The sequence below is a fragment of the Colwellia sp. BRX10-1 genome, assembly GCF_014077545.1.
In the GTDB taxonomy this organism is placed as follows: domain Bacteria; phylum Pseudomonadota; class Gammaproteobacteria; order Enterobacterales; family Alteromonadaceae; genus Colwellia_A.
The window spans coordinates 1-43,107 of record NZ_JACGWC010000029.1; the positions used below are offsets into that span (position 1 = coordinate 1).

The window sequence follows — 43,107 nt, forward strand, 5'->3', positions numbered from 1 at the left end:
ATAATAATAAAAGTAAGGGTCGTTAGTGATATCTATTAATAAAAAGTTGTGGTCGTTTAACTTCGGCTGCCTAATTGCAGGCACGTTTTTTTGGTTAGTCAGTTTTGGAGTCTCTGCTCCTATCTCTGAAGTATTTCATTCTTATCCCCATTTTATACTTAATTATCATGCCGGAGTTGTAACCGCTTTCACCGCATTCTTGTTAACGGGCGCTATTATTTTTATTATGCGCAGCTTGTTCAATGTCTGTGCAAGTGAACATACATTTTGGCTAATGTTACCAAGTTTAGGTTTTATTATTTTAGCGATACTCTTTAGTCAGTCAATATTAATAACCATGCTCTACGCCGCATTCCCAGCATTAATTGTTATCTTAACCAGTGCAATAAAGAGACGGATACCTAAATATAAAACGTTAGCGTAAAGTCCTCAGTTAAGTCTTAGTAGCTGATGTTTATTAATGACTGCTCATATGATGATTTATTTTATTGGTTAACTAATCCTTTAAAAATTATCGAGCTTGCTCTTCAGAGACAGTAAACTAGGCTTTACTGTCCCTATTGTTAATGCGCTTACAAAGCGCATTGACCAAAATATTACTGCGCCGCTGCGTTGACATTTTGATATTAAAAAATACGGGCAAGTCGACAAACAAAACTATTAATGATGCCAGTAGTAAACTCATTTCACTAATCTCTGATAATTACTTGCATGAACTGTCACCTATTCAAAATTTGTATTTGTTATTCGTATTAAAATAATTAATGTTAAATCAGTATTTATGCGTTATCACCGACTGCATAAAGAGCCGCTGCTACCTCTGGTTTAGCTTTTTATATTCATTGTGAAGCTATTGAAAATTTAAAAAACTATATCAATAAGGCGGATATTATTTCTTGTGCTACGCTAAATACACAAGCATTATCTTTTGGTTAATGATTACAAAAATATCAACATTTAGATATGGTTGGAGCCTATAGACCCAAGATGAGAGAAATGGATAATCTGTGCTTAGTGTGCGCATATTTTTTGTCGACAACATGGAAAGTGCCTTACATTAAACTGGCTATTTAGCTATGCTGTTAAAAGCGAAGGCTATACTTGCTGACCGTATTAATACTGATTTATTTTCGATGTCTGATAAACCTTATTTTGTAGAACATAAGGCAGTAGATATTATTATTTAAAAGGTGCTAGTACAGGCACTAGAAGATATAACCGCAGCAAAATTTGTCGCTAGATATGTTAATACATCTAAGTCAAACCTTGCTCGTTAGAGGCGTTTTTTTTATGCTGATTAATAGCTTTATGTCGTTATTTTTATTGACATTAAACAAGATCAATATTTAAATGATGTTATAAAAACTTTTTTAAGTAATACAGATAGTCGTATCTATTTTACTGCTTTTATTGATGGTGTGATAAATGGAAAAATCTGGATCCTTTAATAGTAAGTTAAGCCGTAGAGTACTTATTTACATATTGCTATGTAGTTCGGTATTGTCTATCAGCTCAACTTTTCTGCAATTGTATGTTAACTACAATGAAAGTCTAACGACGTTAAATCAAAGATTTAGCAATGTTGAAACAAGTTATCTTCAATCTATATCCACTAGCTTGTGGGATTTTAACGAGCCGTTAGTACAACAGCAAATTCAAGGTATTGTAAAATTACCTGATATTAGTCATGTGAAAATTGTTACAGGTTTTGGCAAAACTTATCAGTTTGGTGACGAAAATATCTCAGCCGATAAAGTCGTTGAGTACCCGATATTTTATAGCGAAAATGATATTGGTGTGCTTATTGTTACCGCGAGCTATAAAGATATTTATCAACGATTGTGGCAGCAAGCAGGATTTATTTTAACTGCCGAAGTGATCAAGATTTTTATTGTGGCGTTTTTTATTATATTCATTGTTCATTGGCTTATTACTCGTCATATTTATCATATTACTTATTACTCGCAACAAGTTGCGGCTGATGAAATAGATACGCCCTTGGTATTAAGCTCTCGTCCAAAAGCCAAAGACGAACTTGATGAGCTTGCCGAAACGATTAATAACATGCGTACCACTTTAAAAAACGATATCTTAAAGTTAGAAGATGCAGAAAATGCGTTAATTAACCTTAACGGTGAACTTGAAGTAAAAGTGTATGACCGAACGGCTAAATTGGCCTCGAGCAACAACCAATTACAACAATCTTTAGATGACTTAACATTAGCAAAAGATCAACTAGTACAATCAGAGAAAATGGCCTCTTTAGGGCAATTGGTTGCAGGGGTTGCACACGAAGTTAATACGCCATTGGGTATCTGTGTTACATCAATAACGGCATTAAAAGAGAAAGTCTTGGAGTTAAGCCATTCGGTAGAGACTGAAAATCTGACCAAATCACATTTAACTAAAACCTTGAGTCTGTTGATTGAATATCAGAATATTATTGAAAGGAGTTTAAACAAAGCGGTTGAATTAATCAGAGGTTTTAAATCAGTTGCTGTTGAGCAACATACCGACCCAGAGTTGAAAATTAATTTATCCAGACACGTTAATGATGTTGTTAACACGGTAAAAACTCTCTTTAAACGTAAAAAATATGTCATTAATATCGACGTTGATGAAAAACTTAATTTGCTCACTTATCCAAGTGCATGGAATCAAATTCTGACAAATTTTTTAACCAATTCGCACATTCATGGTTTTGACGAAAGAGAAAGTGGTGAAATCTCAATAAAGTTTGTTGAGGATAATGGCTTTTTAACACTGACCTATAGTGATAATGGCAAAGGATTAGATAGCAGTGTTGTTAATCGTATCTTCGACCCTTTTGTTACAACCAAACGTGGTCAAGGTGGTTCAGGTCTAGGAATGAATATTGTTTATAATTTAGTGGACGCAAAATTAAAAGGCACTATAAAATGCTTAGATACAAAAGTAGGCTGTAGTTTTGAGGTCAGGGTACCGATAAAAGATAAACAAGGTGAACTTGAAGCATAAACCTTATTTTTCTGTTAAAAAAAAAGCCCTTGAGGCTTTTTTTTTATTAATAGCCTGAAATGATTTTTAGGCTATTATGATTAAAGTCGTTGTTTGAGTTTAGTCTATTTTAGATAACTGCTTTAAGGGGATGTCACGAGCGTTACCCATATCATCAACAAATAAAGCGGAAATTAACTGCTGCAATTTATCATTAAAAATAATGGCCAATTCAAAATATCCATTTTTAGTGGTTGTTGTAGCTGCGTTAAGTTCTTTTAAGTTATTGTCTGGCTTTAACAAGGGTTTTTCTTTAGCGCCACCTTCATCTACCACTTTAGGAAAAGCAAACATATAAGTAATCGTCTTTAGCTCTTTGTTCATTTGTGCGTTATTTGATTCTGCTGAAGCAGTCGAAAGGGTACAGCACAATCCAATGATGCTGAATATGGCACTTAACGCTACCGTTCTAATTTGTGATTTCATGTTGCGATCCTCGTCTTATAAATTCACATAGCATTGACTACAAAATTTCTGTATTGAAAACAATCTTACTTGTACTATTCTATCTAATTGAAATTGTAACTATATTGTTTACACCCTAACTATAAATTGTTAAGAAATATATAGCCAACGATATAAGTTCAATGGTTAAAAATTTGAGTTTAATGGCTTTTTAGTCTTACTTAACCCAGGTAAATCATCATTAAAAGTGTATTAGTTAGTTAGATAGACAGGCAATTGTGGAGGAAAGTTTCATTGAGCTTAAATAAAAAAAAGAAATATTAAGATTAATATTTCTTTTTTAGAGGGCGTATTAGACGAGACTAACTGAGTTGCTTCACTTTTAGTCGGTAACTATGTAATAAAGGTTCGGTATAACCATTAACTTGTGTTGTGCCTAAAAATACTAAATCACAAGCCGCTTTAAAAGCGATACTCTTTTCAAAGTTAGTTGCCATTGGTTGATAGTTAACATCATTTTTATTTTGGCTATCAACAGTTTTAGCCATCTTTTTCAAACTGGCTAACACTTGTTGTTCACTACAAACCTCATGCTTCATCCAATTGGCCATATGTTGACTGGAGATACGTAAAGTTGCTCTGTCTTCCATTAAACCGACATTATTAATATCAGGCACTTTTGAACAACCGACACCTTGATCAATCCATCGTACAACGTAGCCTAAAATACCCTGAGCGTTATTATCGAGTTCATCAGAGATCTCCTGCTCACTCCAGTTGGTGTCTTTTGCGAGTGGTATCGTTAAGATATCATCTAAGTTAGCCGGAGTACGTAGCATTAACTTTTTCTGAAGCGCGAAAACATTCTCTCTATGATAATGCAAGGCGTGCAGGGTTGCTGCTGTAGGAGAAGGTACCCAAGCTGTATTTGCCCCTGCTTGTACGTGATTAATTTTAGTAGCTAACATATTCAACATTTGATCAGGAATGGGCCACATGCCCTTACCAATTTGTGCTCTGCCACTAAAGCCACAGGCTAAGCCTACATCAACGTTATTATCTTCATAAGCGCTTATCCAAGGTGTTAACTTGATATCTGCTTTTTTAGCCATAATACCAGCCGCCATTGATGTATGAATTTCATCACCGGTGCGGTCTAAGAAGCCAGTGTTAATAAAGACCACACGAGACTTAGCTTGAGCGATACAAGCCTTTAAATTAACACTTGTACGACGCTCTTCATCCATTATACCCATTTTTATGGTGTTTCTTGTTAACGCTAAAGCATCTTCGACTTGTTCAAATAATGTATTAGCAAAAGCGACCTCTTCTGGACCATGCATTTTTGGCTTAACAATATAAATTGATTTTTCTGCACTATTACAAAATGACTTGGCATCGGCAGTTTGTTGTAAATTAAGGCTAGCGATTAGTGAGGTTACCATGGCATCAATAATACCTTCTGGCACTTCAGAGCCATCAGCTAATAAGATGGCATTGTTCGTCATTAAATGCCCAACATTACGGACAAACATTAAACTACGGCCTTTTAGCGTTAAGTTCGCGCCATCAGTTTGATGATACTGTCTGTCAACCGCCATAGTGCGCTGAATAGTTTTACCATTTTTGACTAAGTCAGTGGTTAAGTTACCTTGCATTAATCCCAACCAGTTTTTATAAGCGACCACTTTATCATCAGCATCAACGGCTGCGACAGAGTCTTCACAATCCATAATGGTGGTTAAAGCCGACTCAAGGGTAATGTCAGAAATACCTGCTTTATCGCTTTTTGCGATAACACTACTTTTATTAAAGTTAATTTCAAAGTGTAAACCATTATGTTCAAACAATAGCGCGGTTGGTGCATCTACTGTGCCTTGATAACCTTTAAAAGCATCGCCATTTGCAAGTTTAACGGTTTCGCCACTTTCAAGTGTAACCGTTAAAAGAGCATCAGATACGTTGTAGTGTTTCGCTTGGACGTGACTACCAGCAGTTAATGGAATACTTTGATCTAAAAATTGTCGGGCAAATTCAATAACCTTTTGACCACGAATGGCATTATAGCCACCAGCGTTTTCAGCCCCATTTTCTGAAGAAATAACGTCGCTACCATAAAGGGCATCATACAAGCTTCCCCAACGAGCATTAACGGCGTTAATGGCAAACCTAGCGTTCATTATTGGTACCACGAGTTGCGGGCCCGCCATTGTTGCTAATTCAGCATCTACATTTTTGGTTGTTATGGCAAAGTCATCAACCTCAGGTACCAGGTAATTGATGTCTTTTAGAAATTTTTTGTATGATGAAAAATCAAAGTTATCGGCAAAGTTATTCTGATGCCAGCCATCTATTTTTGTTTGTAAATCATCACGTGTTGCTAACAAGGCTTTATTAATAGGTGTTAATTTTTCAATGATTGTTGAGAAGTTTTGCCAAAAATCTGTTGGTGAAATTAGGCTATGAGGAAGTACATCCTGTTCAATAAATTGATGTAAACATTGCGCTACTTGGATATTTTGGATCTTTATGTACGGGGTCATCATGTTTCCTCTTGTGCAATCATTTACGCAACTTCTATTTGAATATTTAACTATGGCGTAAATATTTTTATCATAAATGTATTTAACCCTCTTTCTAAAAGAGCATTAAACATAATTAATAACAGTATCTAAGTGCAATGTAGGAGGTATTATTTTTTCATGCAAGAGCTGAAAAAAGTTTCCTAAAGAAATTAGTTGTTATTTTTGTATTTTGATAAGTGATTTTTATTATATCTAAATGATAATTATAGACTATTTAGTTTTTGATTTTATTAAAATCGGTCCAATAACTAATTATTGTTATTAATAATAGCTACCATAAATATTGTGAATGTAAGTTGTTTGATTTGTTTTTTTTGTGAATGTAACTTTTGATAAAGCGCGTCAATCATTTTTCATCAAAAATATTATGGTGCAGCTGTTGCCGAGTATTCATAGTGAGCACTCTATATAGTAAAATCGTTGTGGGCCGTTAGCGTAAAAAAAGTACCAAAGTATTAATAATCATTGGACTAAAGATGGCAGTGATAACCGCTGAAATAATCAAAGCCAAAGAACTGTAGGCGGCATGCTCATAACTCACTTTGCTAATTGTTGCGGTTCCCAATGCATGGCTCGCCGCGCCAATAGCTAAGCCTTGTGCTTTAGGTGAGGTGACCTTAATTAAAGATAGCCAAGGAGGACCTAATAAAGCGCCAAACAATCCGGCTAAAATTATCGCAAACGCAGTGATGGAATTACTGCCATTGAGTTGTTCCGTTAATGCTATGCCAATCGGTGTTGTTACTGATTTCAAAGAAAGCGATACGGCAATATCGTATTGATTAATGGTCAATAAAGTGATGATAAAACTTATCGATATGGCGATAAATACCCCAACCAATAGCAGTACCATTATATGTCGCCATTGTTTTTTAATCGTTTGAAGATGCTGGTATAACGGGAAACCCAAAGCCACAACAGCAGGCTCTAAGAGTTTATTTAATGAGGCGGTGGCTTGGTAATATTGTTCAAAAGGAATGTTAAATATTAGCAAAAATGGGATCAGCGTTAGAATCGACAACAGCATTGGATTTAACCAGGCTTTTTTTAATTTTTGTTGTAACTTGGCATAAGCATGATAAACCGCAAGTGTAAGCAGTATAAAAAATAAGGCAGCGCTTATCATTGATAAAAGGGGGGGGCTTATCACTTGTTTTGCTCGCTAGTTGCGGTTAATTGCTGTCGATTAAGTTGTCGCTGATAAACAAGTCCAACAAAGGTGAGTAATAAAAAGGTCGTAAAAAAGATGATGGCAATTAAGGTGAAGCCATGCGCTTTAATTAATTCGAAGTGATTAATGATGCCAACACCCGCAGGGACAAAACAAACCGCCATATTAGCCAACGCCCACTCAATACAAGGTTGAATACGCTTGGCATTAAGTATCTTAAAATGCAGTAGCATGGTGAACATCATCATGCCATATAAACTCGCAGGTAAGATAGGCAGGAAAGTCTCAATCACTTTTCCTGCTAACAAACAAATACCTACCGAGAATATACTGTAGATTATATGACTAAACATGGCGTAATATTACCCTTGTGCTGCCGCTTCAATAACCAGTTGTCTAAACCAAATATGGCTAGCATCATGATGTAATAACGGGCTCCAAATCATTTTTAATTCTATATCAGGAATGTCAAAAGGGGGATCAACAATGGTATATTTGTTATCATCTTTGTGTAATAAAGCCGCTTTTGTCGGTAAAGTGGCGATTAAGCCATCTTCATGAGCGAGTTGCATAGCAACATGATAATTACGGGTAAATACCTTTATATCTCTTTGCTTGCCTAAACGTGCTAACGCTTCATCTACCCAACCCAATTTTTGTACGTCTTTGGGATCCATACCCACTCCAACCCCAAAGCCAGTTTTTGACACCCAAACATGCTTTGATGACAGATAAGTATCTAAATTGAATTCAGCTACATAAGGGCTATTAGCACTTAACAAACATGAGAATGAATCACGCCAGATGGTTTTCTGATGAAATGACTGTGGTAATTCATCAAAGCGGTTAATCGCCATATCAATTTTACCAGCTTCAACATCGTGAAAAGTTACGTCACTTGGCGTCATAATATCAATGGTCACATTCGGGGCAATTTCATTTATTTTTCTTAATAAACTTGGCAGTAACGTTGAAGCCGCGTAATCACTTGCCATAATGCGGAAAACACGTTGGCTGTGCTTTTCATTAAACTCTTCTTCACCCTGCAACGCTTCTTCAAGTTCTAATAAGATTTTTCTGATCACCGGTGCTAAAGCGCGCGAGCGTTCGGTTGGTACCATGCCATCAGATGTTCTTACTAATATCGGATCATTAAATAAGTTTCTTAGTCTTTTTAAACCGTTACTCATTGCCGGTTGGGTAATATTAAGCTGGCTTGCTGAACGAGTAACATTTTTTTCTCTTAATAAAACATCAAGGTAAATAAGAAGATTTAAATCGATTTTAGCAATATTCATAGTTTTTATGACCAACAGAAATAATATAACTAATGTATATGTCATGTGCAGAAAAATAAATCAAGAAGTTTTCATTGTCTAATAAAAATATTAATAAGCTTTTAAAGCGGTAATACTGAGGTTTATGCTTATTACCTATTGAAAAATAAGTACAATTATTATTTGTGAGTTTGGTATTTATCTTGTGAATGGTAGTGATTGATATTATATATTTTAAGAATACTCTCAGGATGTTCTAGACTTTGTCTTGTTCGGTGTGTTTGCTTTAATTTTTACTTTTTATTTTAAGTGTTGAAGCGAACAAGACCTTTTAAAAATATTATCAGACTCTTGGAGAGTACTATGTCTAATTATCAAAATGCAATAGAAGCGGTTAAAGCGATTAAAGCAAATGCAGGTACCTCTTGGGATACTATTAATCCTGAGTCAATAGCTCGTATGAGAGCACAGAATAAATTCAAAACTGGTTTAGATATCGCTCAGTATACTGCCGACATCATGCGTCGCGATATGGATGCTTACGATGCTGATAGCTCTAAGTATACTCAGTCTTTAGGTTGCTGGCACGGTTTTGTTGGCCAACAAAAAATGATTTCTATTAAGAAACATTTTGGTGGCAAAACAGACCGTCGTTACTTATACCTTTCAGGTTGGATGGTTGCAGCACTTCGTTCAGAATTAGGTCCTCTTCCTGACCAATCAATGCACGAGAAAACATCTGTCGCTGCTTTAGTTAAAGAACTTTATACTTTTCTTCGTCAAGCCGATGCACGTGAACTCGGTGGTCTTTTTCGCGACCTAGACGCAGCAAGTGCCGCTGATAAAGCCGCTATTCAAGATAAAATTGATAACCATGTTACTCACGTTGTACCAATTATTGCTGACATCGATGCTGGTTTTGGTAATGCAGAAGCAACTTACCTTATGGCTAAGCAAATGATTGAAGCAGGCGCTTGTGCTCTTCAAATCGAAAACCAGGTTGCCGATGAAAAGCAATGTGGCCATCAAGATGGTAAAGTAACGGTTCCTCATGCAGATTTTCATTCAAAAATTCGTGCTTTACGTCATGCATTCCTAGAACTAGGTATCGACAACGGTATCATCGTTTCACGCACTGACTCTGAAGGTGCTGGCCTGACTAAAGAAATCGCGGTTGTTAAAACGCCAGGCGATCAAGGTGATATCTATAACTCTTTCTTAGATGTTGAAGAGATTGACGTAGCTGACATGGCTGAAGGCGATGTATGCTTTAACCGTGACGGTAAACTTGTTCGTCCTAAACGTTTACCTTCTGGTTTATACCAATTCCGTCAAGGTACTGGTGAAGAGCGTTGTGTTTTTGACAGCATAGAAGCAATTAAAGCGGGTGCTGATTTGTTATGGATAGAAACAGCGACACCTAACGTTGCCGATATCACAGCCATGATGGATGAAGTTCGTAAAGAAATTCCAAATGCTAAACTTGTTTACAACAACAGCCCATCGTTCAACTGGACATTAAACTTCCGCCAGCAAGCGTTTGACGCTATGGTTGCTGCGGGTGAAGATGTATCTAACTATGTACGTGCTGATTTAATGAATGTTGATTACGATACGACTGAGTTAGCTGCATCAGCAGATGACAAAATCCGTAGCTTCCAAGCTGAGACTTCACGTAAAGCTGGTATCTTCCATCACTTAATCACGCTTCCTACTTACCATACAACAGCATTGTCTGTAGATAACCTAGCTAAAGAATACTTTGGCGACGCGGCGATGCTTGGTTATGTTGAAGGTGTACAACGTAAAGAAATTCGTCAAGGTATTGCCTGTGTTAAACATCAAAACATGTCAGGCTCTGACATGGGTGATGATCACAAAGAATACTTTGCTGGTGAGAACGCGCTTAAAGCAGGTGGCGAGAACAACACCTCTAACCAGTTCTAATCACGATTAAAAACAGTTTTCTCTAGAAGTAAAAACCGAATAGCATTAAATGTTATTCGGTTTTTTTATGTACAGGATGTACGGTATGTCGTGGTGCCATGGATGGCAATGAACGACGAATGGTCAGCGTTTGTCTTGCGCACTTATCGTCATGCTGAATTTATTTCAGCATCTAAGTCACGATATCTTAAGGTCGTCATACTGAATTTATTTCAGTATCTGTTCTTGAAGTTCCAGTAAAAGGTACTAAAGCCGTCATGCTGAATTTATTTCAGTATCTGTTCTTGCAGTTGCAGTAAAAGATCCTAAAACCGTCATACTGAATTTATTTCAGTATCTGTTCTTGAAGTTGCAGTAAAAGATCCTAAAGCCGTGATGCTAGAAATTACCGATCCTTGCTTAAAATAATACTACTAAATGTCATTTATAAACAATTACTTAAAAATAAATGCAGCTTTATTAAAATAAACTGTAATAAAAAGTCTAAGGCTGAGACTATATGTTCGATATTTTAAAAGGAATAAAATAATGAAAATAAAATGGCAAAGCCTTTTAGCATTAAGTTTACTGAGTTTTAGCTCACTACTTTTAGCTGAAGACAATAATACACAAAATAATAATAAAGAAGTTTTAAGCTTAGAAAACTGCCACCTAAAGGGCATTAAGTCGCAAGTTCAGTGTGGCACATTACAAGTACCAGAAAATTATAGTTTACCTGAAGGTGAAAAAATAAGCGTTAATTTTGCGGTGCTGCCGGCTATTGATAGTAGTCAAAATAAAACGCCTTTAATGTTTTTAGCGGGTGGGCCAGGTCAAGCATCCGTTGAACTAGCCGCACATATATTTAGTACTTTTGGTGAAATTAAAAAGTCGCATGACATTATTTTAGTGGATCAACGGGGTACGGGGAAATCACATCCTTTATCGTGTGATGAAAATGAAGTAAGAAACGCTTATGAAATTATTCCTGAAGACTTTTCTCCACAAGAAATCAAAGACTGTATCGCACAATTCAAAGGCGACTTAAGTCAATATAATTCAGAAAATGCTATTCGTGATTTTGATGCAGTACGCGTTGCACTCGGCCATGAAAAAATTAATATTTATGGTGGCTCTTACGGTACACGTGCGGCATTGGTTTATATGCGCCTTTTTCCTGATGCACTTAACAGTGTCGTACTAGATAGTGTTGGTCCCATTGAAGTGCCTATTGGTACTTTTGGTCAAAGTTCCGCGCGTTCATTTAATTTATTACTCGAAAACTGCCAGCAAGATGAAAGTTGTAACAGCGCTTACCCTTCATTAAAAGATGACTTTACAGCGGTTATTGCTCGACTAGAACAAGCGCCGGTAAATCTTAAAATAGCGCATCCCCGTTTAGGTACAAAGACTGACTTCGTGTTAAGTCGTAGCAAGTTTATTAGTAATTTACGCATGCAATTATACTCTATGCAAACCCGTACTTTAGTGCCCTTGGTTATACATCAGGCTTTTTTAGGTAACTATCAACCTATGATTGGTTTAATTGCCATGTCAGAAGGGGGAATGGGTATGTATGTGGGCTTAACGTTAAATATTGTCTGTAATGAAGACTTTCCTAAAATTACTACTGAAATGTTTGCTGGCGATGCTAACAATACTTTTGGTGGCAACGACAGCCATAGTGCTTGGCTACAAGCCTGTCCGTTATGGCCTAAGTATGCGGTTAGCGATGATTTCTATCAAAGTGTAACGGCTAATATCCCAACACTTATTTTATCAGGAAATTTAGACCCAGTAACACCGCCGAGTAACGGTGATGAATCTGCCAAAACCTTACCTAATAATCACCACATTGTTTCTAAAAACAGTGCACATATTGTTGCTTCAACGCCTTGCGGTATTGAAATTGTTAATGAATTTCTAACAACACTCGATCCGAATGATTTAGATGAATCGTGTTTAGCTGAGTTAAAAAGTGAAACATTTATGACGCATTTAAACGGCAACCTATAAGGATATAATTATTATGATTGAAGTTAACAATTTACATAAAAGCTTTATCGATAAAAAAAATACGGTAAAAGCCCTAGATGGTTTGTCGTTTACTGCGAAAAATGGTGAGATCACCGGTATTCTAGGTCCAAATGGTGCGGGTAAAACGACTTGTTTACGTACTCTCTATGGTTTGCTAAAAGCTGATGAAGGTTCGGTATTAGTCGATGGTATTAATGTTTTAGAAGACCCTTTAGCCGTTAGGCAACGATTAGGTATCTTTCCGGATAAATTTGGTTTGTACGAACGTTTAACGGCCTATGAACAAGTGGACTACTTCGCCAGTCTTCATGGTATGCAAGGAGCGAAGAAAAAAGCGGCAATAGCGCAAATATTTAAAGATTTAGAAATGGAAGAATTAGCGCATCGTAAAACGGTCGGCTTCTCGCAAGGGCAACGGATGAAAGTCACTTTAGCTCAGGCTTTAGTGCATCAGCCGAAAAACTTTGTTCTTGATGAACCTACTCGCGGACTCGATGTAATGAGTACACGAGTTTTGCGCAATCACTTAGCCAAATTTAAAGAGAAAGGTCATTGTATTTTATTTTCATCACATGTCATGCAAGAAGTTGCTGCCTTATGTGATCGGGTAATTATTGTTTCTAATGGCAAATTAGCCGCACAAGGCACGCCACAAGAGTTATGTGATTTAGCGGGTGAAAAATTATTAGAAGATGCCTTTGTTAAATTAATTGGCTCAGATGAAGGAGTTGCCGCATGATCCAGTTTAAAGCATTACTAATTAAAGAATTAAGAGAAGCCTTTCGTGATAAACGTGCCTTGATGGTCGCGTTAAGTATGGGCTTATTCGCGCCAATAATGATTATGGTAATATCGAAAACCATGATCAAAGAAATCGTTGATAACCCCCCTATTTATGTGCAATTTACCGGCGCTGAATTTGCACCCAAATTGATTGAGAAGTTTGCCGTCAATAATATTTTACAATTTGCCGATGTACCTGAAGAAGAAAAGTACGCATGGCAAGAACGTAATATTGAAGTAGATATACCAAAAGATTTTGCTGAAAAAATGTTAGCGGGTCAGGCTATAGACGTTGTTTTACGTGCGGATTTTGGTAAAAAAGCCTCTAGTGCACCGATCCGAAGAGTCAAAGAAGTGGTACGAGAATACTCACTTGCTATCGGTTATAAGCGTTTACTGGTCAGGGGAGTTGATATTAATTTATTACAACCTATTGTTCTGCAAGAACAAGATACAGCACTTCCAACCAGCAATGCAGTGATGGTCTCGATGTTTTTAGGTATCTATTTATTGATGGGCGCTTTTGTTTCAGGGCTATCAATTGCCATTGACTCGAGTGCGGGTGAGCGGGAACGTAATGTTTTAGAGATGCTACTATGTCAGCCGGTCAGTACCCTTAAAATAGTGTTGGCAAAAATGACTTGTGCCAGTTCTATTTCAGTATTGTCTATTGTTATCATGTTGGTATTAACCACCGTTTCTGTTGGCTTTATTGATCTCACTAAAATAGGGGCAACCTTTAGTTTAAATGCCTTTAGTATTGCGGCCTTATTACTACTACTTATTCCACTATGTTTTTTTGCAACGGCTTTACAATTATTCTTTTCGTTTCAAGCGAAAAGTTTTAAAGAAGCGCAGTCAACCGTCTCTATGCTAATTATGCTTCCTGCTATGGTACCGTTTGCCATTATGATGATTGATGATAAGCCTGAATGGGTGAATTGGTTACCTATTTCAGGACAATCAATGTTGATGGAAGATGTTTTTAAGGGCTTACCTGTCGATTGGACTGTGCTTGCAAGTACCACCGCAATTACGGTGGGGATGACAGTGGCATTAGTGCTGGCACTCGCACAAAAATTAAAATCAGAAAAAGTGGTGATGTCATTAAGTTAATCTTTATGACAATACGCTGAGTTGGTATTAAGATGAATAACTCGATAGAATTAACATTACAGCAACAAGACCGCTTTCAAACGGCGTATCAACATATATTGAGTTATTCTTTGAAACGTACTGCAAATTATCAGCAAACATTCACCCAATGGATGACAGAGTATGAAAAATTACTCCGTCATATCATTACCGGATTTGAAGCAAAACCGTCAATTCAAGATGAGCTTTTTCAAGAAATAGCCCTCAATCTTTGGCGGGCACTACCTAGCTTTAGAAATGACTGTACGGTAAAAACTTTTGTCGCTCGTATTGCTCATAATGTTTTAGCTACGCATGTTGCCAAAGCAGTAAAAAGTGTCAAGGTAGAGCAAAGTATTGATGATATTTGCCAAGAGACAGAGCAAGATAAAATTCAACCTACACCCCATCAGAGCTTAGAAAAACAACGTAGACAACAACGTTTAGCTCAATCTATTAGGCAACTTAAACTTGAACAACAGCAAGTGATCACCTTAGCGCTCGAAGGCATGAGTTATCAAGAAATTGCCGATATTTTAGTGATATCCGTTAATCTTGTTGGTGTGCGTTTACAACGCGCAAAAATCGCTTTGAGTAAGTTAATGGAGGCGGTATGAACGAAGAAGATTCCCTGTTACATAAAAAAAGTAAAGTGATTTTATCTACTCAAAGTCAAGCTGAGGCGATACTTGATGTTGCAACTTTACCCAAGAATAAAGCGACTAAACCACTCGATAGTTCGGTAATTGATGAACAATGGGCGCAGATGAGCCAAGACTGGCAAAGCCAACCTATTATTAAAACCGATATTAACCGTTTACTTAAACAAACAAAGCAAAGAACTGTGTGGGCTAAATCTTTATTAGTCATAGATATTATGGCTACGTTGGCTATGTTGTTTGTAGCTAGCTATATGTGGCTCAGTGGCTCGAAAGATCAAGCAACCATTATTTACTTAGGTGGTGGTGGCATTCTTTCCATTATTTTTGTAATATTTGCCATTAAAGCTCGTTTATCGGCATGGAAAATAAATTGTGGAAGTCCTGATAAAGCAATTGAACATGCCATTCTCGGTTGTCAGTCGTCTATTAGCTACATCAAGTTAATAAAGTTCTCTTGTCTCATTATTGGGCCCTTTGCCAATTGGTATGTTTTTGCTGTCACCGAGCAATTAGAAAAATCGCCCATTGTTGGTCTAGCTATTTTGAATATATTTCTGGTGAGTATTTGGCTTGTCAGTCAGTCTTTTTATATAAAAAGGCAAGAAGAGTTAAAACAACTAAATGATATTTTAATAAAATAAATATTGGTTATTTCTTAATAAGATAGATTATATTTTGTTTTTCTGCTTTATTTCTGTTTTAAATTTCTTGTTATTGCTTTTTTTCTTCGTTATATTCTATTTGCTGTTAACGTTGATCAAAGCTGTAAAAGTTTTTATCGATAATAACAGCAACACTCTTGGCATATTAGATTACTAAATGAGCTAAAGCTTGTACCTTTATCCGTGTACAACTGAGCTGATTTCAGGCAATATACGCCGCATAAATTTTGCTATCCATTAGACAATTGTCTGTAACAGCTAAGGCTGAATAATTGAGGAAAAACCATGTTTACACGTGATATGAATATTGCTGATTTTGACCCGGAACTTTATCAAGCGATGAGCAATGAGAAAGTTCGCCAAGAAGAGCACATCGAACTTATTGCTTCAGAAAATTACTGTAGCCCGCGTGTTCTTGAAGCACAAGGTTCTCAATTAACTAATAAATATGCTGAAGGTTACCCAGGCAAACGTTACTACGGTGGTTGTGAATTCGTAGATATCGCTGAGCAATTAGCCATAGACCGTGCAAAAGAATTATTTGGCGCAACTTACGCGAACGTGCAACCTCATGCTGGTTCTCAAGCTAATGCTGCAGTTTTTCAAGCGCTTGTTACTCCAGGTGGTAAAGTGTTAGGAATGAGTTTAGCGCACGGTGGTCATTTAACGCATGGTTCTCATGTTAGTTTTTCTGGCAAGTCTTACGAAGCATTTCAATACGGTCTTCACCCAGAAACAGGTGACATAGATTACGAAGAAATGGAACGTTTAGCACAAGAACATAAACCAGAAATGATCATTGGTGGTTTTTCTGCTTTCTCTGGTGTTGTTGATTGGGCACGTATGCGTAAAATCGCAGACGGTGTTGGCGCATACTTTTTCGTTGATATGGCTCATGTTGCTGGTTTAATTGCCGCCGGTTTATATCCAAACCCAGTGCCACATGCGCATGTTGTTACTACAACTACTCATAAAACATTAGCCGGTCCTCGTGGTGGTTTAATTATTTCGGGTTGTGATGACGAAGCTATCTATAAAAAATTAAACTCTGCTGTTTTCCCAGGTGGCCAAGGTGGCCCATTAATGCACATTATTGCAGCTAAAGCGGTTGCATTTAAAGAAGCATTAGAGCCTGAGTTTAAAGTTTATCAACAGAATGTTTTAGACAATGCTAAAGCTATGGTTGCTGTTCTTCAGGAACGCGGTTACAAAGTTGTTTCTAACGGCACTGAAAACCACTTATTGTTACTTGACTTAATTGATAAAGATATTACAGGTAAAGATGCTGATGCTGCATTAGGCCGTGCCCATATTACGGTAAATAAAAACTCAGTACCTAACGACCCACGTTCTCCGTTTGTAACTTCTGGTTTACGTTTAGGTACTCCGGCTATTACGCGTCGTGGTTTTGGCGTTGTTGAAACTCAAGCATTAACGGGTTGGATTTGTGATATTTTAGACGATATCAACAATGAACAGACGGTTACTGATGTTAAAGCCAGTGTTAAAGAACTTTGTTCACGCTTCCCTGTATACGCGTAAATTAAGCTAACGACTTTAGTGTCTTAAGCGATATAGCTGTGGCACTTAAAGTCTAATGGGAAAAGCTATAAATAAGTTAATGTAACAATAGCTTAATTAGACTAAAATGGCCGCATTAGCGGCCATTATTGTTTCTGTCAATTAAACAGAGCTATGTGTCGAAAGTACCGAGTCCATTAAGATAAAAATATACTTATTGGGATTGGTATAACCTTTTTTGGAGCTTTCCATGTATTGTCCTTTTTGTAGAGCCTTAGATACCAAAGTCATTGACTCTCGTTTGGTCTCTGACGGTCATCAAGTTCGCCGTCGCCGCGAATGTCTAGCCTGTCATGAGCGCTACACTACCTTTGAAACTGCTGAGTTAGTTATGCCACGTATTATTAAAAATGATGGTTCACGTGAGCCTTTCAATGAAGATAAAATGCGTAATGGTTTAGTGCGAGCACTCGAAAAACGTCCGGTGAGTGTCGAGCAAGTCGAACTATCGATTAATAAAGTCAAATCAAAGCTACGTGCCACTGGTGAGCGAGAAGTATCGAGTGAGTTGCTTGGTAATATCATCATGGAACAATTAAAAGAATTAGATAAAGTCGCTTATGTGCGTTTTGCCTCGGTTTATCGCTCTTTTGAAGATATTCGCGAATTTAGTGAAGAAATTGCGCGCTTAGGTAATGAAAAATAGATGAAAGAATTTTCAGCCGAAGATTACCGTTTTATGCAACGGGCTATAATGCTTGCCAAACAAGGACATTATACCACCTCGCCTAATCCGCGCGTTGGTTGTGTTTTGGTAAAAGATGGTAAAATTGTCGGAGAAGGTTTTCATCAAAAAGCGGGTGAAGGCCATGCTGAAGTTAACGCGTTAGCAATGGCGGGTAAAAATGCGCAAGGTGCAACCGCTTATGTAACACTTGAGCCGTGTAGTCATTATGGGTTAACGCCACCCTGTGCTAAAGGACTTATTCTTGCCGGTATTAAACATGTCATAGCGGCGATGGTTGATCCAAATCCTAAAGTTGCTGGTAATGGTTTAAAAATGTTAGCACAAGCGGAAATATCTTCGCAACACGGTTTGTTAAGACAAGCGGCTGAAGATTTAAATGTTGGTTTTATCAAACAAATGACCACAGGTTTGCCCTACGTCCGTTGTAAATTAGCGGCGAGTTTAGATGGAAAAACCGCGATGAAAAATGGTGAAAGTAAATGGATTACTTCGCCTCAAGCTCGACAAGATGTTCAGCGTTTACGCGCACAAAGTTGTGCGATTATCAGTGGTGCTGACAGTATATTAACCGATAATGCAAAAATGACGGTACGTTGGTCTGAGCTAGGGGAATTAAAAGATAGTTATCAAGAGGAAGACGTTAGGCAACCGATAAGAGTGATTATAGATACAAAAAATCGCTTAACGCCTAACTTAGCTTTATTTAATGAGCACAGCCCAATAATTTTAATTCGTCGTACCATTGAAAACATTCATCAATGGCCTCATTTTGTAAAGCAGGTGGTTTTACCTGTAGTCAATACATTAGCTAATGAACAACAGATTGACTTACATGCATTACTTCAATATTTAGCTAAGCTAAATTTAAATGATGTACTCATTGAGTCAGGTGCTCGATTAGCGGGTGCTTTTATTGAACAAAATTTAGTCGATGAATTGATTTTATATCAAGCCCCTAAATTGATGGGTGCAGACAGTAAAAGCTTAGTGAATATGACAAGCATTGAAAGCTTGAGCCAAGCAAAAGAACTAAATATAATTGATTTACGTATGATCGGCAAAGATATCCGTATTATTGCTAAACTTTTACCGTAAAATTTTAGTATGGTGTTGAGTTTTACTTGACCTAAAAATGACTTAAAGAGTGATTATGTTCACAGGAATAATTGAAGCAGTTGGTAGCATTCAAGCGATAAACATTACTGGACAGGGTGCAAGAATTGTTATTTCCACCGGTTTATTAGATATGAGTGATGTTAAATTAGGTGATTCAATAGCGACCAATGGCATTTGTTTAACCGTTGTCGCTTTTGACTCATCAACTTATAGTGCCGATGTTTCTAATGAAACCTTACAGCGTACTGGCTTTGTTGATTATCAAACAGGGCAGGCTGTTAATTTAGAAAAAGCCATGTTACCCACCACTCGTTTTGGCGGACATATGGTGTCTGGCCATGTCGATGCTGTGGTTGTAATAACCTCGATTGAACATAATGGTAATAGCCTAGAATACTGGCTTGAAATGCCAAGTGATTTAGCGCCATACATTGCCGAAAAAGGCTCTATCACAATTGACGGCACGAGCTTAACAGTTAACAGTGTCACCGATGATAAATTTCGTCTAACGATCGTTCCTCACACTAACGCGCAAACCATTATTGCTCAATATAAAGCGGGCACTAAAGTCAATTTAGAAGTTGACTTAATCGCCCGTTATATCGAAAGGCTATTAACAAAAAAAGCCGCTAGCACGGCCGAGCACCATAGTTCTGGTGTGACTCATGAACTATTAGCACGTAACGGTTTTATGAAGTAAACAAACAAGGTGGCGTTTGTATATCAAGCGCACTATTGTATTCCTCAAAATTATGAAAAAAAATTAAATAAAAGAGATGATCATGAATTTAAATACCCCACAAGAAATTATTGACGATATTGCTCAAGGTAAAATGGTCATTTTGATGGACGATGAAGACAGAGAAAATGAAGGTGACTTCATTATGGCTGCTGAAAAAGTAACCCCCGAAGCCATTAATTTTATGGCGACTCACGGTCGTGGTTTAATTTGTATGCCGATGACGGTTGAAAAATGCCAGCAGCTCAAGTTACCTTTGATGGTTGAAAAAAATGACGCTCAATTTAGCACTAATTTTACTGTGTCAATTGAGGCCGCTCAAGGAGTAACTACCGGGATTTCTGCTGGCGATCGTGCAACGACTGTATTAGCTGCTGTTGCCAAAGATGCTAATCATTTAAGTATTGTTCAGCCGGGGCATATTTTTCCATTAATAGCCAAAGATGGAGGTGTATTAAATCGCGCAGGCCATACGGAAGCTGGAACCGATTTAGCGCGTTTAGCGGGTTTAGAGCCTGCCGCCGTTATTGTTGAAATACTCAATGAAGACGGTACTATGGCGCGCCGCCCAGACTTAGAAATTATTGCTGAAAAGCATGATTTAAAGATGGGCACCATTGCCGACTTAATTGAATATAGAAATGCTAATGAGACCACTATTGAACGTGTCTCTCAATGTAAGTTACCAACAGCCTTTGGAGAATTCGATTTAACAGTATTTAAAGACACCATTGATGGACAGGCGCACTTTGCCCTAACTAAAGGTGAGATTAAAGCTGACGAACCAACACTAGTTCGTGTTCATCTAGAAAATACCTTTAGAGATTTATTATTTAGCCAACGTGAGAGTGTTGCTCAATGGCCAATGGCTAATGCTTTAGAAAAAATTGCCAAAGAAGGCGGTGTTTTAGTACTTTTAGGTAAGCATGAATCTACTGCGGAGTTAATTTCTCAAGTTGAAAAGTATGCAAAAATTGATGCGGGTGAAGTTGTTAATGAAATAAAGCGTCATGTTGGCTCTCGTAACGTTGGCGTAGGCTCACAAATCCTTTCTAACTTAGGTGTTAGTAAGATGCGCTTGTTAAGTTCACAAACTAAGTATCATTCGTTATCAGGATTTGGTCTTGAAGTTGTTGAATATATAGCGGAATAATTAACGTTAGTCCGAGTTTGTTCATCTATAGAAATATTTTTATAGATGAACATTTAAGCTTGTGATTACGTTAAAATTGATAGCGATAACTCACTGATATTTCTCTGCCTTTTCCTGGTACTTCACCGTTAAATACTCTTGGGTCGAAGACAACATAATCTTTATCCAGTAAATTTTGCGCAATTAATGAAAGTTGCTGTTTTTTATCAAGCTCATAAGTGACTTTACCTGAAATTAAAAAATACTGTTTTTGTATAAAACGGACATCATTAATTGGAGGTAGTGTTACTTCATCTCGCCAAATACCATTAACATTGAATTTCCATTGTCCTGACTTATAGCTTAAATTGGCGCTACCAAAGTGTTTAAAACTCTCGTTAATGGGGTCATCAAAGAGATGGGTGTAATTGATTGAAAAACGTAATTTTGGCGTTAATTCAACACTGGCACTGCTTTCCAAACCACTAATTTCCATATCAACATGGTTAACAAAAGTAAATTGTGCGTCGCCATCGTCAGGAACCTTATTTATAAAGTCTCGTAAATCATTATGAAAAAAGACCAGTTCACTGGAAAAATCATTATGTTGATATATCCAAACGAGCTCTGTTGTTTTGACAAACTCTGAGGATAAATTAGGGTTGCCGTTAGTCACACTGTCATTTGAATAAAGTTCGTTGTTTACCGGAGTACGAAATGACTCACCATATTGCAGTTTTAAGCTATGGTTTTTATTGGCTTGCCAAACGGCTGCGGCACGCGGTGACAGTTTATGATCAATATCTATCACATTGTCATACCTAGCCCCTAAAAATAAACTAATATTATTGGCGACTTGCCACTTGAGTTGACTGTAAATTCCATGCATTTCTTGGGCTTGGTTTAACGCTTTTGTTTCAGGCATCACAGCGATAGCGACAATTTTGTCGAGATAGTTTTCATCACTAACGATAATCCGCTCTTGCTGATAATCATAGTAAGTGACGGCGTTACCCGATTGAAATTGATTAGCGCGGCGATATTCAACCCCAGAATTGAGATGAATACGTGGATTAACTATCCAACTGTGATCTAGGTTTACATCGCTTGATTGAGTGCGCCAAAAGGGCCCCACCAAAAAATCATTTTCGATAAGGCCAGACTCTTTTGCTAAGGCCATCCCAGCAGACTTGATTTCAAAGAGGCTATAAGACGCCTTAATCTCTAGCTGATGCTTGTCATTGTGCCATATCTTACTTTTACCCGATATTGAAAAGCTTTCACTGGTGTGGATATTATCGACAGAATAGCCACCAAGATTAATAAATTCATCGAGTTCATTTTCGCTGTAGCGGATGTTAAGTTTATTATTTTTATAGTGTGCACCGAGTTCTAAATAGGTATTACTATAGGGGTCTTTAACTTGGCGATTCAATGGTGAGGTATATTGATGGCCATTAGACTTCTCAATCGAAATATTACTGTGTAAACGTAAGTTTTTAGAGAGCGACTTTTGCCAGCTAGAGGAAAGTTGCTGATAACCTTTTTCACCTATACTTACTTTAAGCTGCTTAACTGATTGTTGAGTAATTATATTTAACACACCTAAAAAAGCATTGCTGCCATAAAGCGCTGAGCCAGGACCTCGAATAACTTCAATACGTTCAATAATATCAATGGGAATATGGGGGGTATAAACGGAAGCTTTACCAAAGGAAACTTCATTAAGTCGTTCGCCATTGAGCATAACAAGAATATAACCATTGTCTAAATAAACGCCACGTGCATGTTCTTTCGGGACTGCTCCCACCCAATCACCACGAGTCATTTGAAAGCCAGGAACAAAATTCATCACATCATAGGCATTTTTCACCCCTAATGATTCAATATCAGTGCGTTCAAAGACCGTGATTGTTGAAGGTACTGTTAGAACAGTTTCTTCAGTTTTTGTCGCTAAACTAATACGTACTTGCATTAGTTCTTTTATGCTGAGATCAAAGATGTCTTTTTCAACGACAGCAGCAAAACTACTATTAAGGGGTACAATGAAAAGACAGCTAATAATCCAAACGAAAATTTTCATATAAATTAAAAAATTAATAGCTTTGTCATTAAATTAGTTGGTTCTCCCGTGCAATGCAAGCGAAAAGCGACATCACTTCAGCCACCAGCTAACTTTAGAAGTGAAAGTCGAGATTAAAGGCTAAATTTAGCTGTATTTTCAAAGTAAGCTAAAAGTTATATGGCTTTAGCCACTGGCTAGTTTTAGAAGCGATAGTAGAGATTAAAGCCTAAATTTAGTAACATTGCCTGTTCTATTTTAAGACTGTCAATCGCAAAGGTAACTGAAAGCCAGTCATTTTTATATTGGATTTCTGGGGCGGTATTTTCAATATCAAATGAAATCCGTGTTGATGAATTTTCGTGTGCGATATCGAATCCTAAATAATAAAAATTTTGCTCGCCCTGTCTTTTATAACGCGCTAGATAACTTATTTGCTCGCTGTGATGATAAAAACCGATAAAGCTTAATTGTTTAGGTAACTTAAACTGATGTTTGCTGGTTGTTTCTTTACCACGATAAACAGGTAAGTAGGCGACCCCGCCAACACTATTAATAAAAGTACCATCGGTATCTATGTTGCCCGCACTAAAGCCAGATTCGTCAACGGTAAAATGGTTATAGATATCTTTTAAGTCAGCGTTAATAGATAAGTATTGGTTTAGCTGCCAACGTAAATGAATATCAATCGTTATACCTGTGCCATCGGCATCCCAATCGTTACTGTTGCGGCGCTTTAAAAAATTATTGGCAGTATAAAACTCATCTAATTGTGCAATGGCAGATATATTGCCATTAAGATCACTAGCAAGGGTACCCGTTAAGTTAGACTCCCTCGTGACATTTAAGTCCCAATAACCGAGACGTATTTCACTACTAAAGTTTTCAAATTCATATTTATAGCCGATACGTAAACCATTACTACGCTGATGGAATAACTTTAATGCGATATGATATTTTTCTTGTGTGTCGAGTGCTAAATCGTTTTTGTCTAAATAGAATACTTTTGCTGTATCGGGATTTGAATAAACAAAATAATCATAGCGTTGTGCAACACTCAATGACAAGTGCTGCCAATAACTGCTCATACCCACTTCATTTTGTGTAAAACCGTCACTGGCATTTTTTTCTGGTGATTGTCGCCAGTTGTCAGTAATCAGTTGCTTAACGGGTAAAATATTACTAAATGATTGGCTTGTGGTAAATACTTCAATTTTTGTTGAAGCTTGAGAAAAAGTGGATAAAAATATCAATAGTAATAAAAATAAATAATTAACGTTCATTAACTTCCTTAAGTTCTAGCGGTGTTTTCCATGATATTTATTGTAGTTAAACAAAGTTTAAGTTTAATAAAAAAACTTAACTTATAAGTAAAAAAATACCAGTCACACACATGACTGGTATTTTATCTCTACTTTTTGTTTAGCTAATGATGGAGGTTATAATGTTTCGGTTGTTTCATCGGTAAATACAAACCAAATAACACCATCACGATCTTCTATATCTGCAACTTTAGTTGCTGAAGAACCTACTACAATACTACCAATAACATCGGATGTTGAATCTTCCACATCATTCATTATGAGTAATACACCTTCGCTGTTATTTACACTAAAAGAGCCTTCTTCATCAGTTTTCATATGGGCAACAAACTTACGCATATTCTCATCGCCAGGCAATTTGTAACTCATTTCAAGATCGAACTTACCGTCATCAAAAGCGGTACGTTGACCTGATAGCATCAAGTTTACTTGGTAATCACCTAAAGTTGCTTCTAATGAGAGCGCAGCACTTAAATCTAAGAAAACATCTTCGTTTTCTAATGATTCATCACTATCTGGATGCGTGTTAACACCAGAAAAGGTTGTACTACCTATAACTATTGAAGCAATATCTTCGGTTGATAGTTCTGCTTCCACTGAACCTACACCGTCGATATATGTTGTTAAGTAAGATCCTCTTCCATTCACTATAAACTGCTTATAAGCTTCTAAAGCATTTGTTGTTGAAAAAGGATTAAAAGGTATCTGCCAATGAAGTTCAGCACTCTCCCAAGTATCAAATGCATAAAAAGGATTCTCTATTAAAGCGATACCATCTTCATCAACTAATACGCCTTCTTCATTGATGTAATCGCTATATGTGTATGATTGAGTAAAGTAATCAGCTAAACCATCATTATTTTCATCAATAGGAGTGATTCGAACTAATAGATAAAACTCATCGTCTATACCAAAAGAAGCGTGTCGGTTTATTAAGAGCTCTTCTACATCTAAATCAACATCATTTGTTGAAAAAGTTCTTATATCTGTAACCTCGTCTCCGATATTACTTGTTACATGGCGAGTAAAGGTAAAGTTAGCCGTGTTCGTATAATCAACACCATAGACTCGAGTATAAGTATCGTCTTTTACAGTAACTGTGTTGCTGTCATCACTCACCGTTATTGTAAATACATCTTCAATTGGCAAACTCGAAGTAATATTTGCAGCAATTACTGTGACCCCCCCTTCAGCGATTGCAGAATAATCATTATCGCTAAAGAAAACTGATGCACGAGCACCTGTCGTTAAGTTAGTTTCAAGTTCATTACGTTCAAATGCTTTAATCTCAAATATAAATGCATCTGCTGCATTCGCTATTGAAGCGGGATACATTCTATGTGCTTCCATTAACTCTTCAAATGTATCATAGCTACTTGAGCCCCATTCAGGTGTTACTAAATCATGAACTTCACCCTCATTATTAACTAAAGCGTAATCGTCATTGATTATAGAACCCGAATAGCCTTTCCAAGTGTAACTATCAGCAACGCCATCACCATTATCATCATTTGGAGTAACTGTTTCGAAGAAAGCCCATTCGTCTAAATTGGTTGCAGTATCAAAGCCAGACATTGTGCCATATGTTCGAGGAATTCGTGTTGTAGTGTTGACTCGATGTGGTGTTTCAGTAGATTGATCTGGATTCCAAATTGTTTCTTCGCTACTCCAAGCACCTTGTGTGTCATGAGAGGTAAAAACAAAAGTATAATCGACAGGTTGAGACATTAACTCTGAAGATATTGCATTCAGAGTGTTTTTATCATCAGATACGGTAATTGTATACATATCGGCAACCGGAGCGCCAATGTATTTAAATTCAGGAGCTTCGTAATTTTCTAAGTTTTTAATGTTAACAGTTAAAGTTGCTCTAATTAAGTTACCTTCTAACGAGCTAAACCCACCACTTAAGGTTAGCATTTCTGGAAGAATATTAGTTTCGGTACTCTTTAAGTATCGATCAACTTCACGCACAGGGTTACCATTTTCATCCCTAATAATTATGTAATTTTCATCTCTTGCATATTGTTCAACTGCATCTAAAACATGTGATTTAACCGGCATTAGCTTAGTTTTAATCATGCCAGTAAAAGCGACGGGGTCTATTACCGTATCACTTGCTTTTTGTTCTAAGATAACTTCAAGCGATAACTCCCCTGAGGTTATTTCTCCTGCGTAGGTATCATCTTCAAGTGAGGTTCGACTGATAGCACTATCAAGGTTAACTTTTGCGAAACTACCTTGAGTTAACGATAGCATGGCACCCGCTGATTCAATTGAACCATCAAGGTTTAAAACAATGCTTAAGCCGTCTTCAGCAAAAACAGCAGAAGCATTTAAGCTGATTTTTTCACTACCTGAAGTGGCACTGATTTTAAATAATATGCCGCCATTAGCCGTTTCTTCATCAAGCGTTATAGAACCTACCGCACCATCAATACTCAAAAATGGGCCTATTGGGAAGGTTCCCTCCGTAATGGTGCCTGCTTCATACCTTATGCCCATTTCTGATAAGGCGTCGGTAACGTCTGCTAGTAATAAAAAGCTCGCTGCTTCAGCCTCAACCATTAAACCAGCACTATCAATGAGCTCGATGTACTTGTCGCCTTCGGTAGTTACACCGGTATTGGCTTCTTTACCCACTTCAAATAGATGACTAAAGAGACGCACATCAGCAACCATAGCTTTTGCTTTAGCAATAGCATCACCTGTTGTTGGTACTTCCGTTTCAGGTTCACTGCGGCCATCTTCATCTTCATTGGCCTCTTCATATTCTGATTGATTTTCTAAGGTGATTTCTTGTTGGTCAAGCTCGCCCAGTATTTCACTGTTATCTTGGCTTGATAATATTGGATCTGCAGCTATCGCTTGAGCTGCAGCAGCTGCGACATCGCCAGCACTATCAAGAACTTCAACTAAAGACAGTTCAAAACCTTCATCGTTATCATCTTGATGTACCAGTAATGCGCCATTGTGTTCGACTATATCTTCAATAACATCGGCTAATCTATTTGATAGAACACCCGTAGCATTTTCTTGGCCGGCAAACAAAACAGACATAATGCCAGCATTGATCAAGCCGTAGCGTAACTCATTAACATTATCTTCACCTGCAACACTGGCTGCATTTTCGACAGCCGTTGGCTCAAGTGCCGTTAAACTGCCCATAATATTAAAAGCATTGGCAATAATAGAAGAGTGCGCTTGTATTGTTGTTTCACTAACTCCGCTTTCATCGGCTTCTATAAGTGCTGCGGCTAAATGGGTGAGAGCTGAAATATTTACATTTGCGGTCCCTGCATTATCACTCCCTACGGTTGAAATCGCTGATAAGACTAAGGTTGGATCAACAGTGGCTAGTGCTATTGGGGCGCCGTGGGCTAATTCACCACAACCTGCAGGAGCATCACATATCATCGTGGTGTTTTCACCTACAGATAATTCTACTTTGATAGCGCCGTCGTAATCTAAAAGGGTAATGGTATAGCTACCATCATCTTCAGTAATAATTGAAGATGCAGCTAACTCGGCATCTTCAAGTTTAACCGCTTTTCCGTCAACGTATTTATAAACAGTAACCACAGCGTTTGCTATTGTGCCTTTTATCGCTTTACCTTTGACAACGGTTTGTATGAGGACTGGAGCAGGTGGTGGTGCTATTGTAGGGGGTTTAGTACTAGAGCTACTGGAGCCACCACAAGCGGTGAGGGCTGAAATTAGCGCAAGAGAAATAATATTTTGAGTGAATTTCATTAAATAATCCTTATTCATATATGAGAAATATATCACGTATATTATTTAAGCAGATAAAGACAAGTTTTTAAAGAAAAAATAATAATTAGTCGTAACAATCTAAGAATAATTAGAAGGAAAGAGAAGGGGGATAAAGATTAAGTCACTAATAATTAACTATTATTAGTGACTTTTGGTGGGCGTTTTAACAATATTTAGCGTTCAATAAAATGGGTTATTTTATCAATAATACCTTTACTATCTAAACCAAGTTCTTGATGAATCTCTTGTTGGGTACCATGCTTGATAAAGGTATCAGGTAAGCCAATATTTAATATTTTAATCGCAACACCTTGGCTTAGTATATATTCATTGACTGCTGAACCTGCGCCACCTGCAATTGCATTATCTTCAACGGTCACAATAACACTATGGCTTTTTACAATGTGGTCGATAAGTGTTACATCAAGCGGTTTTATAAAACGCATATCAATGAGCGTAGTATTTAATTGTTGAGCCGCTACTTTAGCTTCATCAAAAGTACTACCAAAGTTTAAAATGGCAACCTTCGGCTCAGCACTATCAGTGGTTGTTTCTAAAATAGTTTTTGCTTTACCTATTTCAATTGTCTCGCTGATGTCAGGTAAAGGCGCACCGTTGCCTGACCCTCTTGGATAACGAACAGCCGCAGGACCATTATGCTTAAAACCCGTGCTAAGCATCAATTGACATTCTCTTTCATCCGATGGCGCCATAATAACAATATTTGGAACACAACGCATAAAGCTTAAATCAAATGAGCCTTGATGAGTTGGCCCGTCTGCGCCAACAATGCCGGCTCGGTCAATCGCGAACAAAACGGGTAAGTTTTGGATCGCCACATCATGAATGAATTGATCGTAACCACGCTGTAAAAAGCTTGAATAAATAGCGACTACCGGTTTTTTACCGCCAATAGCGAGACCCGCAGCAAAAGTTACCGCGTGTTGTTCTGCAATCGCGACATCAAAGTACTGCTTAGGAAAGCGCTGACTAAATTCAACCATGCCAGAGCCTTCACCCATGGCAGGTGTGATGGCTATTAGTGAATCATTATTTTCTGCTGTTCTGCAGAGCCAATCGCCAAATATTTTTGAATAAGTGGGTAAACATGGCTTACTCTTTGGCAAACTCGTTTGTGCGGGATCAAATTTAGGGACAGCATGATATTTTATCGGGTCTTGCTCTGCTGCGTGATAACCTTTGCCTTTTTTCGTGGCAATATGAAGGATTTGAGGCCCTTTTAAGTTACGCATATTAGTAATGGTATCAACCAAACCATTGACATCATGACCGTCGATAGGGCCAATGTAATTAAAGCCTAACTCTTCAAAAAAGGTACTGGGTACAACCATGCCTTTTAAATGTTCTTCTGCACGACTTGCTAATTCTTTAATAGGTGGAATACCCTTTAGTATGCGCTTACCACCCTCGCGTATTCCTGTATATATACTGCCAGATAACAATCGAGCAAAGTGATTATTCAATGCACCAACATTTTCTGAAATTGACATTTCATTGTCATTTAAAATAACCAGCATATCGCTTTTAATATCACCAGCATGATTTAACGCTTCAAAAGCCATACCTGCTGTCATTGCGCCGTCACCAATAACAGCAACAACTTTACGATTTTTTGCTTCTTGTTCTGCAGCAACAGCCATACCTAGTGCCGCAGAGATAGACGTGCTTGAATGGCCAACACTTAATACATCATATTCACTTTCTTCACGCCACGGAAAAGGGTGCAAACCATCTTTTTGACGAATAGTATGCAGTTGATCGCGCCGACCCGTTAAAATTTTATGTGGATAAGCTTGATGGCCAACATCCCATATCAGGTGATCAAAAGGCGTTTTATAAACATAATGTAATGCGACCGTTAATTCTATTGTGCCTAAACCAGAAGCAAAATGGCCACTACTTTTACTTACAGAACTTAATAAGTAACTACGCAGTTCTGTACTGGCCTGAATTAGCTGGCTTTTATTTAACATGCGCAGATCGTCAGGAGAATTTATATTGGCCAATAAAGGGTAGTCGGCAAGATTTATAGTCATATTTATTTTGTTTATTCTTTAAATTGCAAGAGCAAGATCAATGAGCGCGTTTGATAATAAACGTCGCAAATTGAGCTAAGTTATCTGTATTGTAGGGTAAAGTTGCTAAAGCTTGAAGTGCTTGTTGATATAAGTTGTCAGCTTTTTGCTGAGCGCCCTGTAAACCTAATAGCGCAGGGTAGGTACTTTTATTAGAGGAAACGTCTGAACCTGCTGGTTTTCCTAGTTCTTCTTCACTAGAAATAATATCAATTATATCATCGCGCACTTGATAGGCTAAACCAATATGATCAGCATAAATGGCGAGTTGGTGCTTTTCATCGGCAGAAATATCGTTACTTAACTCTGTAACCATGGTCACAGAAGCTTTTAACAACGCACCTGTTTTTAGTGAATGTAGTTTTTCAAGTTCAGCTAAAGTGATCACTTTATCGGTCGCAGAAATATCAAGTGCTTGTCCACCGCACATGCCTTGGTAACCTGAAGCATTGACTAATTGACGGATTAAGCTAATACGTTTTGATTCAACCGCGGCGCTAAAGTTATGATTAACTAAAATATCAAAGGCAAGTGTCTGTAAACTATCACCTGCTAAAATAGCGGTCGCTTCATCAAACGCTTTATGACAAGTTGGTTGCCCACGACGTAAATCATCATCATCCATCGAAGGTAAGTCATCATGAATTAATGAAAAAGCATGGATACATTCTAATGCTGCCGCAATACCGTCAACGTCAGATAATTCAAGTCCCAGTGCATCACCGGTAATATAACTTAAATAAGGACGCATACGCTTACCACCAATTAATAAGCCGTATTGCATTGCTGATAGCAATTTTTGATCATTTATTTCATAAGCGGCTAATTTGTCGGCAAGGTATTCATTAATGCGCGTTTGATAAAAGTCGAGTTGGTATAATTGGGTCACTAATTACTACCCAAACTTTCTGAGTCAACTTCGTTTTCAAAATCTTCAAGTTGGGCTTTACCATTTTTAGTCAGTAAAATTTGAATTTTTTGTTCAGCATTTTTTAACTTTTCTTGACTGGCTTGGCTGAGATTTAAGCCGCGCTCAAAAAGGGTCATTGAATCTTCTAAACTCAATGCTCCTTGTTCTAAATTCTGAACAATAGTTTCAAGTTCTAAGAGTGATTCTTCAAAGCTTAAGTTTTCTATTTTTTTCTTAGCCATCATCGAGAGTTCAGTGATTAAATATCTAGGCGCAAATTTATACCAAACGCCTTAATTAATCAATAAACTTCAAATGCTTTTGCCCCTTAATGACTATCATATACTTTCTATTGTCGGTCATTCTACGACTATATTGGCGCTTATATTTATCGTTAAAGCGCTGCGGTTAACGATAACTAGATAAATATAAATTGGGTAAGCTTAAATATGGCGAATTTAGTTGGCAGTATTAACTGTCTCTGGACTATACGTTGTTAAAGATATTGAACAATTATTTTGTTCAGCAAAGTTAACCTTAAAAATAGCGACTAATTACTTAAGTTATTGACAATATGGGCGATAATAAACTTATAGAGCCGTAAGCCATTCATATGCAGTTTTAACTGCGCGCTTTGGATGGTTATGGTTAAATCACGAGTGTGGATAAGAATATAAGTATTCGCGTATCGTAATACCTTAATGTATTATCAAATAATACGACTATCCGTATCATTTTTTTGTGGAGACTTTTTTGTGGATATAGCAACAATATTAGGTGTAGTAGGCGCAATAGGTTTACTCATTATGGCAATGATGTTGTCTGGTGATATCGGCATGTTTATTGACGTTCAGTCAGTTATTATTGTTTTTGGTGGTTCAATATTTGTTGTTTTATCTAACTATAATCTTGGTCAGTTTTTTGGAATTGGGAAAATTATAGGTAAGGCTTTTATGTTTAAAATTGAACAGCCTGACGACCTTATTGAAAAATCAGTTGAAATGGCTGACGCCGCTCGTAAAGGGGGTTTTTTGGCTTTAGAAGAAGCAGAGATAACTAACGGCTTTATGCAAAAAGGGGTCGATATGTTGGTCGATGGCCACGATGCAGATGTAGTACGTGGCACACTAAAAAAAGATATTGAGCTTACTGCTGAACGCCATGAAACAGGCGTAGGTATGATGATGGCACTTGCTGATGTGGCACCCGCGATGGGCATGATTGGCACCTTAATTGGTTTGGTCGCGATGTTATCAAACATGGATGACCCCAAATCTATTGGTCCAGCTATGGCGGTTGCACTACTAACAACCCTATATGGAGCATTCCTCGCTAACGTTATTGCCATTCCTATAGCGTCAAAACTCAGGCTTCGCCTTGCTGAAGAAAAAATGAACCAGGAGCTTATTCTTGACGCTATTCTGGGTATTCAAGACGGACAAAATCCACGTGTCATCGAAGGGTTACTTAAAAACTATCTTGCTGAAGGTAAACGTGCTGTAAATACCACAGAAGAAGAGTAACGGGAGTAATTTATGGCTGAAAAATGTAAATGTCCACCTCCGGGGCTTCCCGCTTGGATGGGTACTTTTGCTGACTTAATGTCACTATTGATGTGCTTTTTCGTTTTGCTGTTATCTTTTTCTGAAATGGATGTTTTAAAGTTTAAACAAATTGCAGGTTCGATGAAGTTTGCGTTTGGTGTACAAAATAAGATTGAAGTAAAAGATATTCCTAAAGGCACCAGTATTATTGCGCAAGAATTTCGCCCAGGTAAACCTGAGCCAACACCTATAGAAGTTATTCAACAGCAAACCATGGAAATGACCCAACAGATGTTAGAGTTTCAAGCAGGTGATGAAACGTCTGCTGGTGGTCGACAAGAACAACGAGGTACAGAACGTGGTGGACAATCACAAAGTACTGCAGATGAAATGTCAGCCCAGGCAATGCAAAAGGCTCAAGACGAATTAGAGCAGGCTTCGCAAGAGCAAGTAAATGAATTAGTTAAAAAAATTGCTGATCAATTAGAACAACAAATTCAAGATGGTGCCATAGAGCTTGAATCTCTCGGACAACAAGTGATTATTCGTATTCGTGAAAATGGTTCTTTTCCTTCGGGTTCTGCTTTTTTACAACCACAGTTTCGCCCTATTATTAGAGAAATAGGTGAGCTACTCAACACGGTTCCGGGTGAAATTATGGTTTCTGCACACACAGACGATCGCGGTATTAGTTCAGAGTTATTTTCTTCAAATTGGGATTTATCAAGTAAACGAGCTGTCGCTATTGCTCATGAATTAATTAAAGTCCCTGAGTTTGACCAGTCACGTTTATTGGTTGTTGGTCATGCCGATACAAGACCGGTAGTGCCTAATACTAACGCGCTAAACCGCAGAAGAAACCGTCGTGTTGAGATTTCAATTAACCAAGGTAAAGCAAAGGAAACCGAACCTGTTTCTATTATTAAATAATAAATTAAGCCGATAAATTCAACTATCGTGATGGCGTTAAGTGATAAACCCCCGTTTATTGCTTAGCGTACATTTTTCAACTTACTCTTCATTTCAACTTACTCTTTATTTCAATTTCGTGTATAATTCGCGCCATTATTTTTGTCGGCCGATTATGGCCTTTAGTCTAGTTTTATATTTAGGGTCGTTTGTTCATGAAATTCATCGTAAAACTCCAATCTGAAATTGCTGTAAAGAGTCGCCCGGTTCGTAAGCGCTTTACTAAAATTTTAGAATCCAGCATTAAAAATGTTTTACGACGTGTTGATGAGCAAATTACCACTCAGGCAAACTGGGATAATATAGAGGTTAATACTAAAAATAACTGTCCTAAAAATCGTTTGGCACTTATTGATACCTTAAAATGCGTGCCGGGCATCGCTCATTTTCTTGAAGTTCAACAAACAACCTATACAGATGTGCATAACATTTTTGAAAAAACATTAGCAGCACACGAAAAGACAATTGAAAATAAAACGTTTTGTGTAAGAGCCAAACGAATTGGAACACACGACTTCAATTCCTTACAAGTTGAACAATATGTTGGCGGTGGTTTAAACGAGCACGTTGAATCCGCTAAAGTTAAATTGAAAAAACCTGATGTAACTATTCGATTAGAAATAAAAGATGAATACTTATTTATTGTCACAGAACGACATCAAGGACTAGGTGGTTTCCCAATAGCAAGCCAAGAAGATGTTTTATCATTAATGTCAGGTGGTTTTGATTCGGGTGTATCAAGTTTTCAAATGATCAGAAAGGGTGCTCGTACTCATTACTGTTTCTTTAACTTGGGTGGCGCTGCGCATGAAGTTGGCGTAAAACAAGTGAGTTACTACTTATGGAATAAATTCGGTGCATCACACAAAGTAAAATTCTTTTCGGTTGATTTTGAACCGGTTGTTGCTGAAATTTTAGAAAATGTTGAAAACGGTCAGATGGGCGTTATTCTAAAACGTATGATGATGCGTGCTGCTGCGAAAATAGCGAAAAGAGCGAATATAGAATCTTTAGTTACGGGTGAAGCGTTAGGTCAAGTATCTAGCCAAACATTAACTAATTTAAATGTGATAGACCGAGTTACTGATACGTTAATTCTCCGTCCATTAGTCGCTTATGATAAACAAGATATTATTGATATCGCCCGTAAAATTGGTACTGAAGACTTTGCTAAAACTATTCCGGAATATTGTGGTGTAATATCAAAGCGCCCAACCATTAAAGCGGTATTATCTAAAATTGAAGCAGAAGAAGAAAACTTTGATTTTGATGTTTTAGACAAGGTTGTTGAAGCAACGCGTATGTACGATATACGTGATATTGGTAAAGAAAGTGAAGAAGAAATTCATGCAGTTGATACAGTAGACGATCTTCCTAGCGATTCAATCGTTATTGACATTAGAAGCCCTGATGAAGAAGACGAAAATCCTCTAGAACTTGAAAACGTCAACGTTGTTCATATTCCTTTTTATAAGCTATCTAATAAGTTTAGTGAGCTAGAGCAAGACAAAGAATATTTACTGTATTGTGATCAAGGTATAATGAGTAAGCTACAAGCACTTTACTTAATTGGTGAAGGCTATAAGAACGTTAAAGTTTACCGTCCTTAATATGACTCGTTAACTCGGGTCAATATTTATCCTCAAGTGCTTTAACAGCTAACCATAGTTGAGTATTCATCGCTGTGGTTAGTTTATGTTTTTCCCCTAAACGGTGAATGTAACCGTTGATATACTCTATTTCTGTACGACGTTTATTACGCACATCAGCGCGCATCGAAGAAGTGTTTCTATTGGTGCTTTTAGCAACATTATGGATTAACTGTCGTAATAATATTTCACTTAATATTACGCCTTCCTTCGTCGCTACAGCAACGACTTCACTGATAATATCTTCGGTCATTCTTTGGTAAGCTTTTTGATTTACTTCACCATTTTCAATGTCGTTTAGTGCTGAAATAGGGTTGATCACACAGTTAATGGCTAACTTTTTCCATTGCGCTTGTTGAATGTTTTCTTGCCAGCTAAGCTGTTTCAGGCTTTTATTAAGGTGTTTTAACAATTGCTTTTGCTTTATTGAGTCCAGCGTCCCGTAAATAATACCCAGATCGCTATGGCCCATACCGGTATGTTTAACATGATAAGGGGCGACTTTTTTAGCGCCTTGCGTAAGTAACAAAGCCAATAAACATTGTGATGGTTTAAGTCGTGGGCTAATTTCTTCGAGAGTTCCTAAACCATTGTGGGTAAGAATAATAACTGCATCGTCACTGATTAAATGATCAACAGCTTTCAACGCCTCGGTGACTTGATAAGATTTTACACAAAAAATTATAACGTCAGCACTGGCTATTAATTGGTTATCAGCCATTGTAAATGGAAAGCTTTTTGCAAGACCATTCATTTCACTAAAAAGGTAATCAGATAATGTTGTTGGCGTTGACGGCCACAATGACACTAAGTTATCACCTTGTTGGTTAATTATCGCTTGAGAAAGCCGATGATAACAAAGTAAACCTATTGCACCTTGGCCAACAATAACAATATTCATCTTATCTTTTTATGCCTTTGGGCTGTTGATAAAGTAAAAAAACCACTGAAGAACAGCAAAGAAAGATATGCCTACAACATCAGCGACAAAGTCAAAAAATTCCCCACTGCGAAAGCCTAAGTAATACTGGCTTAATTCAGTCAATGCACTATAAAAAAATAAACAAATAACCGTATTGATTAAAGGTAGTTTCATCAAACCGACTAAAATCCAAGTCAGACCAAAAAAACCAATAACATGGCCAATAGTATCTATTTGTATTTTATTAATAACGGTGGTTTTTAAATCGTCAGGGATCAAAAAAATCAGTGCTAATACCAGTAAAAAAACTAATATAATTAGTAGTTGAATGTAACGTTTCATTAAAGGGTAATTTTATGAAGTCATTAGTTTAGAATTATTCATCATAACATGTGAAAATAGCGGTTGCGATCACCTTTACCCGCTAGTGGTAATCTTGCTAAGATTGCCAACACTTAAATTATTGAATTATCGAAAGGTCAAGATCATGCCCTCAATGGATATCGTTTCCGAAATTAATTTGGAAGAAGTAAGAAATGCAACTGAAAACTGCAAGAGAGAATTAGAAACGCGTTTTGATTTTCGTGGTGTTGAAGCGAGCATTGAATGGAAAAAGCCCAATGTGGTAATAAAAGCTGAAGGTGACTTTCAAATAAAACAACTGGTAGATATGGTGCGCGTGCAGTTGGCAAAGCGTAATATCGATGCTAAAGCCCTGACCCTTTCTAATACTGAGCATACAGGTAGAACCTTCACTCAAAATCTTTCATTTAAAGAAGGTATTGAGCAGCCTATCGCTAAAAAAGTCATTAAGTTAATTAAAGACAGTAAGTTAAAAGTACAAGCGGGCATTCAAGGCGATCAAGTACGAGTGACCGGTAAAAAACGTGATGATTTACAAGCGGTCATGCAATTAATTCGTGAAGGCGATCTAGAGCAATCTTTTCAGTTTAATAACTTTCGCGACTAATACAGCGCTTTCTTAATACGTTCAGCCTTTGAAGGGTGAATATATCAATACTAAAAAACAGCACTATCGGTGCTGTTTTTTTATACGTTTACTTTTTGTTTTACCCGGTAAGTAATCTTATCTTTACAAGTACACGATGATTTTAGTGACAAATTGCTTACCTTTAGACAATTAACGCTGTTGTTTTGATGACACATTAAGTAGATTAACCGCATTCTAATAATAATAAAGATTACGTTTAATGAGTGTTTCAAGAGGTGGGTTTAGTTCTCGGATTGGTTTTATCATGGCAGCGGCAGGTTCCGCTGTTGGTTTAGGCAATATTTGGGGATTCCCAACACAAACAGCAAGTAATGGTGGTGCTGCTTTTGTTTTAGTTTATTTAGTTTTAGCCTTTTGCTTAGCTTACCCTGCATTTATGGCCGAATTATTGATAGGCCGATACGGGCAAGCGAATGCAGTTAGCTCGTTAGAAAAAATGTCACGCAGTCTTTGGCAGAAAAAATTCGCCTTCTTTGTTGGTTTTGGAGGCATAGTTTGTGCGGCACTTATTCTTAGTTTCTATGGGATTCTAGCTGGCTGGATGATGTCTTATGCCGTTGAACCCGTTTTAACCTTTGTTGGTTTAAGTGATGCAGCGCAATGGGTTATTTCACAATCTTTGTGGCGTAATTTAGGCTTTACCGCCTTATTCATGGTCTTGACCGTTTTTATTATTCGCCATGGCGTTGAAGATGGTATCGAAAAATGGTCAAAACGTTTAATGCCAATGTTGATCGGTTTATTAATACTGTTAATTATTTATGTTGTTACCTTAGATGGTGCAGCTGAGGGATTAAATGCTTATTTGAACCCTGATTTTTCCCGTGTATTTGAAGCTGATTTATTAATTAGCGCATTAGGGCAAGCCTTCTTCTCTTTGTCACTAGGCACCAGTGTGATGATTATTTATGGTTCATATATTTCTAAAAAAGAGAATTTAATTACCCTAGGTGCACAAGTCACGCTTATTGATGTGTCTATCGCATTCCTAGCCGGCTTATTAATTATTCCTGCTATGTATGTTGCTCAAGCGCAAGGCGTGGCGATATTTGCTGATGATGGCAGTTTAATCAATGGTTCAAGTCTGGTCTTTACTGTCTTACCCAGTTTATTTGAAAGCATGGGTAATGTGGGCAGTTTTGTCGCTTTTGCTTTCTTCTTATTAATGTCTATTGCCGCTTTAACATCTTCTATTTCAATGCTTGAAGGACCGGTATCTTACGTGGTTGAGCGTCATGACCTTCCAAGAGAAAAAGCGACCACCTTAATTGGTATTGGTATTTTCTTATTGAGCGTGGTTATCGTTTTAAATATTGAAACTATGCTCGATTTTGTTGCCATTTCTGCTACACAATATGGGCAACCTATTATAGCGATGCTATGTTGTGTTTTTGTTGGCTGGATTTGGCATAGAAATGATGTGCTTATGGAGCTTAAGCAAGGTCATGATAGTGCAGAGCATAGTGTGTTTTGGAAAATTTGGCCTTGGTATACCAAGTTTGTTTGTCCAACAGCGATAGGTGTCGTGTTTATTCATTCATTAAATCTTTTTTAAAACAGTAGAGTTTAAAAATGAACATAAAAAAAGCGAGCTAAGCTCGCTTTTTTTATGTTCACAGTATCAGTGAATTGGTTAGGATGACTATGCGTTAGTAAGTGGGATGGTGTTTTTCTTTCACCTTTGTCGTCATGCTGAATTTATTTCAGTATCAGGATGACGCTTTCAACAGGAGGCAATTGTTAGCTTATATTTGGCCAAGTAAGTGACCAAGGGGTCTTAATGGCCTCTAATTGTTGTTGGCAAGATTCACTTAAATATTTTTCTCCAGAAGATGGGCAAAGTACAAATTGATATTTTTCCCCATCTAAAGTGAAGCTCAGCGCGAATGCATGTAAATAACCACGTTGCTCTTGATAAGCGTCTTGCGTTGCGTAAAGTGGATCACCGAGTATTGGAGAGCCAATACTGGATAAGGCAACACGTAGTTGGTGGGTTTTACCACTTCGCGGTTTTAATAAATACAAACGCAGACCATCGCTAAGTGAATACGACAAGAACTGTGTAATCGCGGGGTTGACTTGTGTTCGTAGTAATTTCCACATGCCTCGGCGACTTTTTTCCATATCGCCTTTAATCAAACCTTGTTTTTTCTTAGGTTTTTTATCACTGATCGCCAGGTAATATTTTTCAACCTTATGTTGTTCAAATAACGTTTGAAACTGTTGCGTAGTCGCTAAGTTTTTTGCAAAAATCATTAAACCTGAAGTCATTTTATCAAGGCGATGCACCGGGAATAAATCATCAAATTTACCTTGCGCTTTTCCCTGTTTTTTAACTTGGTTGAAAAAACCTTGCTCAAGGTCGCCTTCATCATGGAAGTTAACATCGGCCGGTTTCTCTACAATAATAAAATTATTGTGTTCAAAAATTATATTAATCGATTGCACTTATGAGAGCCCTAATCCTACCAAGATATAAAGAATAATTGTGAGCACAGCACCAAATAATGCATAAGGTAATTGTGTCTTAACATGTTCGAAATGATCACAACCACTGGCGATGGATGCAACCACGGTAGTATCAGAAATAGGAGAGGCGTGGTCGCCAAATACGCCACCACCTAACACTGCAGCGACTAAAAATTCTATGGGTAACCCACTCTGTTGAGCGATAGGTACAGCAATAGGCACCAATATAGCAAAAGTTCCCCAAGAGGTTCCTGTTGCAAAAGCCATTAACGCCGCGGCAATAAAAATAACGGGTGCCATTAAAAATAACGGCAGTTCAACATTAAATAATTCACTGACATAAATACCTGTGCCCAAGCCTTTTATTGCGTCACCAAAAGCAAATGACAAGACTAAAATGGCAACAGCAGGAAACATATGTTTAATGCCTGCAGCTGAGCTGAGGGTTATTTCTTTAACACTAAGGAGTTTATTCAAGGTAATTAATAGCACTAATAAAATAAAAGCGCTGATGATTGACCAAAATACAGCAAATGAGCCTGAGCCACGGCGTATGTCGCCATCACCTGTTATCCACAATAAAATTAGGGTCAGTGCTAATAACGTTAATAAAGGCAACCACATGATATAGGCTGGCGCTATTTGTTTTACAGTATCTTGTTGCTGGTCGGTTACCAAAGACTCTGCTCTTTTCATTGGACCATAAATTTTTCCGCTGTAGGCGGTATAAAAAGCCAATGAAATAGCGATTATTGCGTAAAAATTATAACTAACAGTACCGATTAGAACACCCACTGAGTCGGCAAGTTGATAATCATCAAGTAACCCTAATACATAAGCACCCCAGCCGTTTACTAATAATAAGATGCTTACTGGCGCGCAAGTTGAGTCAATTAGGTAGGCTAGCTTTGCGCGGCTCATTTTATATTTATCAAAGAGTTTCTGACTAGCCATACCAGCAGTAAACATACTTAAATTAGTATCGGTAAAAATACTGGTACCAATAATTGTCGGCAGCATACTCGCTTGTCGAGCGTTTTTGACTAAATTTAATGAGGACAGTTTTTCGATAAAACCATTAACCGCGCCTGATTTATTCATTAGGGTTACTAACGCGCCAATTAATAAACTAAAACTAACAATATAAAGGTTACTGGTAGAAGTGAATACACCACCAATCGCCAAAAAACCATCGGTTATGCCCGTTATTATTTGCCAGTTTGTCGACATTATACTTGCTAAAATTAAACCGCAGAATAAAGCTAGTAGAGCGTTTTTTCGCCAAATGGCAATCACAATAGCAACAAGTGGAGGAAGTAATGATAAAGGACTGTCTTGCATGATTTTAACTATTTTCTTATTATTATCTTATAAGGCACTTTACCGTAAGCGCTAATGTTTAGAAACTGCTTTGTAAGAGATTCATACAAATTTGATTAGTTTTATTTTGAAAATAAAACTAGCGTATTACGGTCTAGTGCTTTTAGAAAATGAATGTTTATTTTGAGGATGTCACTTAAGATTGATTTTTAATACGATAAAGTATTGAAAAGTTAATTATTACCCTCAAATAGTCAATAGCAGCTACGCTTAATGTATTAGGGATTATTTTTGAAACTTTCTTTTGATGACTATGTAATGGCATTTAGCCAAGATGAACATTTATCTTCCTTAACAGGCATTGGGCGAGGCATAGAACGAGAAGGCTTACGCGTTTTACCTGAAGGACGTTTGTCATTAGCCCCCCACCATAAAAGCTTAGGCGCTGCGTTAACACATCCTAATATCACTACGGACTACTCAGAAACGTTATTAGAGTTTATTACACCGGTGAGTTTTGATCCCGAAACAACTATCGCGCAATTACAAGATATTCAAAAATATACCTTAAGTAAAATTGATGGCGAACTGCTGTGGCCAATGAGTATGCCATGTTTTGTTGATAATGATGATGCTATACCGCTAGCAAACTATGGTTCATCAAACGTAGGTCAAATGAAAACAGCCTATCGTCAAGGGCTAAAAAATCGCTATGGTAGTATGATGCAGGTTATTTCTGGTATTCATTTTAATTTCTCATTTTCTCAAAATTTTTGGCAAAGTATGCAAAAAATTTCAGAAAATAAGGCACCGATAAATGATTTTATATCAGAAAAATATTTTTCATTATTACGTAACTACAAACGATATTGCTGGTTGATACCTTACCTTTACGGTAGCTCGCCAACTATTTGTGGTTCATTTTTGAAAAATAAAACCACCACGCTTCCTTTCAAAAAGTCAGCGAGTGGTTATATGTACCTTGAGTACGCTACATCGTTGAGAATGAGTGATTTAGGTTACACCAATAGCGAGCAAGCATCGTTGAAAATTTGTTATAACGATTTAAGTGGTTACTTAGATGGTGTACAAAATGCGATTAATTTACCTTCAGAAAAGTTTGCTGCCTTTGGTGTAAAGGTTAACGGAAAATATCAGCAACTTAACAGTAATATTTTACAGATTGAGAATGAACTTTATGCGCCTATTCGGCCTAAGCAAGTTGCTAAATCTGGAGAGAAACCCTCAGAAGCATTAAGAAATAGAGGGGTTGAATACATTGAAGTACGCGCCCTTGATGTTAATCCATTCTCTGATACGGGGATAAGCATTGAGCAAGTTTATTTTCTCGATGTTTTCATTACCTATTGTGCCTTAGCAGATAGCCCTTTATTTACTTATCAACAACAAGAAAGCTGCGATGCCAATATGGACGAAGTTGTTGTTCGAGGCAGAGATCCACTTTTACTACTCAATGATAATGGTTGTGATAAATCAGTGAAAGCCTGGGGCAGTGAAATTTTCCAACAAATGGAGAAAGTCGCAATCTTATTAGATAGTGCTTATGGCAGTGACAAATATAGTCAAGCGGTGGCCAATGAACAACAAAAATTGCTTGATCCTAATTTAACACCTTCCGCTCAATTACTTGATTGTGTGGTAAATCAAAATCAAAGCTTAACGGGCATCGCTTTACAAAAAGCACAAGACTATCGTCAACAGTTACTAGCGGCAGATTATCAGGTGTTTAATGAGCAGTATTTTATTGACGCGGCAACAAAATCACATCAAGGACAAAAGGATATTGAAAACGCTGACCAAGTAGATTTTGATACTTTTTTAGCTGACTATTTTGGTAAATAGTCTTTAATAATTACTCGCCAGAATAGCGCGTTAGTTAACGTGCTATTCCATCTTTCACTCCTGACAATAAAACTCTTGTTCAAGTATAATCGTTCTCGTAAGCCCTCACTTCCTTGTTGCGTTGACTTTACTCATTTCATTTTGTTAAATAATAAGCAAACATTTTGCTAAATTATAGTCAAAAAAAAACGCATTACTTAAAAAAGAATGCGCAATAAAAACATAATAACTAATAGATACAAAAAAAGAAAAAAAAAAAGA

General features: G+C 37.4%; 34 protein-coding genes. 19 read left to right on the forward strand and 15 right to left on the reverse strand.

What is annotated here, in order from left to right; genetic code table 11:
- Positions 1-25: 25 nt before the first annotated feature.
- Both H4J75_RS17110 and H4J75_RS17115 read left to right on the forward strand, forming a co-directional pair.
- On the forward strand, positions 26-424 hold the full coding sequence (locus H4J75_RS17110) for a hypothetical protein (RefSeq protein ID WP_182222783.1): 399 nt from the start codon (positions 26-28) through the stop codon (positions 422-424).
- A gap of 1,001 nt (positions 425-1,425) precedes the next feature.
- Positions 1,426-2,997 (forward strand): ATP-binding protein, encoded by a 1,572-nt coding sequence (locus H4J75_RS17115; protein ID WP_182222784.1) that lies wholly within the window; start codon positions 1,426-1,428, stop codon positions 2,995-2,997.
- 99 nt (positions 2,998-3,096) lie between these two features.
- On the opposite strand, the gene H4J75_RS17120 is transcribed toward H4J75_RS17115, so the two are convergent.
- From H4J75_RS17120 to H4J75_RS17140, 5 genes are all read right to left on the reverse strand, one after another.
- On the reverse strand, positions 3,097-3,462 hold the full coding sequence (locus H4J75_RS17120; RefSeq protein ID WP_182216691.1) for a hypothetical protein: 366 nt from the start codon (positions 3,460-3,462) through the stop codon (positions 3,097-3,099).
- A 341-nt stretch (positions 3,463-3,803) separates the two neighbouring features.
- Complete coding sequence (locus H4J75_RS17125; protein WP_182222798.1) at positions 3,804-5,984, reverse strand: malate synthase G; 2,181 nt, start codon at positions 5,982-5,984, stop codon at positions 3,804-3,806.
- A 472-nt stretch (positions 5,985-6,456) separates the two neighbouring features.
- Positions 6,457-7,176: an LrgB family protein gene (locus tag H4J75_RS17130; protein ID WP_310733619.1), complete on the reverse strand. Its 720-nt coding sequence runs from the start codon at positions 7,174-7,176 to the stop codon at positions 6,457-6,459.
- Positions 7,173-7,550 carry a CidA/LrgA family protein gene (locus H4J75_RS17135; RefSeq protein ID WP_182222785.1) on the reverse strand — a complete coding sequence of 126 codons (378 nt, stop codon included), beginning with the start codon at positions 7,548-7,550 and terminating at the stop codon, positions 7,173-7,175. The genes H4J75_RS17130 and H4J75_RS17135 overlap by 4 nt, the downstream gene beginning before the upstream one ends.
- A 9-nt stretch (positions 7,551-7,559) precedes the next feature.
- Positions 7,560-8,495, reverse strand: a complete 936-nt coding sequence (locus H4J75_RS17140; protein ID WP_146795953.1) for a LysR family transcriptional regulator — start codon at positions 8,493-8,495, stop codon at positions 7,560-7,562.
- Positions 8,496-8,837: 342 nt separating this feature from the next.
- On the opposite strand from H4J75_RS17140, the gene H4J75_RS17145 reads away from it, so the two are divergent.
- The 11 genes from H4J75_RS17145 to ribBA all read left to right on the forward strand — a co-directional run bounded on the left by H4J75_RS17145 (position 8,838) and on the right by ribBA (position 20,955).
- A complete protein-coding gene (locus H4J75_RS17145) occupies positions 8,838-10,421 on the forward strand; it encodes an isocitrate lyase (RefSeq protein ID WP_182202968.1) in 1,584 nt (527 codons plus the stop codon).
- Between the two features lie 528 nt (positions 10,422-10,949).
- The gene (locus H4J75_RS17150) at positions 10,950-12,416 is read left to right on the forward strand and encodes an alpha/beta fold hydrolase (RefSeq protein ID WP_182216696.1); all 1,467 of its coding nucleotides are present in this window, start codon (positions 10,950-10,952) and stop codon (positions 12,414-12,416) included.
- 13 nt (positions 12,417-12,429) lie between these two features.
- Positions 12,430-13,176: an ATP-binding cassette domain-containing protein gene (locus tag H4J75_RS17155; protein ID WP_182216697.1), complete on the forward strand. Its 747-nt coding sequence runs from the start codon at positions 12,430-12,432 to the stop codon at positions 13,174-13,176.
- Positions 13,173-14,336: an ABC transporter permease gene (locus tag H4J75_RS17160; RefSeq protein ID WP_070375855.1), complete on the forward strand. Its 1,164-nt coding sequence runs from the start codon at positions 13,173-13,175 to the stop codon at positions 14,334-14,336. Before H4J75_RS17155 ends, H4J75_RS17160 begins: the two co-directional genes overlap by 4 nt.
- 32 nt (positions 14,337-14,368) lie before the next feature.
- Positions 14,369-14,971 carry an RNA polymerase sigma factor gene (locus H4J75_RS17165; protein ID WP_070375856.1) on the forward strand — a complete coding sequence of 201 codons (603 nt, stop codon included), beginning with the start codon at positions 14,369-14,371 and terminating at the stop codon, positions 14,969-14,971.
- Positions 14,968-15,657 carry a hypothetical protein gene (locus tag H4J75_RS17170; RefSeq protein WP_182222786.1) on the forward strand — a complete coding sequence of 230 codons (690 nt, stop codon included), beginning with the start codon at positions 14,968-14,970 and terminating at the stop codon, positions 15,655-15,657. Before H4J75_RS17165 ends, H4J75_RS17170 begins: the two co-directional genes overlap by 4 nt.
- A gap of 306 nt (positions 15,658-15,963) precedes the next feature.
- Complete coding sequence (glyA, locus tag H4J75_RS17175; protein WP_070375858.1) at positions 15,964-17,220, forward strand: serine hydroxymethyltransferase; 1,257 nt, start codon at positions 15,964-15,966, stop codon at positions 17,218-17,220.
- A 229-nt stretch (positions 17,221-17,449) separates the two neighbouring features.
- On the forward strand, positions 17,450-17,905 hold the full coding sequence (gene nrdR / locus H4J75_RS17180) for a transcriptional regulator NrdR (RefSeq protein ID WP_070375859.1): 456 nt from the start codon (positions 17,450-17,452) through the stop codon (positions 17,903-17,905).
- Positions 17,906-19,042, forward strand: coding sequence for a bifunctional diaminohydroxyphosphoribosylaminopyrimidine deaminase/5-amino-6-(5-phosphoribosylamino)uracil reductase RibD (ribD, locus tag H4J75_RS17185; RefSeq protein ID WP_182222787.1), 1,137 nt, complete (start codon positions 17,906-17,908; stop codon positions 19,040-19,042).
- Positions 19,043-19,097: 55 nt separating this feature from the next.
- The gene (locus H4J75_RS17190) at positions 19,098-19,763 is read left to right on the forward strand and encodes a riboflavin synthase (protein ID WP_182222788.1); all 666 of its coding nucleotides are present in this window, start codon (positions 19,098-19,100) and stop codon (positions 19,761-19,763) included.
- Between the two features lie 82 nt (positions 19,764-19,845).
- Entirely contained in the window at positions 19,846-20,955 is a 1,110-nt protein-coding gene (gene ribBA / locus H4J75_RS17195) for a bifunctional 3,4-dihydroxy-2-butanone-4-phosphate synthase/GTP cyclohydrolase II (RefSeq protein ID WP_070375862.1), read from the forward strand.
- Between the two features lie 70 nt (positions 20,956-21,025).
- Here ribBA and H4J75_RS17200 read toward each other — a convergent pair whose 3' ends face one another.
- From H4J75_RS17200 to H4J75_RS17225, 6 genes are all read right to left on the reverse strand, one after another.
- The gene (locus tag H4J75_RS17200) at positions 21,026-23,017 is read right to left on the reverse strand and encodes a TonB-dependent siderophore receptor (protein WP_182222789.1); all 1,992 of its coding nucleotides are present in this window, start codon (positions 23,015-23,017) and stop codon (positions 21,026-21,028) included.
- A 182-nt stretch (positions 23,018-23,199) separates the two neighbouring features.
- Entirely contained in the window at positions 23,200-24,279 is a 1,080-nt protein-coding gene (locus tag H4J75_RS17205) for a hypothetical protein (protein ID WP_182222790.1), read from the reverse strand.
- Positions 24,280-24,435: 156 nt separating this feature from the next.
- Positions 24,436-28,071, reverse strand: a complete 3,636-nt coding sequence (locus H4J75_RS17210; RefSeq protein ID WP_182222791.1) for a hypothetical protein — start codon at positions 28,069-28,071, stop codon at positions 24,436-24,438.
- Positions 28,072-28,265: 194 nt separating this feature from the next.
- Positions 28,266-30,149, reverse strand: coding sequence for a 1-deoxy-D-xylulose-5-phosphate synthase (gene dxs / locus H4J75_RS17215; protein ID WP_182222792.1), 1,884 nt, complete (start codon positions 30,147-30,149; stop codon positions 28,266-28,268).
- A 37-nt stretch (positions 30,150-30,186) separates the two neighbouring features.
- Positions 30,187-31,077 carry a (2E,6E)-farnesyl diphosphate synthase gene (gene ispA / locus H4J75_RS17220; RefSeq protein WP_182216712.1) on the reverse strand — a complete coding sequence of 297 codons (891 nt, stop codon included), beginning with the start codon at positions 31,075-31,077 and terminating at the stop codon, positions 30,187-30,189.
- Entirely contained in the window at positions 31,077-31,340 is a 264-nt protein-coding gene (locus H4J75_RS17225) for an exodeoxyribonuclease VII small subunit (protein ID WP_070375867.1), read from the reverse strand. Before H4J75_RS17225 ends, ispA begins: the two co-directional genes overlap by 1 nt.
- Positions 31,341-31,853: 513 nt before the next feature.
- Here H4J75_RS17225 and pomA point away from each other — a divergent pair.
- The 3 genes from pomA to thiI all read left to right on the forward strand — a co-directional run bounded on the left by pomA (position 31,854) and on the right by thiI (position 35,221).
- Positions 31,854-32,621: a flagellar motor protein PomA gene (gene pomA / locus H4J75_RS17230; protein WP_182216714.1), complete on the forward strand. Its 768-nt coding sequence runs from the start codon at positions 31,854-31,856 to the stop codon at positions 32,619-32,621.
- A gap of 12 nt (positions 32,622-32,633) precedes the next feature.
- Entirely contained in the window at positions 32,634-33,572 is a 939-nt protein-coding gene (locus H4J75_RS17235) for a flagellar motor protein MotB (protein WP_070375869.1), read from the forward strand.
- Positions 33,573-33,766: 194 nt separating this feature from the next.
- A complete protein-coding gene (gene thiI, locus H4J75_RS17240; protein WP_070375870.1) occupies positions 33,767-35,221 on the forward strand; it encodes a tRNA uracil 4-sulfurtransferase ThiI in 1,455 nt (484 codons plus the stop codon).
- Between the two features lie 19 nt (positions 35,222-35,240).
- Here the strand turns inward: thiI and H4J75_RS17245 are convergent, their stop codons facing one another.
- Positions 35,241-36,161: a ketopantoate reductase family protein gene (locus H4J75_RS17245; RefSeq protein WP_182222793.1), complete on the reverse strand. Its 921-nt coding sequence runs from the start codon at positions 36,159-36,161 to the stop codon at positions 35,241-35,243.
- Between the two features lie 9 nt (positions 36,162-36,170).
- The gene (locus H4J75_RS17250; RefSeq protein ID WP_182222794.1) at positions 36,171-36,524 is read right to left on the reverse strand and encodes a VanZ family protein; all 354 of its coding nucleotides are present in this window, start codon (positions 36,522-36,524) and stop codon (positions 36,171-36,173) included.
- A 145-nt stretch (positions 36,525-36,669) separates the two neighbouring features.
- On the opposite strand from H4J75_RS17250, the gene H4J75_RS17255 reads away from it, so the two are divergent.
- Positions 36,670-37,152: a YajQ family cyclic di-GMP-binding protein gene (locus H4J75_RS17255; RefSeq protein WP_182216720.1), complete on the forward strand. Its 483-nt coding sequence runs from the start codon at positions 36,670-36,672 to the stop codon at positions 37,150-37,152.
- 241 nt (positions 37,153-37,393) lie between these two features.
- Positions 37,394-38,749, forward strand: coding sequence for a sodium-dependent transporter (locus H4J75_RS17260; RefSeq protein WP_182222795.1), 1,356 nt, complete (start codon positions 37,394-37,396; stop codon positions 38,747-38,749).
- A gap of 185 nt (positions 38,750-38,934) precedes the next feature.
- Here the strand turns inward: H4J75_RS17260 and H4J75_RS17265 are convergent, their stop codons facing one another.
- Together H4J75_RS17265 and H4J75_RS17270 are read right to left on the reverse strand one after the other, a co-directional pair.
- Complete coding sequence (locus tag H4J75_RS17265) at positions 38,935-39,642, reverse strand: TIGR01621 family pseudouridine synthase (protein WP_182222796.1); 708 nt, start codon at positions 39,640-39,642, stop codon at positions 38,935-38,937.
- Entirely contained in the window at positions 39,643-41,004 is a 1,362-nt protein-coding gene (locus H4J75_RS17270) for a Na+/H+ antiporter NhaC family protein (RefSeq protein ID WP_182222797.1), read from the reverse strand.
- A gap of 270 nt (positions 41,005-41,274) precedes the next feature.
- On the opposite strand from H4J75_RS17270, the gene gshA reads away from it, so the two are divergent.
- Complete coding sequence (gshA, locus tag H4J75_RS17275; RefSeq protein WP_310733620.1) at positions 41,275-42,846, forward strand: glutamate--cysteine ligase; 1,572 nt, start codon at positions 41,275-41,277, stop codon at positions 42,844-42,846.
- Positions 42,847-43,107 lie beyond the last annotated feature (261 nt).

What these genes read in the sequence shown, in the direction of transcription:
- H4J75_RS17115 (WP_182222784.1), top strand. Translation starts at nt 1,426, where the DNA reads ATGGAAAAATCTGGATCCTTTAATAGTAAGTTAAGCCGTAGAGTACTT.
- H4J75_RS17120 (WP_182216691.1), bottom strand. Translation starts at nt 3,462, where the DNA reads ATGAAATCACAAATTAGAACGGTAGCGTTAAGTGCCATATTCAGCATC.
- H4J75_RS17125 (WP_182222798.1), bottom strand. Translation starts at nt 5,984, where the DNA reads ATGACCCCGTACATAAAGATCCAAAATATCCAAGTAGCGCAATGTTTA.
- H4J75_RS17135 (WP_182222785.1), bottom strand. Translation starts at nt 7,550, where the DNA reads ATGTTTAGTCATATAATCTACAGTATATTCTCGGTAGGTATTTGTTTG.
- H4J75_RS17140 (WP_146795953.1), bottom strand. Translation starts at nt 8,495, where the DNA reads ATGAATATTGCTAAAATCGATTTAAATCTTCTTATTTACCTTGATGTT.
- H4J75_RS17145 (WP_182202968.1), top strand. Translation starts at nt 8,838, where the DNA reads ATGTCTAATTATCAAAATGCAATAGAAGCGGTTAAAGCGATTAAAGCA.
- H4J75_RS17150 (WP_182216696.1), top strand. Translation starts at nt 10,950, where the DNA reads ATGAAAATAAAATGGCAAAGCCTTTTAGCATTAAGTTTACTGAGTTTT.
- H4J75_RS17155 (WP_182216697.1), top strand. Translation starts at nt 12,430, where the DNA reads ATGATTGAAGTTAACAATTTACATAAAAGCTTTATCGATAAAAAAAAT.
- H4J75_RS17160 (WP_070375855.1), top strand. Translation starts at nt 13,173, where the DNA reads ATGATCCAGTTTAAAGCATTACTAATTAAAGAATTAAGAGAAGCCTTT.
- H4J75_RS17165 (WP_070375856.1), top strand. Translation starts at nt 14,369, where the DNA reads ATGAATAACTCGATAGAATTAACATTACAGCAACAAGACCGCTTTCAA.
- H4J75_RS17170 (WP_182222786.1), top strand. Translation starts at nt 14,968, where the DNA reads ATGAACGAAGAAGATTCCCTGTTACATAAAAAAAGTAAAGTGATTTTA.
- glyA (WP_070375858.1), top strand. Translation starts at nt 15,964, where the DNA reads ATGTTTACACGTGATATGAATATTGCTGATTTTGACCCGGAACTTTAT.
- nrdR (WP_070375859.1), top strand. Translation starts at nt 17,450, where the DNA reads ATGTATTGTCCTTTTTGTAGAGCCTTAGATACCAAAGTCATTGACTCT.
- ribD (WP_182222787.1), top strand. Translation starts at nt 17,906, where the DNA reads ATGAAAGAATTTTCAGCCGAAGATTACCGTTTTATGCAACGGGCTATA.
- H4J75_RS17190 (WP_182222788.1), top strand. Translation starts at nt 19,098, where the DNA reads ATGTTCACAGGAATAATTGAAGCAGTTGGTAGCATTCAAGCGATAAAC.
- ribBA (WP_070375862.1), top strand. Translation starts at nt 19,846, where the DNA reads ATGAATTTAAATACCCCACAAGAAATTATTGACGATATTGCTCAAGGT.
- H4J75_RS17200 (WP_182222789.1), bottom strand. Translation starts at nt 23,017, where the DNA reads ATGAAAATTTTCGTTTGGATTATTAGCTGTCTTTTCATTGTACCCCTT.
- H4J75_RS17205 (WP_182222790.1), bottom strand. Translation starts at nt 24,279, where the DNA reads ATGAACGTTAATTATTTATTTTTATTACTATTGATATTTTTATCCACT.
- H4J75_RS17210 (WP_182222791.1), bottom strand. Translation starts at nt 28,071, where the DNA reads ATGAAATTCACTCAAAATATTATTTCTCTTGCGCTAATTTCAGCCCTC.
- dxs (WP_182222792.1), bottom strand. Translation starts at nt 30,149, where the DNA reads ATGACTATAAATCTTGCCGACTACCCTTTATTGGCCAATATAAATTCT.
- H4J75_RS17225 (WP_070375867.1), bottom strand. Translation starts at nt 31,340, where the DNA reads ATGGCTAAGAAAAAAATAGAAAACTTAAGCTTTGAAGAATCACTCTTA.
- H4J75_RS17235 (WP_070375869.1), top strand. Translation starts at nt 32,634, where the DNA reads ATGGCTGAAAAATGTAAATGTCCACCTCCGGGGCTTCCCGCTTGGATG.
- thiI (WP_070375870.1), top strand. Translation starts at nt 33,767, where the DNA reads ATGAAATTCATCGTAAAACTCCAATCTGAAATTGCTGTAAAGAGTCGC.
- H4J75_RS17245 (WP_182222793.1), bottom strand. Translation starts at nt 36,161, where the DNA reads ATGAATATTGTTATTGTTGGCCAAGGTGCAATAGGTTTACTTTGTTAT.
- H4J75_RS17250 (WP_182222794.1), bottom strand. Translation starts at nt 36,524, where the DNA reads ATGAAACGTTACATTCAACTACTAATTATATTAGTTTTTTTACTGGTA.
- H4J75_RS17255 (WP_182216720.1), top strand. Translation starts at nt 36,670, where the DNA reads ATGCCCTCAATGGATATCGTTTCCGAAATTAATTTGGAAGAAGTAAGA.
- H4J75_RS17260 (WP_182222795.1), top strand. Translation starts at nt 37,394, where the DNA reads ATGAGTGTTTCAAGAGGTGGGTTTAGTTCTCGGATTGGTTTTATCATG.
- H4J75_RS17270 (WP_182222797.1), bottom strand. Translation starts at nt 41,004, where the DNA reads ATGCAAGACAGTCCTTTATCATTACTTCCTCCACTTGTTGCTATTGTG.